50 protein-coding genes (2 of these 50 cut by a window edge) are annotated in these 57,671 nt (G+C 41.6%); 28 read left to right on the top strand and 22 right to left on the bottom strand.

What is annotated here, in order from left to right; all coding sequences use genetic code 11:
* A protein-coding gene (locus L1264_RS04365) for a mechanosensitive ion channel family protein (protein ID WP_135925693.1) crosses the window boundary here: on the bottom strand, positions 1–836 show its 5' portion. The gene continues 37 nt to the left of window position 1, outside the view; the window shows 836 of its 873 coding nt (coding positions 1–836); the start codon lies at positions 834–836; its stop codon lies off the left edge, out of view.
* Between the two features lie 199 nt (positions 837–1,035).
* On the opposite strand from L1264_RS04365, the gene L1264_RS04360 reads away from it, so the two are divergent.
* From L1264_RS04360 to L1264_RS04335, 6 genes are all read left to right on the top strand, one after another.
* Complete coding sequence (locus L1264_RS04360; protein WP_135925694.1) at positions 1,036–1,245, top strand: hypothetical protein; 210 nt, start codon at positions 1,036–1,038, stop codon at positions 1,243–1,245.
* A 215-nt stretch (positions 1,246–1,460) separates the two neighbouring features.
* Positions 1,461–3,599 (top strand): M3 family metallopeptidase, encoded by a 2,139-nt coding sequence (locus tag L1264_RS04355; protein WP_199527016.1) that lies wholly within the window; start codon positions 1,461–1,463, stop codon positions 3,597–3,599.
* Between the two features lie 147 nt (positions 3,600–3,746).
* Positions 3,747–5,174: an amidohydrolase family protein gene (locus L1264_RS04350; RefSeq protein WP_199527017.1), complete on the top strand. Its 1,428-nt coding sequence runs from the start codon at positions 3,747–3,749 to the stop codon at positions 5,172–5,174.
* A 98-nt stretch (positions 5,175–5,272) separates the two neighbouring features.
* Positions 5,273–6,130, top strand: coding sequence for a carboxylate/amino acid/amine transporter (locus tag L1264_RS04345; protein ID WP_199527018.1), 858 nt, complete (start codon positions 5,273–5,275; stop codon positions 6,128–6,130).
* A 35-nt stretch (positions 6,131–6,165) separates the two neighbouring features.
* The gene (locus tag L1264_RS04340; RefSeq protein WP_199527019.1) at positions 6,166–7,395 is read left to right on the top strand and encodes a glycerophosphodiester phosphodiesterase family protein; all 1,230 of its coding nucleotides are present in this window, start codon (positions 6,166–6,168) and stop codon (positions 7,393–7,395) included.
* A gap of 88 nt (positions 7,396–7,483) precedes the next feature.
* On the top strand, positions 7,484–8,221 hold the full coding sequence (locus L1264_RS04335) for a dienelactone hydrolase family protein (protein WP_199527020.1): 738 nt from the start codon (positions 7,484–7,486) through the stop codon (positions 8,219–8,221).
* Here L1264_RS04335 and L1264_RS04330 read toward each other — a convergent pair.
* The gene (locus tag L1264_RS04330; RefSeq protein ID WP_199527021.1) at positions 8,218–9,129 is read right to left on the bottom strand and encodes a LysR family transcriptional regulator; all 912 of its coding nucleotides are present in this window, start codon (positions 9,127–9,129) and stop codon (positions 8,218–8,220) included. The two genes, L1264_RS04335 and L1264_RS04330, sit on opposite strands and share 4 nt — an antisense overlap.
* 135 nt (positions 9,130–9,264) lie before the next feature.
* On the opposite strand from L1264_RS04330, the gene L1264_RS04325 reads away from it, so the two are divergent.
* On the top strand, positions 9,265–9,951 hold the full coding sequence (locus tag L1264_RS04325; protein WP_135925701.1) for a type 1 glutamine amidotransferase domain-containing protein: 687 nt from the start codon (positions 9,265–9,267) through the stop codon (positions 9,949–9,951).
* A 97-nt stretch (positions 9,952–10,048) separates the two neighbouring features.
* Positions 10,049–10,639, top strand: a complete 591-nt coding sequence (locus L1264_RS04320) for a rhomboid family intramembrane serine protease (RefSeq protein ID WP_199527022.1) — start codon at positions 10,049–10,051, stop codon at positions 10,637–10,639.
* Positions 10,640–10,657: 18 nt separating this feature from the next.
* Here L1264_RS04320 and L1264_RS04315 read toward each other — a convergent pair whose 3' ends face one another.
* On the bottom strand, positions 10,658–11,677 hold the full coding sequence (locus L1264_RS04315; protein ID WP_199527023.1) for an endonuclease/exonuclease/phosphatase family protein: 1,020 nt from the start codon (positions 11,675–11,677) through the stop codon (positions 10,658–10,660).
* Positions 11,674–12,060, bottom strand: coding sequence for an STAS/SEC14 domain-containing protein (locus tag L1264_RS04310; RefSeq protein WP_135925704.1), 387 nt, complete (start codon positions 12,058–12,060; stop codon positions 11,674–11,676). Before L1264_RS04310 ends, L1264_RS04315 begins: the two co-directional genes overlap by 4 nt.
* 147 nt (positions 12,061–12,207) lie before the next feature.
* On the opposite strand from L1264_RS04310, the gene yghU reads away from it, so the two are divergent.
* Positions 12,208–13,047, top strand: a complete 840-nt coding sequence (gene yghU / locus L1264_RS04305; protein WP_135925705.1) for a glutathione-dependent disulfide-bond oxidoreductase — start codon at positions 12,208–12,210, stop codon at positions 13,045–13,047.
* 35 nt (positions 13,048–13,082) lie between these two features.
* A complete protein-coding gene (locus L1264_RS04300; RefSeq protein WP_199527024.1) occupies positions 13,083–14,381 on the top strand; it encodes an MFS transporter in 1,299 nt (432 codons plus the stop codon).
* 32 nt (positions 14,382–14,413) lie between these two features.
* Here the strand turns inward: L1264_RS04300 and L1264_RS04295 are convergent, their stop codons facing one another.
* Together L1264_RS04295 and L1264_RS04290 are read right to left on the bottom strand one after the other, a co-directional pair.
* Entirely contained in the window at positions 14,414–15,298 is an 885-nt protein-coding gene (locus L1264_RS04295) for an alpha/beta hydrolase family protein (RefSeq protein ID WP_235403676.1), read from the bottom strand.
* Positions 15,299–15,415: 117 nt separating this feature from the next.
* Positions 15,416–16,336 carry a hypothetical protein gene (locus L1264_RS04290; RefSeq protein ID WP_235403675.1) on the bottom strand — a complete coding sequence of 307 codons (921 nt, stop codon included), beginning with the start codon at positions 16,334–16,336 and terminating at the stop codon, positions 15,416–15,418.
* A gap of 188 nt (positions 16,337–16,524) precedes the next feature.
* Here L1264_RS04290 and L1264_RS04285 point away from each other — a divergent pair, with 188 nt between their 5' ends.
* Positions 16,525–17,124 carry an FMN-dependent NADH-azoreductase gene (locus tag L1264_RS04285; protein ID WP_199527025.1) on the top strand — a complete coding sequence of 200 codons (600 nt, stop codon included), beginning with the start codon at positions 16,525–16,527 and terminating at the stop codon, positions 17,122–17,124.
* Between the two features lie 43 nt (positions 17,125–17,167).
* Here L1264_RS04285 and L1264_RS04280 read toward each other — a convergent pair whose 3' ends face one another.
* A complete protein-coding gene (locus L1264_RS04280; protein ID WP_199527026.1) occupies positions 17,168–17,635 on the bottom strand; it encodes a hypothetical protein in 468 nt (155 codons plus the stop codon).
* A complete protein-coding gene (locus tag L1264_RS04275; protein WP_063700317.1) occupies positions 17,632–17,919 on the bottom strand; it encodes an EF-hand domain-containing protein in 288 nt (95 codons plus the stop codon). The genes L1264_RS04280 and L1264_RS04275 overlap by 4 nt, the downstream gene beginning before the upstream one ends.
* 169 nt (positions 17,920–18,088) lie before the next feature.
* On the opposite strand from L1264_RS04275, the gene L1264_RS04270 reads away from it, so the two are divergent.
* The 4 genes from L1264_RS04270 (at position 18,089) to L1264_RS04255 (ending at position 21,175) form a co-directional block, all read left to right on the top strand.
* Entirely contained in the window at positions 18,089–19,585 is a 1,497-nt protein-coding gene (locus L1264_RS04270; RefSeq protein WP_199527027.1) for a cryptochrome/deoxyribodipyrimidine photo-lyase family protein, read from the top strand.
* Complete coding sequence (locus tag L1264_RS04265; protein WP_135925712.1) at positions 19,575–19,727, top strand: DUF2256 domain-containing protein; 153 nt, start codon at positions 19,575–19,577, stop codon at positions 19,725–19,727. Before L1264_RS04270 ends, L1264_RS04265 begins: the two co-directional genes overlap by 11 nt.
* Positions 19,728–19,816: 89 nt before the next feature.
* Positions 19,817–20,245, top strand: coding sequence for an OsmC family protein (locus L1264_RS04260; protein ID WP_138558840.1), 429 nt, complete (start codon positions 19,817–19,819; stop codon positions 20,243–20,245).
* Positions 20,246–20,458: 213 nt separating this feature from the next.
* Positions 20,459–21,175 carry a putative porin gene (locus tag L1264_RS04255; RefSeq protein ID WP_199527028.1) on the top strand — a complete coding sequence of 239 codons (717 nt, stop codon included), beginning with the start codon at positions 20,459–20,461 and terminating at the stop codon, positions 21,173–21,175.
* 65 nt (positions 21,176–21,240) lie between these two features.
* Here L1264_RS04255 and L1264_RS04250 read toward each other — a convergent pair whose 3' ends face one another.
* Positions 21,241–22,731 (bottom strand): dipeptidase, encoded by a 1,491-nt coding sequence (locus L1264_RS04250; RefSeq protein ID WP_199527029.1) that lies wholly within the window; start codon positions 22,729–22,731, stop codon positions 21,241–21,243.
* A gap of 156 nt (positions 22,732–22,887) precedes the next feature.
* Between L1264_RS04250 and L1264_RS04245 the strand changes: the two genes are divergently transcribed.
* Positions 22,888–23,034, top strand: a complete 147-nt coding sequence (locus L1264_RS04245) for a DUF2986 domain-containing protein (protein ID WP_105174679.1) — start codon at positions 22,888–22,890, stop codon at positions 23,032–23,034.
* 1,071 nt (positions 23,035–24,105) lie between these two features.
* On the opposite strand, the gene L1264_RS04240 is transcribed toward L1264_RS04245, so the two are convergent.
* Together L1264_RS04240 and L1264_RS04235 are read right to left on the bottom strand one after the other, a co-directional pair.
* Positions 24,106–26,238 (bottom strand): TonB-dependent receptor, encoded by a 2,133-nt coding sequence (locus L1264_RS04240; protein ID WP_199526827.1) that lies wholly within the window; start codon positions 26,236–26,238, stop codon positions 24,106–24,108.
* A 104-nt stretch (positions 26,239–26,342) separates the two neighbouring features.
* A complete protein-coding gene (locus L1264_RS04235) occupies positions 26,343–27,194 on the bottom strand; it encodes a universal stress protein (RefSeq protein WP_062565077.1) in 852 nt (283 codons plus the stop codon).
* 267 nt (positions 27,195–27,461) lie between these two features.
* Here L1264_RS04235 and L1264_RS04230 point away from each other — a divergent pair, with 267 nt between their 5' ends.
* Positions 27,462–28,652 (top strand): MFS transporter, encoded by a 1,191-nt coding sequence (locus L1264_RS04230; protein WP_199526826.1) that lies wholly within the window; start codon positions 27,462–27,464, stop codon positions 28,650–28,652.
* Between the two features lie 96 nt (positions 28,653–28,748).
* Here the strand turns inward: L1264_RS04230 and L1264_RS04225 are convergent, their stop codons facing one another.
* Both L1264_RS04225 and L1264_RS04220 read right to left on the bottom strand, forming a co-directional pair.
* Complete coding sequence (locus L1264_RS04225; RefSeq protein ID WP_062570454.1) at positions 28,749–28,940, bottom strand: helix-turn-helix transcriptional regulator; 192 nt, start codon at positions 28,938–28,940, stop codon at positions 28,749–28,751.
* Complete coding sequence (locus tag L1264_RS04220) at positions 28,937–29,365, bottom strand: hypothetical protein (protein WP_171040375.1); 429 nt, start codon at positions 29,363–29,365, stop codon at positions 28,937–28,939. Before L1264_RS04220 ends, L1264_RS04225 begins: the two co-directional genes overlap by 4 nt.
* 238 nt (positions 29,366–29,603) lie before the next feature.
* Between L1264_RS04220 and L1264_RS04215 the strand changes: the two genes are divergently transcribed.
* The 4 genes from L1264_RS04215 (at position 29,604) to L1264_RS04200 (ending at position 37,041) form a co-directional block, all read left to right on the top strand.
* Positions 29,604–32,852, top strand: a complete 3,249-nt coding sequence (locus L1264_RS04215) for an nSTAND1 domain-containing NTPase (protein WP_199526825.1) — start codon at positions 29,604–29,606, stop codon at positions 32,850–32,852.
* Between the two features lie 23 nt (positions 32,853–32,875).
* Positions 32,876–33,247: a DP-EP family protein gene (locus L1264_RS04210; RefSeq protein WP_138556586.1), complete on the top strand. Its 372-nt coding sequence runs from the start codon at positions 32,876–32,878 to the stop codon at positions 33,245–33,247.
* Between the two features lie 156 nt (positions 33,248–33,403).
* Positions 33,404–34,387, top strand: a complete 984-nt coding sequence (locus L1264_RS04205; protein WP_199526824.1) for a GGDEF domain-containing protein — start codon at positions 33,404–33,406, stop codon at positions 34,385–34,387.
* A gap of 134 nt (positions 34,388–34,521) precedes the next feature.
* Entirely contained in the window at positions 34,522–37,041 is a 2,520-nt protein-coding gene (locus L1264_RS04200) for a TonB-dependent receptor plug domain-containing protein (RefSeq protein WP_135925721.1), read from the top strand.
* A 63-nt stretch (positions 37,042–37,104) separates the two neighbouring features.
* Here L1264_RS04200 and L1264_RS04195 read toward each other — a convergent pair whose 3' ends face one another.
* The gene (locus L1264_RS04195) at positions 37,105–37,986 is read right to left on the bottom strand and encodes a dioxygenase family protein (RefSeq protein ID WP_199526823.1); all 882 of its coding nucleotides are present in this window, start codon (positions 37,984–37,986) and stop codon (positions 37,105–37,107) included.
* Between the two features lie 231 nt (positions 37,987–38,217).
* Here L1264_RS04195 and L1264_RS04190 point away from each other — a divergent pair, with 231 nt between their 5' ends.
* Genes L1264_RS04190 through L1264_RS04180 form a run of 3 tightly spaced genes read left to right on the top strand, consistent with a single transcriptional unit; the run spans position 38,218 to position 41,040 of the window.
* Positions 38,218–39,735 (top strand): ATP-binding protein, encoded by a 1,518-nt coding sequence (locus tag L1264_RS04190; RefSeq protein WP_199526822.1) that lies wholly within the window; start codon positions 38,218–38,220, stop codon positions 39,733–39,735.
* A 1-nt stretch (position 39,736) separates the two neighbouring features.
* Positions 39,737–40,432 (top strand): response regulator, encoded by a 696-nt coding sequence (locus L1264_RS04185; RefSeq protein WP_199526821.1) that lies wholly within the window; start codon positions 39,737–39,739, stop codon positions 40,430–40,432.
* Between the two features lie 59 nt (positions 40,433–40,491).
* The gene (locus L1264_RS04180) at positions 40,492–41,040 is read left to right on the top strand and encodes a hypothetical protein (RefSeq protein ID WP_199526820.1); all 549 of its coding nucleotides are present in this window, start codon (positions 40,492–40,494) and stop codon (positions 41,038–41,040) included.
* On the opposite strand, the gene L1264_RS04175 is transcribed toward L1264_RS04180, so the two are convergent.
* The 4 genes from L1264_RS04175 to L1264_RS04160 all read right to left on the bottom strand — a co-directional run bounded on the left by L1264_RS04175 (position 41,037) and on the right by L1264_RS04160 (position 45,558).
* On the bottom strand, positions 41,037–41,942 hold the full coding sequence (locus tag L1264_RS04175) for a tetratricopeptide repeat protein (protein ID WP_199526819.1): 906 nt from the start codon (positions 41,940–41,942) through the stop codon (positions 41,037–41,039). The genes L1264_RS04180 and L1264_RS04175 overlap by 4 nt on opposite strands.
* A 208-nt stretch (positions 41,943–42,150) precedes the next feature.
* Entirely contained in the window at positions 42,151–43,503 is a 1,353-nt protein-coding gene (locus L1264_RS04170; protein WP_199526818.1) for a magnesium transporter, read from the bottom strand.
* Between the two features lie 155 nt (positions 43,504–43,658).
* Positions 43,659–44,657, bottom strand: a complete 999-nt coding sequence (locus L1264_RS04165; RefSeq protein WP_199526817.1) for a helix-turn-helix domain-containing protein — start codon at positions 44,655–44,657, stop codon at positions 43,659–43,661.
* Positions 44,641–45,558 (bottom strand): GGDEF domain-containing protein, encoded by a 918-nt coding sequence (locus L1264_RS04160; protein ID WP_199526816.1) that lies wholly within the window; start codon positions 45,556–45,558, stop codon positions 44,641–44,643. The genes L1264_RS04165 and L1264_RS04160 overlap by 17 nt, the downstream gene beginning before the upstream one ends.
* A 284-nt stretch (positions 45,559–45,842) precedes the next feature.
* Here L1264_RS04160 and L1264_RS04155 point away from each other — a divergent pair, with 284 nt between their 5' ends.
* Together L1264_RS04155 and L1264_RS04150 are read left to right on the top strand one after the other, a co-directional pair.
* Positions 45,843–48,143 carry a TonB-dependent receptor plug domain-containing protein gene (locus L1264_RS04155; RefSeq protein ID WP_235403674.1) on the top strand — a complete coding sequence of 767 codons (2,301 nt, stop codon included), beginning with the start codon at positions 45,843–45,845 and terminating at the stop codon, positions 48,141–48,143.
* 58 nt (positions 48,144–48,201) lie between these two features.
* Entirely contained in the window at positions 48,202–50,142 is a 1,941-nt protein-coding gene (locus L1264_RS04150; RefSeq protein WP_235403672.1) for a phytase, read from the top strand.
* A gap of 58 nt (positions 50,143–50,200) precedes the next feature.
* Here L1264_RS04150 and L1264_RS04145 read toward each other — a convergent pair whose 3' ends face one another.
* The 3 genes from L1264_RS04145 to L1264_RS04135 form a co-directional block, all read right to left on the bottom strand.
* Entirely contained in the window at positions 50,201–51,787 is a 1,587-nt protein-coding gene (locus L1264_RS04145; protein ID WP_199526813.1) for an L-lactate permease, read from the bottom strand.
* Between the two features lie 78 nt (positions 51,788–51,865).
* Positions 51,866–52,450 carry a YqaA family protein gene (locus L1264_RS04140; RefSeq protein WP_235403670.1) on the bottom strand — a complete coding sequence of 195 codons (585 nt, stop codon included), beginning with the start codon at positions 52,448–52,450 and terminating at the stop codon, positions 51,866–51,868.
* A gap of 59 nt (positions 52,451–52,509) precedes the next feature.
* The gene (locus L1264_RS04135) at positions 52,510–53,418 is read right to left on the bottom strand and encodes a GGDEF domain-containing protein (RefSeq protein ID WP_135925730.1); all 909 of its coding nucleotides are present in this window, start codon (positions 53,416–53,418) and stop codon (positions 52,510–52,512) included.
* A gap of 237 nt (positions 53,419–53,655) precedes the next feature.
* Here L1264_RS04135 and L1264_RS04130 point away from each other — a divergent pair, with 237 nt between their 5' ends.
* Positions 53,656–54,888 carry a TMEM143 family protein gene (locus L1264_RS04130; RefSeq protein ID WP_199526812.1) on the top strand — a complete coding sequence of 411 codons (1,233 nt, stop codon included), beginning with the start codon at positions 53,656–53,658 and terminating at the stop codon, positions 54,886–54,888.
* Between the two features lie 142 nt (positions 54,889–55,030).
* A complete protein-coding gene (locus L1264_RS04125; protein WP_199526811.1) occupies positions 55,031–57,070 on the top strand; it encodes a S9 family peptidase in 2,040 nt (679 codons plus the stop codon).
* A 33-nt stretch (positions 57,071–57,103) separates the two neighbouring features.
* On the opposite strand, the gene L1264_RS04120 is transcribed toward L1264_RS04125, so the two are convergent.
* Positions 57,104–57,671 carry the 3' portion of an ROK family transcriptional regulator gene (locus tag L1264_RS04120; RefSeq protein WP_199526810.1) on the bottom strand. Its footprint extends 563 nt past the window's final position, so the window shows 568 of its 1,131 coding nt (coding positions 564–1,131); its start codon lies off the right edge, out of view; the stop codon is at positions 57,104–57,106.

The raw sequence follows: 57,671 nt of genomic DNA, 5'->3' as shown, positions 1-57,671 counted from the left end.
CCATCGATATGAATATCGCGCTGTGGGAACGCAATGGTAATGTTGTTTTCAGCAAATACTTTATAAATGCTAAAACGCAGTTCACTACGCACTTGGCGAAGCGGTGCTTCTGATTCGGCACACACCCAAAAAATAGCGCTAAAAGTTAAAGAGCTATCTGCAAAGTCATCAAATAACACAGATGATGCCGGTGTTTTTAAAATGGCAGGATGCTCATCAAGAATTTGCTTCATCAGCTTTTCAACTAACACCACGTCTGAACCATAAGCAACACCAACATTCACAAATGAACGAGCATTACGGTCAATCAAGGTCCAGTTTGTTACAGTATTCTCTAGCAAGTGACTATTTGGTACTAGCATGTGCACACCATCGTTACGGCGAATACGAGTTGAACGAGTATTAATAGTTTCAACCACTCCTTTTGCTGTACCCACTTCTAAAAAATCACCAATACGAATTGGTCGCTCCCACATTAGTATCCAACCACTAATAAAGTTATTGATAATGTTTTGCGCACCAAAACCAACACCGATTGCAATGGCACCAGAGACAAATGCAAACGCCGTTAGCGGAATATTGAGTACCTCAAGTGAAGTAAACACCAGCACCGCGATAGTTACAACAAGGTAAATACGGGTGAATAAATGAACTGTGTCTGGCCCTAGGTTTTTTGCCAACAATGCTTTTTTAATTAATCGACCTATCCATGTGACCACAAACCACATTAAAAACAGCACCAGAGGCACTTGAATTACTTTAAGTACGGTAATTTGCACGTCGTTATAGGTGAACAACACAAACGATAATGCAGATTGCAGATCAGCAAAGGTCATAAATTAACATTCCTGGTAAAAAGAGAGTTTGATTCAGTTTTGACTAAGTTTAGCACGGCATAATAGGGTAAAACTTGGTAAATACTAAGTTCTTTATGCGCAAAATGCGCTAATTATTAACTCTTTTAGCCCATAGCTGCTATATACATAGGTAAAGCTTGTAGGTTTAGCAGGCTTTGAATAGCACGAGGAGAACACAATGTCACAAATGACACTCACACAAAAACTTGCCACTTTACAACCACTGGTTGATTTAAACTTATTTGAATCAAGTCTAGAATATCGCAACCGCATCTTGAACTTACTTGCTGAACAAGAACAGACACTTGCACTAATCAATAAAGAATTTGGTAATGCAATGCCTGAAAACTTTGGTTCAGAGAAAAAGTTTGTGTTGGGCTACAACTGATCAATGCCAGTTAACTCTAACAAAAATCTAATTTGGCAATCAGCGCCATTTTCAATTTAAGCTAGCCATCACCTTTATTTGATGGCTTTTTAAACACTTTATCCCTGAATCACTCTTTTTTGCGGCATACTTACCTATTAAAGCGACAAACTTGCTTCTTTCTACTTATAAATTTGATAAGTTAGAGAAGATTTATCCACATTTTTGGAGCTCTCATGCGTAAAACCTTAGTAGCAACCACCATTGCTAGTGTTCTTTTATTATCTGCTTGTAGTTCACAACAAGCTGACACTCAAACTCAAGTTGAAACAGCCGCTGAAACACAAACAGACAATGTTGAAAATATTCTTTTTAAGCCAAGCCCTTTACAGTACATGGCACCAGAGTTTGATAAGCTTTCGACTAAAGACTATGAGCCAGCGTTTGAAGCAGGGATCGCACAACAAAAAGCTGAAATTGCAAAGATTGCAAATAACCCAGAGCCAGCAACATTCGAAAATACCCTTGTTGCAATGGAATACTCGGGTGAATTATTAGACCGCGCTTCTGCGGCATTTTTTAATTTATCGGGTTTAATCTCTGACAGTGAGTACCAACGTATCGCCGCGAAAATGGCGCCGATTATGTCAGCTCACACTGATGACATTTACTTAAACAAAGCTTTATTTGCTCGCGTACAAAGCATTTACGACAACAAATCGTCACTAAATGCTGAAGATCAACGCCTTGTTGATTACTACTACAAAAAATTCGTTAACGCGGGTGCAAAACTAACTGAAGCTGAAAAAGCAAAAATGCGTGAAATAAACGCAGAGCTTGCCAAGCTTTCAACGATGTTTTCACAAAACATCTTAAAATCATTTAAAGAAGATGTGATTTTAGTTAAAGATAAAAGCGAGTTAGCAGGTTTATCTGAAGGCGAAATCGCAAGCCTTGCGGCAGCAGCCAAAAAAGCAGGTAAAGAAGGCTACATGATCACACTAGTGAACACGACTCGCCAACCTATCTTACAAAGCCTTGAAAACCGCAAGCTACGTGAAAAAATTTGGACTACATCTGCAACGCGTGCACAAGCAACAAATGGCCCTATTATCATTAAAGAAACCAAGTTACGTGCAGAAAAAGCAGCATTACTTGGCTATAAAGATTGGGCTTCATATGTGATGACTAACCGTATGGCACAAACAACTGAAAACGTTTACGGCATTCTTGATGATTTAGCGCCAAAAGCGGTTGCTAAAGCAGAAGCAGAAGCAGAACAAATCCAGCAAGTAATCAAAAAATCAGGTGAAACGTTTGCACTACAGCCATGGGACTGGGCGTTTTATGCTGAGAAAGTTCGTCAACAGAAGTACGACTTAGACCCAGCTTTAGTTAAGCCTTACTTTGAAATGCAGTCAGTGATCCATGACGGCCTATTCTTTGCGATGAATAAACTTTATGGCATTACGTTCAAAGAGCGAAAAGATCTGCCTGTTTATCACGAAGACGTGATGGTGTTTGAAGTATTCAATGAAGACGGTAGCGCTATCGGCCTGTTCTATATGGACCCTTATGCACGTGAAGGTAAACGAGGTGGTGCATGGATGAGCGCCTATGTTAGCCAAAGCGGTTTAAAAGGCACCAAGCCTGTGATCTACAACGCACAGAACATTCCTAAGCCAGCTGAAGGTCAACCAACACTCATGACTTTCTCTGAAGTAACAACGATGTTCCATGAATTTGGTCATGCTGTACACGGTTTATTCTCTGATGTTAAATACCCAAGCTTAGCGGGTACAGCGACTGCACGTGACTTTGTTGAATTCCCTTCACAAGCAAACGAAGACTGGAATATTGAACCGACAGTACTTGCAAACTACGCCAAGCACTACAAAACAGGTGAGCCAATTCCAAAAGAGTTACTTGCAAAAGTACTTGAGTCACAAAAGTTCAACCAAGGCTTCGATACTACTGAGTATTTAGCGGCGGCACTGCTTGATATGGAATGGCACTCATTTGGTGTTGATGCTGATATCACTGACGTACAAAAGTTTGAACATGATGCATTAGACAAGCACGGTATCGCGTACTACCCAGTACCACCACGTTATAAGTCTTGCTACTTTAGCCACACTTTTGCTGGGGGTTACTCAGCTGGTTACTACGCTTATCTTTGGACTGAAGTATTCGCAGCAGATGCGTTTGCACACATGACTGAACAAGGTGGTTTAACACGCGAAAATGGTGACAATTTCCGTAAAGAGATTTTATCTAAAGGTAACAGCCGCGACTTAATGCAAAGCTATATTGAGTTCCGTGGCCAAAAACCAACTACAGACGCACTATTAAAGCGTCGTGGTTTAGTTGAATAATCACACCGTTATTTAAAGTATGAGGGGAAACCCTCATACTTTTTAGTTATTAATTTAATTTTCACCCCGCTTTTATTCCTATTCACCTCAAAGCAATTGTCAGTTAACTCGTTTTTGCTAATCTCAAAGAAAAACACGAGTTCACACATGAAAAACGCTTTACTTTTAGGACTTTGCTCAGCTTTAGCTGCATGTTCATCAACCCCAGATGAGCGCGCCGATATCGTGATAGAAAACGCCCAAATTATTGATATGCAAACTGGGGATATCACAGCAAAGCAATCACTTGCCATTCGCGATGGGATCATCATCAAACGTAGTGATAAACCTTTAAGTAACCAATATCAAAGCTCAACATTTATTGATGCAAAAGGTCAGTATGTCATGCCAGGTTTATGGGATATGCATGTCCATTTTGGCGGTGGTGATGAGCTTATTGAAGAGAATAAACAGCTACTGCCACTGTATTTAGCCTATGGCGTAACAACCGTTCGTGATGCTGCGGCTGATTTGAGTGAATCTGTACTTAGCTGGCGTGAACAAGTAAAACAAGGTCAGTTAGTGGGCCCAACTATTTTTACCTCTGGCCCGAAATTAGAAGGTAAAGGGTCTATTTGGCCCGGTGATTTAGAAGTAGAAACAACCGCAGAAATGCATGCTGCAATGGATCTGTTAGACAGCATGGACGTCGATTTTATCAAAATTACCGACAGCGCTTTAACGCCTGAGCTTTATCTTAAGGCAGTAAAAGAGGTTAAAAAACGGGGTTACCAAATTTCAGGTCATATCCCATTTTCGTTGTCTGTAACTGATGTTTCTAAGGCGGGTCTTGATGCGATTGAGCATATGACCTATATGCTTAAAGCTGCAGCTAAAAACGAATCGGATATTTCCGCAAAGGTTGCCTCAAAAGAGCTGAGTTATCGCACTGCGCTGCCCATTATCACCGCGCAGTTTGATGAACCAACAGCCATTGAGAAGTTTACGGTTCTTGCTAACAACGACACCGCCGTGGTGCCAACCTTGATTGGTGGCAAAATAACGGCTTACATTGATGAAGACAATCATCAAGACGATGCCTATTTAGATTATTTAGGTAAAGGTTTAAAAGCAACTTATCAGTGGCGAGTTGATAGGGCTAACAAAGACACCCCTGCACAAATCAAACAGCGCAAAGAGCGTTTTATTAAAACCGCCCAGTTACTCCCTATCGCCCAACAAGCAGGTGTGAGCATTATTGCAGGCACAGATGCAGGCTTTTTAAATTCGTATATTTATCCGGGGCTTTCTTTGCACCAAGAACTGAGTATTTTTACTGAATATGGCCTAACTCCACTACAAACACTGCAAGCTGCAACTCTTGCGGGGCCTAAGTTTTTAAATAAACAACAGCAATACGGTGCCCTTACCGAAGGGAAAGTAGCCGATCTCATTTTACTTTCAGAAAATCCACTTATTGATATTCGTAACACACAAACACTAAAGGGTGTTGTCTCGCACAGCACGTTTTACGATAGCAACGCACTCGAGCTATTAAAGCAACAAGCAAAAGCCTTTGTTGCCAGCCAACCCTAACCCCCCCATTGCCCATGACCGCGTATTATCCGTCATGGGCAATTTTAATTTTCAGCCATCTCATATACACTGCCCTTTTTGCACATAACTCGAATAACATGACCTACTTATTTGCTGTAACCCTGCTTTGGGCCTTTTCGTTTAGTCTTATTGGTGTTTATTTAGCAGGCCAAGTGGATGCATGGTTTAGTGTGTTAATGCGTATTGGCTTGGCAACTTGCGTATTTTTGCCCTTTTTACACTGGCGTAAAACCCCTAAAGCCTTAGCACTAAAGCTCATGGCAATAGGCGCAGTACAACTTGGTGTGATGTACTGCTTTTATTACCATTCGTTTTTGTACCTTAGTGTGCCCGAGGTACTGCTATTTACGGTTATGACGCCACTTTACATCACCCTGTTAAACGATTTGCTTGAAAAACGCTTTAATGCCAAGTTTTTATTCGCCGCATTACTGGCTATTTTAGGCGCCGTTGCTATTCGCTATGAAGGCGTCGATGAAAACTATCTCATTGGTATGCTAATGGTTCAGGCTGCTAATATTTGCTTTGCCACTGGGCAAGTAACTTACAAACGTTTAATGCAAGATCAGCAACTCCCCCACTCTAGAGTGTTTGCTTGGTTCTTTATTGGTGCTTTAATTGTCGCACTGATTTGTTACGGCTTATTTGGTGATACCAGTAAGCTACCCACCACAACGACACAATGGGGCGTGTTAATTTACTTAGGCACGATTGCTTCAGGGCTTGGTTATTTCGCGTGGAACAAGGGCGCGACCATCGTCAATGTAGGTGCGCTGGCAGTAATGAATAACCTACTGATCCCAGCTGGGATCATCGTTAACATTGTTATTTGGAACCGTGATGCTGATATCATCAAGCTTGCCATTGGCGCAGCGATTATCTTATTAGCACTTATTATAAATCAGAAACTTAATAAAACTGCCATGGAGCAATGATAGGCTAAACTCTATTAGATTAGAGGAATGCTGTTATGCGCGCACTGGTTTTATGTTGTTTAGTTTTCATTATTCAAGGTTGTAAGAGTCTGCCTGATGAGCAGGCAGTGCAAGTTGGCGCTAGGCCTTACTATTTAATCGACAATATGCCTGATGGGCCGTTAAAGCAGCAACTTGCGGCATGCGGTAATGGCCCTTTTTACAAAACTGATTTTGTAATTGGTCATCGCGGTGCCCCCATGCAGTTTCCTGAGCACAGCAAAGAGTCATATTTAGCCGCTGCAAGAATGGGCGCTGGCGTACTCGAATGTGACGTCGCCTTTACAAAAGACAAACAACTCGTGTGTCGTCATTCACAGTGTGATTTACACACCACTACCAACATTTTAGCTATTCCTGAGCTCGCAGCAAAATGCAGCCAACCTTTTACCCCGGCCAAAGACGGCCAACCAGCTCAGGCTAAATGCTGCACCAGCGATATCACCCAAGCTGAGTTTTTAACCCTAAAAGCTAAAATGGATGGCGCCAATGCAAATGCCAAAACGGTCGCAGAGTATATGCAAGGCACACCAAGCTGGCGCACTGATTTATACGCAAACAGTGGTACCGTAATGACCCACCAGCAAAGCATTGAGTTATTTAAATCACTAGGTGTAAAAATGACGCCCGAGCTAAAAAGCCCAGAAGTTAGCATGCCATTTAACGGTTTTAGTCAGCAAGATTATGCGCAAAAAATGCTTGATGAGTATCGAGCTTTAGGTGTGAATAGCCAAGATGTTTATCCGCAATCATTTAATCTTGAAGATGTGAAGTATTGGCTAAACAATCACCCTGAATTTGCAAACAACAGTATTTATCTTGATGGCAGAGATGAGCAAGCACACTTTGATGCGATGGATGAAACAACTTGGCAGCCATCAATGCAAGCTCTGTATAACGATGGAGTACGCATTATCGCACCGCCAATGTGGATGCTTTTAAGCCTTGATGAGTCAGGTAAAATTGTGCCTTCACTTTATGCTATTAAAGCTAAACAAGCCGGGCTGAACATCATTACTTGGAGTTTAGAGCGCTCTGGTCCATTAAATAATGGCGGGGGTTATTATTACCAGTCAATTGCCAGCGTGATTAAACAAGACGGGCAAATGATGAATGTAATAGACGTCCTTGCTAAGCAAGTGGGTGTGATGGCCATTTTCTCTGACTGGCCTGCTACTCTTACCTATTACGCAAGCTGTATGCAGTACCCTGCCTCAAAGAAATAACTGAGCATCAATAAATTTCAAGGGCTTTGACTCGTCCAAAAGGTGGGGCTGAGGTATTATTAGCTAAACCGATTTTACAAGGATTAACATGATTATTCAGCACCATAGCCACGACATAGCAACCAACACAGGCGCAATGCGCACCAGCATTTATCGTCCTGTTGAAGAAGGTAAATACCCGTGTGTTATTTTCTATTCTGAGATCTTCCAAGAAACAGCGCCGATTGCGCGCTCTGCTGCAATACTTGCTGGTCATGGCTTTGTCGTATTAGTGCCAGAAGTTTTTCATGAGTTAAATCCTATTGGGACGGTACTTGCCTACGATGATGCAGGTAAAGACAAAGGCAATGCCGACAAATGGGCAAAACCGCTTGAGAGCCATGACTCAGATACTGACGCTTTAATTGCATTTGCGCGTCAGCAAGATTACTGCACAGGAAATGTAGGTGCCATGGGCGTATGTATTGGTGGTCACCTCGCGTACCGTGCTGCATTAAACCCAAGTATCAAGGCCGCTTTTTGTTTATACGCGACAGATATACACAGCGATACCTTGCCTGCACAAGCGGGTAATAACTCGTTTGAGCGCATGGCAGATATTAAAGGTGAAATTCTTTTTATTTGGGGTAAACAAGACCCACATGTACCAAAAGAAGGCCGCCTTAAAATTTACCAACAAGCGGTGGCAACAGGAATTAATTACCAGTGGCAAGAGGTTAACGCCCAACATGCCTTTATGCGCGACGAAGGCGACCGATACGACCCAGCCCTTGCGATCAGCATGTATCAACAAGCCGTTGCTTTATTTAACAGAACACTGGTTTAAATTGTCATAGTAGCAACTTGATTAGTAAAATAATCTTTCAAGTAATCAAGTAAAACCCGCAATTTTTTACTTCCCGCCGCCCCTGGCGGGAACACCCCAAAAAGCTCAATATCTGCGGTTTTGTAATCATCTAAGATTGTCCGTAACAATCCCGCTTTGATCCTTGGCAGTGCATCATAAACAGGGATCTTCGCTAAACCATGCCCAGCTTCAACAAAAGCTGTTCGCGCAGCAGCATTATTGGTACTTATGCCACCACTAACAGGCACCTCATAGCGGCGTTTATCTTTTTCGAGTGTGACAATGGCACTACTTGGTTGATACACCACCCACGTATGCTCAGCTAAATCGTCAATGCTCTTTGGTATAGGGTATTTTGTAAAGTAATCGACTGAGCCACATATGCAGGTCGCCAGACTTGCAAACTTAGTGGCTTGTAGATTTGAGCTCTCAAGGGCTACGCCTCTAATCGCTAAGTCATAGCCCTCTTTGATGATATCAACCACATCATCACTGAGCTGTAAATCGATATCAATTTTTGGATACAAACGCTTAAACTGGGCCAGTGCCGGTACCACAAGTTGTAAGCCAACATTCACCGGACAACTCAATTTAATAACCCCAACGGGCTCACTCTTTAAGTTTTCAAGGTGTAAGTTAGCAGCCTCAGCATGCTCGGTGATAGCCTGACAACGTTCGTAATAAGCCATCCCTGCTTCGGTGAGGGTCATGGTCCGCGTTGAGCGATTAAGTAACGTCAGCTTTAATTGCTGTTCTAATTTCTTTAAGTGGTAACTGACAACGGCCCTTGATAAACCAAGTTGTTGAGCCGCTTTAGTTAAGCTGCCTTGCTGCACAATATGGGCAAACACCACCATGCTTTTTAATTGCTCAAACGATACTTTCATACAAACTCCTAATCTAACCTGAATGATTGTATCAATTATTAAACCAATGAAGTCAAACTTATCTGCGTTGTTTAACTCGATTTTCACCCCTATAGTGTTATTAACGATGTTTAATAAGCAAAAAAGGGATTCACTATGTCAGCTAAGAAAATTTTAATGGTACTTACTTCACACGATGAGCTTGGCGATACCGGCCATAAAACGGGCTTTTGGGTTGAAGAATTTGCCGCGCCCTACTACGCCTTTATTGATGCTGGTGCAGAGGTAACTTTAGCCTCTGTTAAAGGTGGCCAACCTCCGATTGATCCAAACAGTGCGGCACCTGATGCTGCAACTGATGCTACAAAACGCTTTGATCAAGACAGCGCAGCACAAACCTTAATGGCTAATACAAAACCTCTGGCTGACGTAAAAGCCAGTGATTACGATGCGGTGTTTTACCCAGGCGGCCATGGTCCGTTATGGGATTTAGTTGATAACCAAGATTCGATCAATTTAATTGAGCAATTTCTTAATTCAGATAAGCCAGTGGGTGCAGTGTGTCACGCCAGTGCAGTATTACTTAATGCGAAAAATGCAGCTGGTAAATCTGTAGTGTTTGATAAAAAAGTAACTGGCTTTAGTAACTCAGAAGAAGACGCCGTACAGCTTACCAATGTAGTGCCATTACTTGTTGAAGATGAGTTAATCAAACAAGGTGGTCAGTATCAAAAAACCGATGATTGGGGCGAGCTTGCGATTGAAGATGGCCTACTAATCACAGGGCAAAACCCTGCAAGTTCAGAGCTTGCTGCGAAAAAACTACTTACCAAATTAGGTTAACCCAAGCCTTTAGTAAACACCTTGCTTAGCAGGGTGTTTACCTTCACTTTTAATAAGTTATACTCATTCGGTCACCTTGATTTAAGAGCTTCTCATCATGACTGAAAAAAAAGCTGTCAAACTTCCTCCTATCAGTAGTAAGCGATTCGCCATTTTAGGCATTATGCTGGTGTGCTTGGTACTGCAAATAATTAATACCCTACCCGGCATCAATTTGAATGGTTTAGGGATTTTACCAAGGCAAATGTCAGGTCTATCAGGGGTGTTTTTTGCGCCATTTTTACATGGTGGTTGGGCGCACCTTTTTAGTAATCTAGTGCCTTTTGCTATTCTTGCATGGCTAGTTTGCCAATTTAGCGTAAAACGTTTTTGGCTGGTATTTACTGGTACTGCGCTCATTGGTGGGTTATTAGTATGGCTATTTGGTCGCAGCAACATTCATGTTGGACTAAGTGGTGTTATATACGGTTTATGGGGCTACTTAATTTGCTACGGCATTATGCACCGCTCATTCAAAGCCATCTTAATCAGTATTGCGGTTGTTGTGCTATACAGCGGCCTGATTTGGGGTGTCTTTCCGCAGCGCATCCATATTTCATTCGAAAGCCATTTATTCGGCGCAATTAGCGGCGCATTCATTGGCTATATTATGGCAAAGCGTGATAAACAAAAGAACCTGAAGCTTTAAACTTAAAGCTTCTAGCTTCTAGCTTCTCAGCTTCATTGTCACCATCACAACGCCATGGTCGGTGCTTTGATCATCATAGGCAAATTGCGGGTTGATCAAGTGCTGATCGTAGGTGTGATAATCCACCACTTCAAAAAAGCTACCCTGAAACCCGGCATCAAACTCTCGGGATAACAAAATATAATCAAACACTGAGCTGCTACTGCCAAAATAGAGGGTTGCTTCTCTATCATTTTCGATTACAACATGGCGCTGATACAGTTGCCAACTATCTTGTAGTTTAAACTCTGAACGAGATGGGCTATTTTGCCTATGACCGCTAAAGCGAAGATGATCAGCTATTAGGTGGTTAAGCACACCATCGTGTAACTCATTATTAAAATCCCCCATTACAATCACCGGGTTATTGCTGTGTGCTCTGCGTTTAATAATTTCAACGAGTAACAATACGGCTTCACTGCCACGCTGTATGCTGGATGCCCAGCGCCCAAGAGCTTGTGATTTTAACTGCATAACTAAGTTTTGCTGTTCACTGTGGCTTTCATCATCCTGATGATGGAGCATGCTGCGCTTTGATTTAAAGTGCACCACATAGCAATCGACGTGCCCTAAGTGAGGTACTTCAAGTGTCGCGCGAATAATGCGGCGACTAAAGTTGAAATTAGCGCTTAAGCCCATGGCTAAAGCATCATCTTGCTCTGCCTCAACCTGACTTACATCGACAATTTTATAACGTGAGGCAATCGCGACAACTGGATCGCGATAAATAAAGTCATCAATAACAGTTGGCTCATCAACTACTGCAAAATAGGGGTAACCCTCTGCGTTAACTTGTTGTTTCAGTTCATTGATACTGAACACTTCTTGAAAGCCAATAATGTCTGGCTGCTGATTCTTAAGGTAATCGGCCAACCAGCGCTGCTTTTTGGCCCATTGCTCAGCACTATAAATACGCTGAAAATCATAAAATGCGTCAGGTGGCGCTAAATAATTATATAAATTAAATGTTGCGACCTTTAATTGATTATAGTCTGTCACTTATGCCCTTGTTCATATAGCCATTCGCGAGCGATTGTTGCATCTTCAAAGTACTTAACTTCGCCACTGGTAAACCAATTACCAACTTTACTAGCAACTTGTTGCCATTTTTTATTACCCAGTACCGCAATGCGACAAAACTCTTTGTTATGTTTTAAGCCAAATTTAAAATCATCCCACGCCGCTTGTAATTCCCATCCTTCAAGCTCTGTTATATCTACAAACACTCTCATTTTGACCCGAGGCACCGAAGCAAGTGCATTATCAACCAGTGGCGTTAAGGTCGAATAATCGTCGTGAGTCAATTTACCCACCACTTTTAAGGTGAGGTAAAAGGTAGTGCCTGTTCGCTCTAAACCAATAGCTAAGCCATGCTTTTTCATAACAGCCTCCTGAAAATTATTTAAACTTAACAAGTTAACAATATCGACATAATACTATTTTATAACTCTACTTCCCTTGCTTAGGTTGATCAACTAGGATGGTAATCTCGTAATAACATTCATTAAAGCACAATTTAGGGAGTTTCAATGAGTAATACCGACAGTTATACGCCACCTAAAGTGTGGCAATGGGATGCAGAAAACGGTGGTGAATGGGCTAAGACTAATCGCCCGGTCTCAGGTGCGACCCACGAACAAGACTTGCCCGTTGGTAAACACAACCTTCAACTCTACTCACTTGCAACACCGAATGGTCAAAAAGTCACCATTATGCTCGAAGAGCTATTAGAACTAGGTATTGATGAAGCCGACTACGATGCATTTTTAATTAAGATCGGCGATGGTGATCAATTCTCTTCTGGGTTTGTTAGTGTAAATCCTAATTCAAAAATTCCAGCCTTAATGGATCACAGTACTACACCTGTTACTCGCGTGTTTGAGTCAGGGGCTATTTTACAGTACTTAGCAGAGAAGTTTGATGCACTGATCCCAAGCGATCATACTAGTAAAACAGAATGTCGCAATTGGCTGTTTTGGCAAATGGGTTCTGCCCCCTACTTAGGCGGTGGTTTTGGCCATTTTTATAGTTATGCACCTTATAAAATGCAGTATCCGATTGACCGCTTCACAATGGAAGTTAAACGTCAGTTAGACGTGTTAAACCGTCACCTAAGTGACCATGATTATATGGCGGGCAGTGAATACTCAATTGCCGACATTGCTATTTGGCCTTGGTATGGCAGCCTAGTGCTTGGCTATTTATATGATGCAGCTGAGTTTTTAGATGTCGAGTCATATAGTCATGTAATACGCTGGGCAAAACAAATCGAACGTCGCCCTGCCGTAAAACGTGGTCGCCGAGTAAACCGCACATGGGGTGATGAAGCTGAACAATTAGCTGAACGCCACTCTAAAGATGATTTTTAAGGGCTTAACGGCCCTTTTTCATAAATACTAACTATATGAAAAAACTCAGCAAAGAAGACATATACCAACGCCTTAGTAACACCGAAGATGCCCGTGCCTGCAAAGCAATTGATGAGGCGGCTTGTAAAGTCGTACCCGGCAATTTTATTACCTTATTAGTGAGCCAACTATTTAGTAAGTTTGCCGATGCCTTGTTAAACCCAAAGGTAACCCTGCCTTGGCTGTTACAAAGCATTAATGTGCCGAGCAGTTTTATTGCTTGGCTTGTGCCTATTCGTGAATCAGGTTCTATGTTGCCACAGCTGGCGATAGCAAGTGCCATTCGTAAGCTGCCTGTCAGAAAGTGGGTGTGGGTAATTGGCGCGATTGTGCAGGCTTTGTGTATTTTGGGCATGTTGGTTTGTGCTTTAACGCTGCAAGGTACAAACGCTGGGTTTGCTATTATTGCTCTTTTGATTGTTTTTAGCCTTGCTCGCGGCTTTAACTCTATTGCTGCAAAAGATGTATTAGGTAAGGTTATTCCTAAACAACAGCGCGGAGGTATAAGTGGTCTTGCTGCCAGCTTTGCCGGATTTGCAACACTCACCTTCGGTCTTGGTTTGTGGTATCTACAAAGTCTTGGTTATGAGAATGGAGTGTATATTGCACTGATGCTAGCTGTGCTTATGTGGGTTCTCGCAGCGCTTAGTTACAGTCGTATTAAAGAATACAAAGGCGCAACAGAAGGCGCTGAAAACGGCTTGCTACATGCTCTTAAAAAACTAAAACTGCTTTACCAAGACAAGCAATTTGCACATTTTATAATTACTCGTGCATTGTTATTGTGCTCGGCCTTAAGCGCCCCTTTTTATATCGTACTTGCCAGTGAACAAGCTTTCGACTTTTCATTGCTTGCTACGTTTATGGCGCTATCAGGACTAGCAAACTTAGTATCCGCTCCTATTTGGGGTAGGCTCAGTGATTTATCTAGTCGCCGCGTTTTAGTGCTTGCTGCGATACTCGTTACTTTTAATGGCTTTGCTGTTTATTTGATTGCTTACTTAAGCCCATCCACTCTCAATGAGTTTTGGTTATTACCACTGTGTTATTTTTTACTCACTGTAGCTCATCAAGGAGTACGCCTTGGCCGTAAAACCTATCTTGTTGATATGGCAGAAGGTAACAAGCGTACAGACTATGTCTCTGTTAGTAATACAGTGATCGGGGTTATCTTACTGTTACTTGGCAGCGTTGGCTTACTAAATGCGTACTTAAGCACCGCCGAGCTTATATTATTTTATAGCCTTTTAGGCTTGGTAGGCGCTATTAGTGCTTGGTTTTTACCAGAAACTTAATTCAAAAAGGCGACCGAAGTCGCCTTTTCTCTTTAGTTTTTCAAATTCTTATCGAAGAACTCTAAAAACGCTTTCAATGTTTTAATTCGATACGGCTGATGCGACAAGTAGTGGTCACCATCTTCAAGCTCAATATAGGTTACGTCTTTGCCTTCGTCTTTAAGCTCATCTTCCATTTCTCGGCTATGATAAACAGGCACCACGTTATCATCAGAACCATGAACGAGTAACACTGGGCGATTAATTTGTTTTGCAAAATTAACTGGCGAGACCTTTTCTAATTTATCGCCATCAGTACCAAATTGCTTACGCACAATTTCTTTATTGGTGAAATATCGTGCCTTACTAACAATACGCTCAAGATCTGTGACACCAGCAAAGCTGGCCGCACATTTGAATGTTTCAGGGTGCTTAACCACCGCCATTAGTGCGGCATAACCACCATAACTTGCTCCACCAATACAGATTTTATCTTTTTTAGCGATACCTTCACCAACAAGCCAATTCGCGGCATCTTGCAAGTCATCTTGCATTTCTTTACCAAAACCTTGTACAGCAGCCATTTCAAATTCATGACCATAACCACTTGAACCACGAAAGTTTGGTTGTAGCACTGCATAACCATTATAGGCAAGCAACGCAGTCCAGTAGTCAAAGTCTGCGTAATCTCGAGCCATTGGGCCGCCATGTGGGAACACAATGGTAGGCAATTTATCACCTTTTTTATAACCCACAGGTAAAGTTAAATACCCTTCAATAGTTAAACCATCACGGGCTTTATAACTGATTTTCTTTTTACCGCTGTAAACTGTGTCATCAATATCCGGAAATGCCGATACAAATACTGTTAACTCATTCGTATCACGGTTACCTAACATATAGGTGCCGGGGATTTGCTCACCTGTAACCAAAACCACATATTGACGCTGATCTTTGCTGGTATCAATAATATCAATATCAAACTTATCTGCTGGCAGTACAGCGCGTAAGCCATTATAAAGATTGCTTAAATCTTCATCCCAGTAATGGATCCCCTAATCAAGCTGTGAGTGAGTAAACCCTGCGACTTCACCAGTTAAAGGTGAATAAAATATATGACCGTCGAAGTCAGAGTTATCATCGCTAAACACTAACTCTTTTTTCATGGTCGTTAGGTTCATTTTATAAAGCGCATCGTAGCCATCTTTAAGTGCTTTGTAATAAATAATATTAGGGTCTTTATCAAAGCCCAAAACACTTACTACATCAGGGCTAAATGCTTTATATTTGAATAATGTTTTACGTTTATCTCTATCTTCGTCATATAGAATATATTCAAATTCGTCTTCATCCATTTTAAGGGCAATACGTACATTGCCTTGGCGGTCAATAATCCAATCGGTAACTTTGTTGAATGAACGCTGCACTTTCTTTTTACGAAGTGTATATAAATCAAGTTCATACACACCTGGCGCATTAGCAAAATCAAAGTCACCTTGCACTAAGATTTTGTCTTTTTTACTCGGTAAAAAACTGATGACCTGATCGCCAAATTGCGGTTGGCGCTTGTCACGATTAAAGTCTGCTTCATTGGCTGGTCTAACTTTGCCTTTATCGTTAATGTTATAAGCATACATAAAAGTTGTTGAATATTTTGGGCCACCAAATTGACGTTGGATACGGCGTGCACCTATCAACAAAACTTCATCATTCGCCCACTCATACCAATCAAAGAAAATAGTGTGGTTATCTGAGCGGATCAGAGAGTTGACTTCTTCTGTTTTACGGTTATAAACCGTTAACACCAACTCTCCATTTACATTTCGAATAAACGATAGATGACTACCATTTGGTGAGAGTTTTACTTGACTAAAAGCCCGTAAAGAGGCGAATGATTCTACAGGGAGTTGCGTGTTTTCAGCAGCACGGGGCATTAAGCTTAGTACCGCAAATAGTGAAAGCAGTAAGTACTTCATCTTAAAGTCCATTTCATTTTTTATTGTTCCTAAAGAATAACATTAAAAGAAAATAAAAGACTATGTAAGAAATTTCACCTCTGACAATCATTCGTTTAAAACGAACAAAGTACTCGATTAAAAGCATTATTAATTTATTTTTTGCTAATTATAATGACTGCACAAATTCAGTTTTCTTAGGTGACATGATGAAGAAAGTACTTGTGTTAAATTCATCTTTAAATGGTGAACAAGGTAATTCAACCAAGCTTAGCCAACAATTTGTTGAGCAGCTTACTAACAACCAACAAATTTCAGTAACAACTCGCGATTTAAGCGACAATGCCATTGCTCACTTAACGCAGACAGAAATGGCTGCCTGGATGACTGATGCAAACGAACGCAGTGATGAACAAAAAGCACTTGCTGCAATATCTGACGATTTAATCGCTGAACTTAACGACAACGAGTTAATCGTTATTGGAATGCCAATGTATAACTTTGGTATTCCTTCGACATTTAAAGCTTGGATTGATCGTATTGCCCGTGCAGGTATTACCTTTAAGTACACTGAGCAAGGCCCTGTAGGTTTAGTTGAAGGCAAAAAAGTAGTGGTACTTGCAGCGCGTGGTGGTATTTATCAAGGCACCGACATGGATACACAAACTAAATACTTAAAAGATGTACTTGGTTTTGTGGGTATGACTGACGTTCACTTTATTTATGCTGAGGGCCTAGCGATGCCAGACGCAGAGCAAAGTCTAGAAGCAGCGAAAAACGAAATCAACACATTTGCTGCAGCACTATAATCAGCAAAGTATAAAAAAGCGGTCATCATGACCGCTTTGTGATTTACGCTGTGACCGATAACAGCGAATCACCTTCAGATAAAGCAAACTTTTCTTGCACAGAGGCTAGAATCGCTTCTTTATCTTCTTCTCCCAGTTGACCAGAATATTGCGCTAACAACTCATCTAAATAACTGACAACCTCTTCAGTATCAACCTGCTCTAGTGAGTTACCACTTGGCGGCGGCGGTGGTGGACCAGGCGGGCGTTCACCTTCAGGACGACCTAATTCACCGACTTCAGCGGCATCAAAGCCAGCTTCAGCCATAATTGCTTCCATTTCTTGACCAGGTTGAATACCTGCGTCCATAAATGTTTGCATAATAGATTGTGCATCTTCTGCAGTTAAGTTTTCATGATCAAACTGAGCTAAGGTTTCATTCATTAACTCTGTTTGTTCACTGGTTAACGGCTCTGCTTGCGGTCGTTGCATGGGCTGAAAATTCGCACTCGATGAAACACTGTTGATCATCGTTGATTTTCCTTACGTTTTGGTGGTTTATGGTTGTTGAACTCGTCTTCAGTTACTTCACCATTTTGATCAGCATCCATGTCATTAAAAATGGTTTGCAGCATATCTTCTGGCATAGGCTGCTCACTAAACTCAGTAAAATCAATCACCCCATTGCCATCAATGTCAATCGTCGTAAAGTCAGGTCGTGGAGGTGGACCGCCTTGATGGTCGCGAGCAAAGCAAGCGGGCGCTGTGGCTAACAACGAAATAGCTAAAACAGAAAGTGCAGATAAATGCTTCATAGCGAACCTCTTATGTCATTCAATTGACCGTAAGCATAATCTGAATGCCAACCAAAAGTGTGTGGGCAATATGCAACAAATGTGGAAACTTTGTGGATTGCGTTAGCAATTAATCGAAGTTGTAACTTGTTCCGTATGAAGAGCAAAACAATTTTCCAACACAACGATTATGGCAAGCTCAAATAAGCAAAAAGTGAATCTTGTTTGGTTCAAACGTGACCTAAGACTTTCTGATCATCAACCACTTGCCAGTGCGATTGCATCAGACCTGCCTTGCTTACTTATTTATAGTTTTGAGCCCCTACTACTCGAAGACCCCCATTACAGCTTAAGGCACTGGCGTTTTGTTGCTCAGTCACTTAAAGACATCAACCAACAGCTCGAAAAATACAACGCTGAAATCGCCATTTATAATCAACAGATGATTACATTGCTAGAAACACTCAATGACGAGTTTGAAATTGCTGGAGTTTATAGTCATGAAGAAATTGGGCTTTACAACACTTTCGAGCGAGATAAACAAGTAAAACTCTGGCTAAATAATAAAGCTATTCCATGGCATGAAACGCCATTAGGAGGAGTAAAACGAGCACGACCAAAACAGTTTGATTGGCAAACTCATTGGCACGAGGTGATGAACCAACCTCTCGTAAAACCAAATTGGCAAGCTTTTAAAGCCGTACTACCTAATAATTATCAAGCAGCAGAGTGTTTTGACGACTTTCTAAACCACGATCCTCAGTTTCAATATGGCGGCCCTCATGCAGCAAGAGCCTGTCTTAAAAACTTTATAGAACAGCGAGCTAAAGGCTACCAAAGCGGTATTTCAAGCCCATCAAAAAGTAGAGATTCATGCTCAAGACTCTCTCCATATTTAGCATGGGGGAATTTAAGCCTAAGACAGGTTTATCAAACATTGAGATACTACCTACCAAAACAACCTAAAAGTTGGCGACGTTCATTGCATGCCTTTGAGTCACGATTACATTGGCATTGCCATTTTATGCAAAAGTTTGAAACTCAATGCAGCATGGAGTTTGCTCCGCAAAACACAGGCTACCAGCACTACCCTTATCGCGATGATGATCACCTTGATGAGCACCTAAATCGCTTTGAGCAAGGCCAAACAGGCATTCCTATTATTGATGCCTGTATGCGCTGCCTCAAAGCAACTGGTTACATTAATTTTAGAATGCGCGCTATGTTAGTCAGCTTTATGACCCACCATATGAACATTCACTGGCATCCTGTTAGTTTAATTTTATCGCGTTATTTTTTAGATTTTGAACCGGGAATTCATTACCCACAAATCCAAATGCAAGCATCGGTCACAGGAACCAACATCATTCGTTTATATAACCCAATAAAGCAATCTGAAGATAAAGACCCAGATGGCATATTTATTAAAACATGGTGTCCTGAGCTTAAAGAGCTGCCTGTAGAAGATATCCACCAGCCATGGCAACTGCCGCCAATGGAAGCTTTGTTTAATAACTTTAAACTAGGCGAAGACTACCCCGAGCCCATGGTCGATATAGAAAAGGCTGCCAAGCAAGCACGTGAGCGATTATGGTCATTCCGAGAACGTGATGATGTAAAACGCGGCACAAAAGCCTTACTGCGTAAGCATGTGATTAGCCTAAAAAGGCAACGTCATGGCACATAAAAAACTTAATTTACCCAGCAAAACCTGTCCCGTATGTGACAGGCCATTTGTGTGGCGTAAGAAGTGGCAACGAGACTGGCAACATGTTAAATATTGCTCTGAGCGTTGCAAGCGCGAAGCGAAAAGAAATATTGGCGTTTAAGTTGCAACTATATCGTTAACTCACACTTTTCGGCACGAAACCCTGAAAGCCTTTCACGGTTGCCGAAAAAATTTACAAAGGAGATGACGATGACGATTAAAAAATCTGCACATACGAGTTGGTCTGGTGATATTAAATCTGGCAAAGGCTACATTTCTAGTGAAAGCGGTGCACTTGATAAACAGCCATTTGGCTTTAACACCCGCTTTGAAGGCAAACCGGGCACTAACCCCGAAGAACTTATTGCTGCTGCTCATAGCAGTTGTTTTAGCATGGCGCTATCGCTGGCACTAACCGAAGCAGACTTTGTGGCTGACGACATAACCACCAAAGCAACCATTAGCCTAGATGAGGTTGACGATGGCTTCGAAGTAAGCCATATCGCACTAGATGTTAGTGCGAAGATAAGTGATATTTCGACTGAAAAATTTGAGCAACTTTGTGAGCAAACCAAGCAAGGCTGCCCTATTTCAAAACTCATGAATGCTGAGATATCACTCACCACAAAGCTTAATTAATCCCGTTCGGCCAAGCACTGCTTGGCCTTTTCATATTCTAACAGGCCCACAACACTTTATTACAATGTAAATTCCTGCTTGTTGTATTATCTTTATGGAACAAAAACCAAATACAACAAGGATATGTATGTTTAAACAACTAGCCCCTATTGCACTTGCAACGCTCGCTTATTCAAGCTATTCAACAGCCGCAACAGAGCAACAGAGCAACAGGTGAGTAAACAGTGGTTCAATAGTATCAATTACACTCACGTAGAACATGACAGATATAGCTTTAATGGCTACCAATTAGCAAGCCATTATTACTTTGAAGAGCAGCAGAGCTCAGGTGTGCTCGATGATTATGGCTACCTAGATACAGATTCAAACATCCTAGTCAATTACTCAGGAGGAGACTATTACAATGACATTGGTATATTTGGCGAGTATTTTTTAAATAACTGGTTTGCTGTAGCCGATATAAGGGATGTGAGGGATTTAGACAATTACACTCTAGGTATAGGCTACTTATTTGCCGATGCCTTAAAAGTTTCTGTAAATAGGGATGTGCGTGAATATGGTGATGATTATTTCCGCTTGAAAGCGCAGTATAACCTCCAAATCAACGATAAGGATTACCTTGGTTTTAGCGCAGAAACAGATGATGAACTCGACGTTTGGAATCTCTCGGCCAGATACTTTAATCACTTAAGCGGCAGCCATTACATTACCGTTGATGTTGGCCATCAAGACAGCGTTAATGATTCAGCAAGTAATGCCATGATCAGCTATTACTTTGGCGAACACTATGCCATAGGTGCAGGTTTGGATGATTCGGAACTCGTTTTACAAGGTAAGTACTTTATTAATGATAAATATTATTTAACCGCTAATTACACTGAAAGCGGCTCAGCTGAACTCTACAACCTCAAGTTTGTTGCCCAATTCTAAACAGAAATGAGTCAACAGTTTTAAACAAAAACGCCGCTATAAAGCGGCGTTTTCAGTTTATAGAATTACATATTACCTAGCTTCATCATCATTGCAGTATACATTTTTAAGTTCAGCGCTAACTGCTCTTCGGTAATAAACTCATGTTCTGAGTGACCTGTGTACTTTTTACCTGGCATTGATGGACCAAATGAAACAGCATTATCAAATAGCTTAGCATTGGTGCCACCACCGATTGACACAAAGCCCGCGTCTTTATCGCCCGTAAAATGCTTAAAGATATCAAGTAAAGCTTGGGCGTGAGGTGCACCATCTAACAGCATTGGCGTACCAATTACCACTTTTGTGTCTTTTAAAGTGACATTATTAGTGGTTTGCCAAGCGCTAAGTGCTTCATTAATTTGCTGTTTGAGAACAGCTTTTTGTTTACCAACAGGACGGCGCATATTAACCGACAATTTAATATCGTTACCATCGCGGCTTAATAACGTTGGCGAAACAGTCATCGGCCCCATAAAATCATGCTTGTAAGCAATTTCACCGAATTGCGCGCCATATAAATCAAGGCCAATTAGCTGATTAATAAACTCAATTGCTTGACCATCGCTATTGTTCTCAAGATCAATACCTTTAAAGATTTCTGCAAGGTACGCAATGGCATTTTCACCCGCTTCTGGCTCAGATGAATGCGCTGAAATCCCCTTCACTTGCACTAACAAGCCATTATCTTGCTCTGTCATCGCCACTTTTACGTTTTTAAGCTGAGCGACATTGTCGTGTAATTTAGCTACTGTCGCAGCATCGGCGTTATGCACAAGCACACTGGCATCTTCAGGGATCTGGCTAACAAAAGCACCGCCTTTTAAATTACTTACATATAAGCCTGTTTTTGCAGAGGTTGCTGAGAAAGTCGGCGCAATTAAGCTCCAGCCTTTTTCTGCAACAACCACAGGGTATGAAGCATCAATGGTGACAGCATATTTGGGTTGCTGATAGGTTTTCATGAACTCTTCGAGTGGTGCCCAGTCAGACTCTTCTGCAAGGTAAACCATTAATTCAATACGGTTATTTAAAGTAATGCCGTTATCTTTAATCGCCTTCATTGCATGCAATGCTGTGGCAATAGCACCTTTATCGTCTTCTGTACCACGGGCAATTAGCTTTCCAGGTTCAGAGGTTTTATCCATTTTAAATGGGCTTTGCTGCCATTTACTGGCATCGGCTGGTTGCACATCACCATGGGTTACTATGGTTACTTTATCAGCTTGGTTACCCATGCCAATTAATACTGTGTAACCTAAATCTTGATAATCAAAACCAAACTGCGCCGCTTTCATTTTTAAGAACGACTTAAAGCCAATGAAATCTGGGTTATCAGGAGTCGCTAAACCTTCTTTATTCACCGTTGGGTAAGAAACTAAATTCTCTAAGGTATGAATTTGCGCTTGTTGATATTGCTCTACCGCGTAGTTAGCCAGCTTTTCACTTTGCTCAGACACAGTTGCCTGACTAGAGAAGGCGGTTAATAAGAATGCAGCAAGTAATGAATGTTTCAAGATAAGCTCCAGAGTTTAAAAAGATTTTTAAAGGTACTCGTTAATTGTAACGATTCTGACCAGGACATGATATCTCTAATTTAAGTAAAATGTATCGCTTAAAAATAACAACAAGGTACAATAGCCATTCACCCTATTAATTCGTTTGTTAGACTCATGAACCGCAGAAAAAAGATCTTCACTAAACTTAAGCAAAAAGATAAGCGTGCCAATGCAAAGTTGCATAAAAGCAATAAACCGGCATACATCTCAAAGGCAGATCGCGAAAAATTAGCACAGCAAGAAGCTGAGCAGGAAAGTTAAAATACCTAGCGGTCAGACCGCAGGCGCGATTTTATATCGCGCAACACTTCTATGATTCACAAAGAGGATATGAGACGCTGCGCTTTAGAGGAAATAACAAGTAATCTATTGTTTTCCCTCATTGTCTTCTCATTATGTTCTCTTTGTGCAATTTGTTTTACGCGAAATAAATTTCACGCCTACGGCAAAGACATTTTTGCACAAAGAGGATTAGAGGCGCTTCGCTTTAGAGAAAACATTTTGAAAAAGACAATTTGAACCACAGAGTACACCGAGGCGCTTCGCGCTACACAGAGAAAACAATATTTACAAAGAGATAATGGTCTCTCCTTATCTTCCTCTGTGTTCTCTGTGACCTCTGTGGTTAGAAAAAAGATCTTTAACTCACAAAGAGGATAAGAGACGCTTCGCTTTAGAGGAAAAGATTAAACTGACTTCTATGGTTACCTCATTGTCTTCTCATTCTGTTCTCTTTGTGAAAAAGACAAATTGAACCGCAGAGTACAACGAGGCGCTTCGCGCTACACAGAGAAAACAATATTTACAAAGAGATAATGGTTTCTCCTTCTCTTTCTCTGTGCTCTCTGTGACCTCTGTGGTTAGAAAAAATCTTTAACTCACAAAGAGGATAAGAGGCGCTGCGCTTTAGAGGAAACAACAAGTAATCTATTATTTTCACTCATTGTCTTCTCATTCAGTTCTCTTTGTGAAAAAGACAATTTGAACCACAGAGCACACCGAGGCGCTTCGCGCTACACAGAGAAAACAATATTTACAAAGAGATAATGGTCTCTCCTTCTCTTCCTCTGTGTTCTCTGTGACCTCTGTGGTTAGAAAAAATCTTTTACGCACAAAGAGGATAAGAGGCGCTGCGCTTAAGAGAATACAACAAGTAATCTATTGTTTTCCCTCATTGTCTTCTCATTATGTTCTCTTTGTGCAATTTGTTTTAACGCGAAATAAATTCCACGCCTACAACAGCTCATTTCACATTTGTATCTGACACGCTCGATCAACTTATAACTTACGGCTTAATGCTCTCTTTACTCTTTGCCCCTAGCTACTCGCTCACTAAAACCGATAACTTACACTGGCATTATACGAGCGGCCTTGTCCGGCAAGTTGCTCAAAGCCATTGCTCATATCTTGCTTGTAATTAGCAATACTTACACCGCCAAGTGGCTGTTGGTAGTATTCATCAAGTAAGTTAGTAATTGCCAACTTAAAGGTTAAATTTTGCCACGTTTTCTGACTTGAGATAGCCAATAGCTGATAGCTGTCGGTTTGGTTTTCTAAACGGCGCTCATCAACATGGGTTTTACTATCAACCCATTGCCAGCTCAGTGCGTTTTGCCAGCCTTTGTATTCGTGCTCTAGGCTCAGCTCAGTGTGCAGTGGCATAATTTGATATAAGTCTTCATTGCTATCATCACGCTCGCCATGAGTACTGGTTAGTGAGCCTTTTAACTGCCACTTTCCTGCTCGCTTTGTGTTGTAAAGCTCTACCAAGCCCGCCAGTTTTGCACCGTAAAGTGTCGCATCTAGGTTCGTAAAAGTAAGAATATTGCGCTTGGTATGCGCCATGTCAGTGCGATTAAAGCTTTTAGTCACTTCAGCATCAATATAATCATTTACTTGCGTGTACCAAACATTTGCGGTTACTTGCCAGCTATCGTCTTTGGCAAGTTTGGTGTAGCTTGAACTCAATGTGTGCGCTGTTTCGGCTTCTAAATCTGGGTTACCAATGTAACCATTACCATCGCCAAACCAACCAATCATAGTGGTTGCCATCGTGCCTACACCCCAGCTGTAACGCTCATATAAATTAGGTGCGCGGTTTTTACGAGCTAAACCAAATTGCAGCTCATCGTTATTCGATAATTGATAGCGAGCAAGCAAGCTGATATCAACTAAAGTGTCGTCACGTTTACGGTCTAATTGGTTAAATTCCATCGCAGCTTGGGCGTCGGTTTTTGACATATCCATCATTGAGCCCATATTAGCCATGCCGCTCTTGCCACCTTCGTTATAAGCCTGCACTTCGCCAGTATCTGTGGTGACTTGCTCAACACGAACACCTGCCGACACCCACCATGCTTGGTTTACTTGGTTTTGGTACTCAGCAAATGCCGCAAGGCGGTCACGTTTGCCATCGTTAATGTTTACGTATTCATTTGGGCCCATCATCATTGACCCTGCAACCGCCGGCCACCAATCATCAATTCGATAACCGTAGTATTCTTGACCAAGCATTAATGATGACTGTTTTGATAAATCAGTGCGCCAATGAACTTGGTAACTGTAATCTTGTGCATCGGTATTCATTGGCATCATGCCGGTTTTCTCATTACTGAAAAAACCCATTTCGTGTTTTACATCATGCGCATTCACTTGCACCTGCAAATCACCAATTTCAAGCTCACGTTGATACTGAGCAACAAAACCATAGCTGGTGTTATCGGTCATATCCATGTATTGATTAGGAAAGCCTTGGTAAGGAATTTTTTGATGCATCAGCTTTACTACAAGCTGTTGTTTCTCATCACGAATAGCCCCCGTTAAAGCATGATTTTGCACTCGATATAAGGTATTAAGTACACGCTCACCATGCCCATCATCATAGCTGTTCGCATCTTCAAAGCTGCCTTGGTAAGACAAGCTAAATTGTTTGCTCGCAAGGCTAGCACCTAGCGCGTATGCTTGGCTATCGTTAACGCTTTTGTATGCTGCTGTAACATAGCCTGCACGCCAGTTCACTGAGTCTGAATCACTAAATTCAGGGGCAATCGTATTTACCCTAATAACACCGGCAATATTATCCCCGCCACTGCTTACCGGTGATACACCAGCAACGACACTGTAAGAGGCAATTTGGTTTGCCGACACATAAGAGAGTGGCGGGTTCATTTGATTAGCACACGCTGCTGTGACATCAGCACCATCAACTAATACTTTAACTCTATCGCCCATCATGCCGTTCATCACCGGCAAGTTAGACACCCCTCCGGCCGCTGAAAAATCAACACCTAAATCTTTCAGTAACGCGTCTGCTGAGCCAACTAACTGATGGTTATTTTGGGCATGACCTTGTACTTCTATCACTTCAATAGAATCATCAGCAAAGGCCGAAATACTTAAAACACAGCTAAGTGCTGCAGCAATTTTAGAAAATAAAAAACCAGGGCGAGAAGATTGCGTGTTCATAACTCTTTTAAAATCAAAGCAAATAATTAATGACGCCGATTATAAAACTCATTAATTAGTCTGAACACGTGACATATTGTCGCACCCTGTCACAGGTAAATAACTTAGCGCAGCACCACTAATGGAATACGGCTATCTTCAAGCATTTTTAAGGTCGTGCTGCCTAAAAAGAATTGCCGCCATTTAGAGTGACCAAATGCGCCCATCACCATTAAATCAACAGCGTGGTCACTTTTATATCGCCACAGCGCTTGGTAAACATCGCCATCGAGCATGCGCGCTCTCACATTAAAGCCGTTTTCAGCCAGCCTTGCTGAGGCAGTATCAAGTTTGTCTTGGCAGTGACCGTCTTGTTTATCAACCATCACCAAGTGGCAATCTAAGCCGGATAAAATCCCGCCATTGATAATTTGTGTAATCGCTTTGTCGGTACTTTCGCTGCCATCATAAGCCAGCATAAAATTTGTAGGCTCATGAAATTGCGGCGGCACAATCGCAACCGGGGTATGCACCTGACGGATCAGCGTTTCAATATGCGAGCCCAGTACTTTAAAATCATCGTAATGGCCTTTACCAGAACGGCCAATAATCATCACACGGGCATTGTCTTCATGTTCAAGTAAGGCATCAACAAGACTCATTGAAAGCTGCTGTTGCTCAATCTCGGTTAGGCCTGCATGCTCGGCTTTTTTCATTGCTTCATCTAGCAATAATTGACCATGCTGCGACGCTACTTTGTTGCGTTCTTGCTCAAGTTTTGCCAATTGCTCTAACAATGAGGTTTGCGAACCTAAGCCAATAATTGCGGTTAAATCATCACTGCCCTGCGGCAAAGGTGGCTCTAATGCATGCAGAAAATTAATTGGATGGCTGGAGCGCTTAGAAATCCAAATAGCCGCTTCTGTCACCGCATCGGTCATGCATGAACCGTCGATACAGGCAAATATCTTTTTCATTGCGCTCTCCTTTAAACCAATTCAGTTAACCAAGTATAGTTGGCTTTTTCTCTGTATTTATTTTGAACAGCAAAGACTTAAGAAGTTCAGGTTATTTTCTTATAGCAAACAAATATAGAACGTTCCAAAAAGTACTGTATCAACTCCATTAATTTGTATTACAATAGCGCTGGGCACACACCTCTACTCCAGAACAAAGTATTTGTTACTGGCATTTTCAATTATCAAAAATCTATTTTGTTTTTAAATTTATTTTAAAGGAATTACATGACTAACGTAGCCAACTCCCAAGGCAACGCAAGCACGTTTACCATTCTGATAGTATTGGCTTTAGGCACATTCATTTTGGGCCTATCAGAATTTTCTATGATGCCAATGTTGCCCCTGATCAGCGAAACATTTTCGTCTACGCCAGCGCAAAGTGGTTATGCCATCAGTGCTTACGCGATTGGCGTAGTTGTCGGTGCCCCACTATTTATGATCACAACCGCCAACATGCGTAAGCGAAATGCACTGTTGATGTTTGTCAGTATGATGTTTTTATTCAATGGTTTAAGTGCTTTTGCAAACTCGCTTGAACAACTTATTTTATTTCGATTTTTAAGTGGCTTACCACACGGTGCCTACTTCGCCGCTGCTATTTTATTGGCAGCCGATATCGCCCCTGCCGATAAACGCGCAAGCTTTATGTCAAAAGTATTTATGGGTTTAACCATTGCCACTATTGTTGGTGTGCCCATGGTCACCCTAGTGGGGCAAAACTTTAGCTGGCGTTATTGTTTGGCAGGCACCGCTGTACTTGCGTTAGTTGCCTTGGTATTGATTGTGAAATACGTACCTAACGTAAAGAATACCGCGCCAACATCGATTCTCGATGAGTTAAGTGTATTAAAGAACAAGCTCGTATGGACTATTCTGGGTATCATCATTATTGGTTTTGGTGGCGTATTTTGTGTTTACACTTACATTGCCGACACTATTTTAGAAGTCACCCATACCCCTGCTTACACTATCTCTATTGCGATGATTATGTTTGGTATTGGCTGTACTTTAGGTAACTATGTATTAGGTAAAGCCGCCGACCACTCACCGCTGAAAACCACAGGCGCAGCGCTAATTGGTGCTGTAGTATTTGCAGCCAGTTATGTAAGCGCAAGCCATAATATTTGGCTGTTATACGCGGTGATTTTCTTTATAGGCTTTAGTGTTGGTTTAGGTACCGTGATCCAATCGCTATTAATGGATGTATCACCACAAGGGCATGCCATGATTGGTGCGCTAGTACAGTGTGCGTTTAATACAGCTAATGCGATAGGCCCTTGGCTTGGCGGCATGGCTATTGCTGAAGGAGCACTCCCTAGTCAAACAGGCTATGTTTCTGCGGCACTATTCTTAGGTGGTTTTTTAATGTGGTCGTTAAGTGCGATGCAGATGAAAAAACTACGAGTCGAAAGTTAACAAAAATCTAGCTGCGATTTTATATCGCGTAGCAAAAAGGCGTTTAACAAGAATGATTTAACATTCGGCGTTAAAACGCCTCTTACGCTATCAGACTTACTCATCCTGAAATATCTCTTCGATACTCAGGTTAAATAAACGCGCGGCTTTAAATGCTAATGGCAAACTTGGATCAAATTTACCTTTTTCGATAGCATTCACTGTTTGCCTTGATACATCGAGTAATTCGGCTAATTTTGCTTGGGTGTAGTTGTGCTCAGCACGAAGCACTTTCAAGCGGTTTTTCATTCCTCGCCCTCGTCGTTTAACTGCTTATTCATCATTAAAAGACTCACTAAATAGGTTAAGCCCATAAAGAGTACGAGGTGCGATATATCTTCTTTAAAGCTTATTAAGCCACTTGATTGCACAACCGAATAAGCTAAACCAAATACTAAGCTTGCACCCAATGTAATCGCCATTGCATTAAAGTGCATACGCTGCTGCAGCTCATCCATTCCTTGAAGTTGTCGTTTGTTCGATAAAATCATCATAATGCCAACTACTACATTAAGTAAGATTGCCACAACACTAAAAACAGCCTGCTCTTGCCATAAAAAATGCGGCCCAAATGAGGCAATTGCTAAAGTAATCACCCATGCTGATGTCCATTTCGCGAGGTTTAGCGTGTTCTGCTTATTACGTTGTTTAAAGGTTAATCCTGTCTGATCCATTATTCTCACCTTAAAAGTAAAGTAAACTTGACTAAAGATTAACCTAGCAACACAAAAAGTCAAACAAACTTTACAAAAAGTTTTATAAACATGACACCAATATGATTTTTTAATGTCAGAAAAGGCAAGGCGCTTGCTGTTAATCTCATAATATTGTATTAATCAAAGTATCGCGTAGTCTTATAAAAAATCGGTCCAATCGGACTGCGTTTCTAACAATAACAATGAAGATAACACTATGAATACGGCACTGTTTTTCGTTGGCGAATGGCAAGTTACCCCGGCCACTAATTCAATCAGGCGCGGTGAACAAACAAAGCATCTTGAACCCAAGGCGATGGATGTATTACTGCTGCTATGCGAAAAACAAGGTGAGCTACTAACGAGCGAAGAAATTATCAGCCATTGCTGGCCAAATGTGGCGCTGGGTGACAACCCCCTGCATAAAGTGATCACCCAATTACGTAAAGCCTTTGACGATAAAGCAAGCGATCCGCATTACATCGAAACCATTCGTAAACGTGGTTATCGGGTTATTGCCGAAATCAACTTTCCACTCAACGAAGAGCAAAAAGCCAGCCAAACCAGTTGGCAAGGTGATTCGCCCTTTGTTGGCTTAAGTGCATTTGCACCAGAGCAAGCCGATGTATTTTTTGGTCGTAACAAACAAATTGCCACTTTGCTACAGCGAGTGTCGGCTCAAATTGAGTTTGGTCGCGCATTTTGCTTAATTTTGGGAGCCAGTGGTTCAGGTAAATCGTCGTTAGTTAACGCAGGTGTATTGCCCGCTTTAATGTCGAGTAATGGCTACGATGGCATTAGAGTACACAGTTACTGCCAACTCGACTTTGCCGATGTCAACAAAGAGCGCTTACTGCTTGATTTAGCCTCAACCTTGCTCGATTTAGAAATAAACGACGCACCTGTACTTAGCGATATAAGTGCCGATGCGTTGGCTGAATTGTTATTAAAAGACCCAGAACAGGTTATTTCCCGATGTAAAGCAGCACTTGCAGCGCTAAATAAAGAGCGCACTACGCCCTATTTATTTTTATTTATCGACAGGCTCGAAGTGCTATTGTCATCGCCGCTGTTTAGCGATGACGAGCGCAACCAGCTGTTAGCACTTATTGAGCGCCTAGCAACAAGTGGCTGCATGATCATTTTTAGTGCCTGTCGTAATGACTTTTACCCGCAAGTAGTGAGTCAACCAAGTTTAATGTCGGGCAAAGCCAATGGCGCACATTTTGACTTATTAGCGCCAACTCGCTCTGAGCTTAAGCAAATGATCCGTTTGCCAGCACTTGCAGCAGGCTTAAGTTGGCAACATCACCCAGAGCACCACACACCGCTTGATGAACAACTTTGTAACGATACTGCCAATAACCCAGATGCATTGCCAATGCTGCAATACACCTTGCAGCAGCTTTACTTGCAGCGCAGCCCAGACAACGAATTATTGTTTTCTGAATACCAAGCCCTAGGCACCATCGAAGGAGCCATCGGCCAAAAAGCAGAACAAGTATTTTGCCAATTACCCAAAGACCAACAAACTGAACTTGCCGCAGTTCTTTCTAAGCTGATCACTTTAAATCCAGATGGCGAAACGCTCACCAGCCGCGCTGCACGTTGGAGCGAATTAACCAGCCCTGCTGCGACCAAGCTTGTTCAGGCTATGGTCGACAGCCGTTTGTTTGTGTCGCACCTTAAAAATGAGCAAGCCTGCTTTAGCCTTGCCCACGAAGCGCTGCTGCGCCATTGGCAACGCGCCATAGATTGGGTGCAAGAGCACCAACAAAGCTTAGCAATTCAAAGCCGCGTGCAACTTGCCACCGAGCGATGGCTGCTTGAACAAAAACACAGCGACTTTTTATTAGCCCAAGGCAAACCGCTGCAAGAAGCACAAAGCCTAGTTAAAAACCCTATGTTTAGCTTATCGAGTGACGAACAAGCGTTAATTAAGGCTTCTAACAATAAAGCCAAACGTAAAAAACGCGTGTTACAAATAACGGCGGCTGCACTTGTGTGCTTAACCTTTATTGCCACATTTATGAGCGTGCGCAGCTATCACGCCGAACAAATAGCAAAACAAAAACGCCAAGAAGCGGAGAGTTTATTGGGTTTTATGGTCGGTGAATTTGCCGACAAACTCAGAAGCGTTAAGCGCATGGATTTATTGGATGGTATTAGCAACAAAGCCCTTGAGTATTTTACCAACCAAGACGAAGAAACAGCGTCACTGTTTGACTTTAGCGATAAACAAGCCGAGTTTAATAACCGTTTTCAATACGCTCAAACCTTAGAGGCCATGGGCGAAGTCGCTTACTCTCGCGGCAAAACCGACGAGGCCTTCACTGCCTTTGAAAATGCACGAACGCGCCTAGAATCATTACTAAAAATTCAACCCAACAACCTAGATGTTTTAATGCTCGCAGGGGCCAATGCTTTTTGGCTTGGTAATTTAACTTATGAGCAAAGTAATTATTTAGCGACTGAGCCAATGTTCAAACGTTACTTGGCTTACAGCGAAATGATGTATCAGCTTGCCCCTAATGACTTTAATTCAATTATGGAGCTATCTTACTCACACAATTCACTTGGCTCGCTGTATTTAAAACAGTTTAATTACGCACTTGCAAAACAAAGCTTTACTGAGTCTTTAAAACTTAAAAACCAAGCCCTTGAGCTTAAACCTAATAACAAAAATTTATTACGCGATAAAACAGACACCATTAGCTGGATTGCAAGCACAGAAGAAAGGCTAGGAAATTTAAGCGAGGCATTGACCATGCTTGAGCAGGCTATTAATCAATTAGATTCTGTCCTAAAAATAAGACCTGATGATGCCAGTCTTCTTAGCGACATTTTTAATATTTATATGCAACAAAGCTATCTTTTAAGTTACTTTCCAGATAAACAAGATGCTTATAGAAAAGTAGAAAAAGCATTGTTTGCAATAAACAAAGCACGTTTACAAGATCCTGAAAATGAAAATTTCAAACGCAAATATTACAGGGCTCTTTCATTTCAATTAATGCTATCCGAAGAAAGTAAAAAAAATATCGATGAAATAGTTAACTACACTGATAGCAATGGCTTTGAAAAATCTCAAATTATTGAAATCCAATTAAATATCATAAATTACTTAATAAACGTAAAAAACTTCTCCCAAGCAGAGAGCCTCTTACTAAAACTTGAGAATAATACTGACTATAAGGAAAGAGAAAGTAATAAAGAAAAAATAGAAAGTAACATTGATTTTATAAAAGTAAGTTTAATAAAAGCAAAACTATCAAAAGATAAACTAGTTAAAAGTTCTATTTGCCGAGGTATCATTAATTCAATAAATGAAAAACACTACCGCAGTAAAAGCATAAGAATAACTCACCCCCTTATACAAGCTTACACATGTTTGAATAAGGAAAGTGAAGTCAACACAATTAAAAGTAAACTAATAGAGTTAGGTATTACTAACTTTGATCTATAAAAAACAACTAGAAGGTAATAACAATGAGCGAAAGTCAAACTTACAACTTTACAGTGAATGTTACACTTAACACTGAAAATGAAGCTGTATTCACATACTTCCAAGACGGTCAGCAAGTTTCTGGTGGCGGTACTGTCAATGAAAGAAACAGCCTAGGTATTTATACACTTGATGACGCAACTGTTGATGCTGGCTTTCAATTTACAGGTGCTAAATTTGCAAACCTTGAAGGTGATTGCGAGCAAGACTTTAGCTTTAAAGTCACTAATGATGGTCAAACAATTGAAATAGCGGATACTGATGAAAATAGCGGCACTGCGTGTATGATTTTCATCGTTGAGTGCAATGGCACAAGCTATGAAAGTGCCGATCCGCAAGTAAAAAATGAAGACTAAAACTAAAAAAACTTCATAAAAAGCTCCTTTCAAGGAGCTTTTTTACATTTAAAAACAAACAATTAAAACCAGAAGATTACCAGAAGGTTAATTTGCACTTTTTTAAGTAACTTTATAGACACCAAAATCGTTTGCATCGGCAAAAAGGAAACGAACGTGTCTACTAACAACAAAAATGAACAACCAAGCACTGCTAAATCAGAAGCTAAAAACGCACTTGCGCAGTCTATCAATTCAGAGCAACTTGCGCTGATTGCCCAAATGTTTCAGAACATTCCTGAGGGAGTGTTTATCATTAATGGCCAAGGCACGTTTGAATTTGCAAACCCGATGGCGGCACAGCTTTTAGGTGACAACCAAGAAGCGTTAATCGGGCAAAACATTTTACATTACCTACACGACACCGACCGTGATAAATACATGTATACCCTACTCAGTTGGTTAGATCATAAAGACTCGCCGATAAGCCTTGGTCCAAACGAAGTTAAAATAAACCGCGCCGATAGTAAAACCCTTGAAGCGGATTTATGTATTTCAAGCTTGCCAAAAAACATTGCCGTTGCAGATAATTTATTTATTTGTGTATTACATGATTTATCATCGCACAAAGAGCAATATAATCGCTTAGTTAAACAGGCCACCACTGACCATTTAACCGGCCTTGCAAATAGATTAACCCTTGAAGAGTCATTAAAAGAGCATTGGCAAGAAAGCGTGCAAACCAACCAAGCTATTAGCACTATATTAATCGACATTGATTATTTTAAATTATTTAATGACCGATTTGGTCATGTTAAAGGCGATAAGTGCTTACAAAAAGTAGCGAGTATAATTGCAGAATCACTCCCCTCTCATGACTGTTTGGCAGCCCGTTATGGTGGTGAAGAATTTGCGGTTATATTACCAAGGTGTCAAAAAGATACGGCAGCAGTTATTGCAAAACATATTCAAATAAAAATAAACAATATGTCATTTACTGAAATTGGCCTACCGAGTGATTTTAGAATAAGTGTAAGTCAAGGAATTGCTTGCGAGTTTAATAATCAATACCGTACTTCTGAGGCACTAATTTGTGCTGCAGATACTGCTTTATACCGAGCAAAAACAGAAGGCAGAAATAAAATAAGCATAAGCGCATAAAAGGTTATTTTAGTGTAGAACTATGAGCTAAATAGCTTGTTTAGATAATCATATAGTATACTTTTATGTTATTTGTTTGTTCCTTTTTTATTGATAAACTGCAACGTGAAATCAACGTCACAAGGGATCCAACAATGACACTTTTTAAAAAAGTACCTTTGCAACTCGCTATTGCAAGTACGCTAGCTACATCAGTGACTGCAATCGCTGCTGAGCAAACAACAGAAAACACTGCTCAAGATGTTGAAGTTATTTCTGTAACAGGTACTCGCCGAAGCCTTCGTAGTATTTCTGAAAGTACTGTACCTGTCGATTTATTAACAAGTCGCGATCTAACAAGCACTGGCCAACTTGATATGAGCCAAGTACTTGCCTCTCAGTTACCTAGCTTTAACTACCCTAGTGCCACCATTGCTGATGGAACTGACCATGCAAAACCGGCTGTTTTACGTGGCCTTGCTCCTGACCACACATTAGTACTTATCAATGGTAAACGCCGCCATGCGGGTGCACTATTAAATTTAAACGGTACGGTAGGCCGTGGTTCAACAGCTGTTGATTTAAATAATATTCCTACTTCAGCAATTAAACGCGTAGAAGTACTTCGTGATGGTGCTGCTGCTCAATACGGCTCTGACGCGATTGCTGGTGTGATCAATATTGTATTAAAAGACGCCGATGAAGGCGGCAGCGTGAGCTTCACATATGGTGAATACGATACACAAATGGCAGGGTCTCCTCAGCTACTAAACACCACAACTGATAGCGAAGGCAACCTTAGCTTTGAGACTGGCGGCGACCGTGAAGTAAATGATGGTATTTCACGCACAGCAAGCGCTAACGCGGGTTTTGCGCTGGGTGATAATGGCTTTATTAACCTGTCTATTGAGTCACGAAATAACGAGCCAACGAATCGCTCTGGTTTTGACCAACGCGAACAGTACAGCCGTGATGCAAATGGCAATTTAGACCCTCGTGAATTCGACTTTGACCGCTATAACCACCGTTTTGGTAAAGCAAGCATTGAAGATTTCGCGCTTTTTTATAACCTAGGTTATGAGTTTGATAACTCGTTATCACTTTACTCTTTTGCAAGTTACTCAAACCGTGAAGGTAACTCGGGTGGCTTTTATCGTCGTGCCAAAGACTCTCGTAACTTAACTGAAGTGTATCCTGACGGCTTCTTACCGCAAATAGATACTGATGTAGATGACTACTCATTTGCAATTGGCCTTAATGGCGAAACCAATGACTGGGCGTGGGATGTAAGCAGCAATTATGGTCGCAATGACTTTGGTATTGGCGTAAGCAACAGTTTAAATACCTCTATGGGTGTTAGCAGCCCAACAGAATTTGATGATGGCTCGCTCGTATATGAGCAATACCTAGTCAATATGGATGCCAGCAGCACGCTAGATTTAGGTTTACCTGATGATGTGTTTGTGACGATTGGTGCTGAATACCGCCACGAAAACTATCAAATCAAAGCGGGTGAAACGGCCTCTTACCTAACCGTATTAGATGACGAAGGTAACCCTGTTGCTGCCGGTGGCGCACAAGTATTACCGGGTTTCTCACCTGAAAGTGCAACTGATAAAAGCCGCCATAACATTGCAATATTTGCTGAGTTTGATACTTATCTAACAACAGATTGGAACCTTGTTTTAGCAGGTCGTTTTGAAGATTACAGCGATTTTGGTAGCACCTTTACCTCTAAACTAGCTTCGCGTTACAGCATTAATGAGTCACTGTCGTTACGTGGTGCAATTAGCACAGGTTTTAGAGCGCCATCACTTGCCCAAACTTCATATAAGTCGGTAAGTACTTTATTTGAGAATGGTGTGCCAAGTGAAGTAGGTTTATTCCCTGTAGATGAACCTGCAGCGCAAGCACTAGGGGCTCGTGATTTAGATGCTGAAGAGTCAGTTAATATGACGGCAGGTTTCATCTTTACTCAAGGCGGTTTTAGCTTAACTCTTGATGCGTATCGCATTGAAATTGATGACCGTATCGTATTATCTGAAAACTTAAGTGGCCCAGAAGTTGAAGCGATTTTAGCCGAAGCTGGCGAAGTTAATACACAACGCGTTCGCTACTTCACCAATGCTATTGATTCACGTACACAAGGTGTTGATATTGTTGCTACTTACTCATTAGGCTTAGAAAGCTATGGTGATTTACGCTTAAGTGCTGCGGTTAACTTTAACGACACTGAAGTAACACACGTTAAAGAAAATCCACCGGAATTAGAGGCGTTAGGTGACAGCTACGAGTATTTTTCTCGTCGAGAAGTAACTCGTTTTGAAAAAGGTACACCAGCGGATAAATGGAACCTATCTGCAACGTGGGATTATGAAAACTTCCAAACCACATTACGAGCAACTCGTTATGGTGAAGTTATTGATACCTCAAATAGTGCTGAAAACGATGAAGTACTTGATGCAAAATGGATTGCTGACTTAGAAGTGGCTTATCGCCCTGATGAGCAGTGGAAGTTTGCATTAGGTGCCAATAACCTATTCGATCAGTACCCTCAAGATACTGTAAGCAATATTGGTTATAGCGATTTTAACCACATATTCCCTTATAGTGGCTTTGCGCCATACAGCTTAGATGGCCGTTTTATTTACGGTAACATCACTTATAGCTTCTAAAAAAATAGGGCGTGAAAGCAGTAATTGCTAACACGCCCTAACCTACAATGATGAGTGAATAAATTAACTAATTTGAATAGTGTGATACGCCAATAAAGTGCCATCACTATTTTGTGCTGTATTTAAAATAAACTGCTCATAATCACTACCAAACACGTTATCGATGCTAGCAAGAGTTGTATCTTGTTCACCGCGTGATTTGTAATCGCTGTGAGTGGTACAAATTTCTTTTGCAAACGCATCAGTAAAACAGAACTGGCTAATTACATAGTCGTTATTGTTGTTTGCTACTTTAAAGTGAATATGGATAGTACGGCCAGAATACCAACCAGGGAAATGCGTTTTAAAGTTCACGCGGCCACTGCTATCTGTGATCAATGAACCACGGTACCAAGTACTTGCCTCAGCTTCGGCATCGCCATCTGTACAGAAGTCACCGGCAAAACGTGAGCTATCAGAACTACTGCTAGTATCGCCCGAGTAAATACCGCTGGTATCACAGTGCCAAACCGAGATTTCGTAATTTGCTAATGGGTTACAGTCGCTATCAATTAACTGTAAGCACAGCATCATAGGTAAACCGGATAAGCCATCCGAAATATCTTCGTCTGAATCAGCTTGGAAGTAACATGGGCCTTCGGTTGTTGCTTGAGTAAGTGCTAACACACATGCGGTTGATGTTTCAAAAATACTGTCATCAGGAAAGTCATCAGTAATAAGCGCTGTTGTGCCAGATACATAATCACTGTCGTTCGTGGTTGTTGTATCGCCTGTATCAGTGCTGGTGTCTGTGCCTGTTGAAGTGTCTGTATCTGATGTTGTATCCGTTGACGATACTGTATCTGAGTTACAGCCTAAAAATGCCAACATAGGCACAGCAGCAACTGAAACACCTAATGTTTTAAGCATTTTTCTACGAGTATAAAGTTCAGGTTTTAAAGTCATCTTGTGCCCCTTCGCTAACTTGAGTAATTAGCATCGAGTATAAAGAACAAATGTAGAGACTTTGTGTGGAAAAAGTGGTGCTTTTATAGAGTGACTAGGATGCGCATGCCAAAAAATAGACATTTATAGTATATTCATTTCTGGCTATTACATTTTACTATTACATCTATGAAGTTAATTCACAAACTCTTAATTACTAATCTAATTATTACGTTATTGCTGGTACTGACCATGTTTGGTCTGAATGCAATTACCAATAAGCGTATGCTCAATAATGTGTTTGAAGATATAGATAACGAAGCATTTAACCGTATAGCCACTGAAATTAGCCAGCAGTATCAGCAAACGGGTTCGATTGGGATGTTTATCGATTCTAAAGCGCTGTGGTATGAGCTAATTAACCGCAATTTTCATTCAAGCCGTTTATTATTTTCCCCCAATAGCCCAAAACCAAGAAAGCCCGGCCCTTTTACACAAGATGGCCCTCCCGAAAAGCGTATGCAAAATGAGGCTATGCCACCCCCTGATGATTTTGGGATGCCACCATCGTTCGACCAACCACCTGAATTTGACCCATCAACTGAGTTTAACGAGCCTGCAAACTTTGCTGACATGCATAAGCCACCGCCTCGCAATAAACCCATGGCTAATGACTTTATACCCTTTGAGAAACGCCTAAGCTTGCTTGATGCAAAAGGCGAAATACTGATTGCTGGCAATACCGAAACAGAGGTCGTGAACGAGCAAGAAATCACTCACAATGGTGACGTTGTTGCGGTGCTTCAGCTGCATGCTAACCGCAATCATGTTAGCGCACTGACTCAACATTACCTTAATACACAAATTAATATCAGTTTGTGGACAGCAGGGATTGGTTTATTAATTGCGTTATTGTTTAGTTACTTACTCGCACGTCATTTTACTAACCCTATTTCAGAGCTGAAAAAAGGCGCAAAAGCCCTTGCTGAACGCGAGTTTGAGACCCAAATAACCGTCAACAGCAGTGATGAATTTGCTACCTTAGCGGATGATTTTAATCGTATTGCCACAGAGCTCAGACGCTTTGAATCGCAGCAAAGCCAATGGATCATGGATATTTCTCATGAGCTGCGCACGCCTTTAACTATTTTAGAGGGTGAACTAGAGGCTATTAACGATGGCATTATCGAACCAAACCAAAAAGCAATAAGCTCACTGCAAGAAGAAGTGGCGCTGTTAAACCGACTTGTGAACGACTTACATAAAGTCAGCTCACTCGACAGACACAGCTTTAACTATCACATGGAAGCCATAGATTTTAATGCCTTGGTAGCCCTACAAGCGCATAAGTATGCGTTTAAATTTCAATCCAAAAACATCACGCTTAATGCCACCTTACCAGAGCAAACGGTAATGGTTTTGGCCGACCAAAATCGTATTACGCAAGTACTACAAAACATTTTAGAAAATAATTTACGCTATACAGATGAACAGCAAAAAGTCTGGTTAGATTTAACTGTGTCTAACCATCATGTATTTTTGTCGATAGAAGACTCAGGCCCTGGTGTTCCTGATGAAGCCCTTGAAAAACTATTTGATCGTTTATATCGCACCGATAGCTCTCGTAACAGAAAAACCGGCGGTTTTGGCTTAGGCTTGGCAATTTGCCAAACAATTGTTGAAGCCCACTTGGGAAAAATTAATGCAACTAAAAGCCGTTTCGGCGGTCTGTGTATAACGTTAAAACTCCCGCTTGCAGAGGCGCAATAATATGTCAGAAACCTTAGCTAAACAGCATATTCTCGTTATTGAAGATGAAGTTAAAATTGCCGAATTAATAGAAAAGTATTTATATCTTGAAGGGTTTAAAACAAGCCTAATTCACGATGGCAACTGCGCACTGGATGCTGTTAATGAGCTAAACCCTGATTTGATTATTCTCGATATCATGTTGCCAGGCACAAACGGCATCGAGTTGTGCAGCAAGATAAGACAATACAGTGATGTGCCTATTATTATGCTTACCGCACGGGTCGAAGAAATTGATCACTTAATTGGTTTTGATGTAGGTGCCGATGACTATGTTACTAAACCTTTCAAGCCAAAAGAGTTAATGGCGCGTGTGAAAGCCATTTTAAAACGACGCCGAATGCCAAGTAGCAAACCGAGTACATTCACAGCAGGCAATATTATTGTTGATCCGAGCGAATACAAAGTACTGGTAAAAAATGAAGAACTGAAACTTACAATAAATGAATTTAGTTTATTAAAAATATTAATTGCCTCACCTAATAAAGTTTTTTCACGCCAAGATTTACTGACCATGACCCAAGGGAAGTACTTTGAGAGCTACGAGCGCAGTATTGATTCACACATTAAAAACTTGCGTAAAAAGCTGACTCAAGCCGACCCTGATAGCCATTACATTGAGTCAATTTATGGCGTGGGATATAAATTTAAAATTTAAACAACCTTTTTCACATTTGCGACGACTAACTAAATAACATAACCCATTAGGACATCATTATGAATTTAGTACGCATCAGCGCAAGTGCACTCTTAATCACAGCCACTACAGCGTGTATCGGCCTCTCAAATGCCAGTACAGCAAACAACCAAGGTGATTATCGCGTTATTACTTTTAAAGACTGTAAAAAGGTAAGCGAAAGTACCCTCAATAACGAACAGATTGCTGCATACCTAGAGCTTGAACGTGAACAAGTAAAACTAGAAGCGCTAGAACAACCAATTAGTGACATAGAACAACAAGTTACTGACTATTCTGAGCAAATAGAAGCGATCACCGAAGAAGCAGTTATTGAAGACGAGAACCACCTACGAATTAATAAAAGCTTATTAAAAGAGCAAGATAAACTGGCTAAAGAACTCAATAAACTTATGGCTGCTCATGATGCCGATTTTAAAGCGTTAGAACAGCAAGCAAAATTAATTGAACATGCCGCTAAACAATTTGATAAGACAATGAAACCGTTGATGGAACAAGGTGAGTCAACTCACCTACAAATTTTAGCGCCGGGTGAAGACGAAAAACCGGGCTGTTTTTACAATATTTAAAGTACGTTTTCTAGCTGTGCATAAAGCTTCGCGTGTGTTTTACGAATGTCACCTTTATGCACTTGCTTAAACCACTTTAAAGCTTGTTCTGGCTTGCCTGCCTGCCAATTGATTTCAGCCAAGCGTAGCTTATAAATAGCAAGAACAAAACGATCAGACTCTACATCAATATACTTAAGTGATTGAACATACAATTTATCTGCTTCGTCGTACTGAGCAAGTATTTGATACGTTCTCGCTAAATTGCCTAATGCTACAGAGATTTTACGCTTATGGTTTGTTTTTAAAATCCAATCTACAGCAACCCGACGACTTGCGATTGCTCCATCTACATCACCCAGTGAATGGAAAACATTGGCTTTATTTGAAGCAAGTTCAAAATGAAAAATAGGATCTTTGCTCTTTCCAAAGCGACGTTCAGCCCTATCTAATATGTGCAATGCTGTTTCTTTGTTGCCAAACACGTATTGCAAATTGGCCAATTCAACCATGCGCATTGGGTTACCGAATGAATCGAAAATAGCCTGTAGGTTTTCAAATGCCAAAGTCGCGAATTTGCGGCCTTGTTCATGATTGCCGAAATATTGCATCGACTTTGCGTAATAAAAATAAACTTGAACTTGAAAAACAACCGGAAGGTCTTTGCCATTTATAAATGGCTCGGTGCTATCTTTAAGGGCGAGATATTCCATTTTGTCGTAAAAGTAATCAAACTGATACGACTTAATTTCATACCAACGTGCCGAACCAGGCTCTGCTACCGCTAGCTGTTGATTAATATAATCTAAGCATAGAGCCTGAGGTTGTTGGCTACAGAATATCTCATGGTCACTAAAGTTCTCTGATGCTAAAGCATTAAAGCTGCAGAAACTAAATAACAAAAAGGTTAAACTTTTCTTCATCTACTAACTTCTAAGTGACAATACACACAGAAAAATAACAAAATATCCTGCTATATTACAGCACTTTTTAGTTAAATTTATAGTTAATATTAATAATTTAGATTCTTCACACAGTGAATTTAAGCATTTTTATACACTTAATAAGTTTGAAATTGCATGACTAACAAAAAAGCAGGCTAAGCACCGAGTTAACCTGCTTTAAAATTATTTAGAGTAGCAACAAACTACCTAAGCCAAGAAAGGTGACAAAACCCACAATGTCGGTGACTGTGGTAAGAATCACAGAGCCTGAAAGAGCAGGATCGATTTTGAGCTTATCCAAAATAGATGGGATCACGACTCCCGATAACGAGGCAGCCACTAAATTAAGTAAGATAGCGATAGTAATGGTTAAACTTAACATGCCATCGTTGAACCAGAAATAAGTTAGCACGCCAATCACAAAGGCCCAAACACAGCCATTTAATGCCCCTACTCTTAGCTCTTTTTTCAACAGCGCTCTGCGGTTAGAGTCGGTCACCTGACCGAGTGCTAAACCGCGCACAATAACCGTTAACGTTTGACTACCTGCAATACCGCCCATAGAAGCGACAACCGGCATAAGTACCGCTAGTGCAACCACTTGCTCGATAGTTGCACCAAACAAACCGATAAACCAAGAGGCTAAAAATGCCGTTGCTAGGTTAATACCAAGCCATATACCGCGGTTTTTTGCCGATTTGGTCACGCTCGAGAACAGATCCTCGTCTTCACGTAGACCACCCGCTTTTGCAGCGGCTTCGTCTGTTACTTCTTGACGCAATTCATAGGCTGATGACACCGACAAACGGCCTAATAGTTTGTTGTCGGCGTTAACCACTGGCATCGCCATTTTTTCGCTATGAATAACCACTTCGGCCGCTTCGTATAAGTCGTCATCAGCATGTAAAGCCGACACATCAAGGTGAGCGTAATCCAGCAGGCTGTCGTTATCATTGGCTTTAAATAAAGAATTAATTGCCACTTCACCAATGAGTGTGCCTTTACGACTCACCAAATAAATCACTTCGGTGTACTGTGGTAAACCTTTTTGAAAAATTTTACGCGCGCCAGCTACGGTGAGTTTTTCTGACACTTTAAGCGCATCAAAATCGAGCCAGTGACCTAGCTGCTCAGGATTATATTGCTGTGCAAGGTCGTATTGCTTCGTTTGAACTTCATCAAGTTGTCTGCGTGCATAATCAACAAAGCGTTCGGGAATAATTTCTTCAAGTTCAAGTAGCTCTTCAACGCTAACTTCGTCAAGTAACTTAAAGCCCTCAGCTTCATCTAAACTCTGTAACAACCAGCGACAACTATCACCACCTAAGTTAATGAAAATTTCATGCTGGGTATCTTCATCAAGTAATTGCCAAATTTCTAAACGTTGTTCTTTAGGTAATGCTTCAAACAATAACGATAAATGCTCAGTAGAAAGCTTTTCTTTAGCATCAGCAAGTAACTTATTTTTACGTGTTGTAGTGTCACACTGAAGCAAGTCATCAATTAACTGGGGAAGTTGGTCAACAGGATACTCAATCATTTGAGACCTCGGTTAATTACATCAATAACAGTAGTCTAACGCAGCTTAATTAAAATAACTGCCCGTAATTGATATATTTTTATCTTCATCCAATCAGTCATATAGATGAGCTTAAGGGCTTTTTTCAATTATCACTCAGTAAAACTAAGTGAGTATTACCCCTTCAATTGACTTGGCGTAAGCCCGGTCCAGCGTTTAAATGCTCGTCTGAAATTAGCAATATCATAAAATGATAAGCGCATGGCGACTTGCTCATTGCATTGCTCGCGTATGGCAAGTAGGTAAATCGCTTTGCGCTTACTTTGCTCATCGTACAAGGTAGAAAAACGTACGCCATGAGCTTTTAATTTACGCTTGAAGGTTGCAGGGCTCATAGCAAATTGGCTGGCTACCTGCTCTAAATTTAACGCCGGATGTTGATAAATTAATCGGCTTACGGCTTCCACAAAAGTGCTGTTTGCAGTATTTAATGCCGCTAGTTGCGAGTTAATTTGTGAAAACCTAAAACTACTAAACGCGGGGTTAGTGAGCCTGAGCGCGTGTTTATTCAATACCCAGCGAGTTATAGGCTTTTCAAAAGCGACTTTGAGGCCCAAATGCTGCTCGTATTCTTGGCTATGTCTGGCGCGTTTATAGGCAAACTCAAACTGACAAGGGACCCGCTCACCCGCCACTTTTTTAAGAACTTGGTAAAACGCAGCGCTGTAAATTTCCATAACGTACTGGCTTATTTCATCATCCAAACCCACAGCATTTTGCAGCACAATGTAATACTGCTCGTTATGCACATAACTATAACTAAATAACAAAGGTGCCAGTTGCATGCGCAAATTGTGTAACTGCTTTAAAGCTTGGCCGATGTGCGCTGCGTGTAGCACGCCTTGGGCGGCAACAGAGGTATCGTTTGCCAGTTGACTGCCTAATAAAAAGCCACTGTCGGCGGATTTCATCAATTGCTTAAACTGCGTCAATAAGCGCACTTGCTGCGAAATACTAAACTGATGCTGCACACTCATTAAGTCTTGCTCAAACACTCCTGTGCCTCTGAGTAATTTATGCAGTGCAATGCCGCGGCTTAAGGCCAGCTCCACCAGCGTGGTAATTAGCCCTTGTGCGGTGAGGTATTTGTCATCTTGGTTAAGATACGGCTTCACAATGGCTGACTCTTTGTTGTTTTTGTTGTTGTAACTTAGCGTGTAAACGCGAGCTTAAACTTTGTGGTGTATCGCCTTGCATACTGCCCACTAAGGCCGCTGTTACATCTTGGAACTTAGCGTGTTTTTCGCCTTCGACCTTAAAAGCACAATGGCTCAGCGCCGAGGTAATTTGCGCCACCAGCTCTTTCGCTTGTACTGCGCTGGTGTTTGGCATTAGCACCATAAAGCAGTCTCCTGCATAGCGGCACACCACATCGGTAAGGCGGCAATTCATCAATAAAAGCTCGCTTACTTCACGTAGTAAGCGGTCGCCTTCGATAAAACCAAATTCAGCGTTAAAATCAGCGAAACCACGAATATCAATGGCGGCTAGTTGCAGAGGCTGTGGCTCACTTAATTGCTCTTTTAACACTGCTTGTAAGTAATCAGCCTTATACAGCCCTGTTATTGAGCACACTAACTCATGCTCACGATGCTGGGCTTCACGGCGCTTTAACTGCCTGTTAAGTACGTATTGCTCTTGGTGCCATTGATACAGCCCAAGGCTTGTGAAAATCATACCAATCGGCGCAGGCAATGATTCAATCCAAGTAAGCCACGTATTGGTTGGTTGATGTAACCACTCATCAAATAAATCAAGGGAAGCTGAAAACATAAAAAGCCCAAGCCCAAGCACTAAAAAGCTGGTGACTTTGCCGGGCGGCCTCGAAATAAGCAGCGCAGCTATCCAAGTAAGGGTCATTAGCACAATGCCACCCTCGCCTAAAATATCTAACCATGCGATATCAGCAAGAGGCTTTAATTCTCCTGCTTGTGCGCTTAGCAAAAACGCAATTACAAATAGAGCAATAACTGCATTGGTTAAAAGTCGATGATGAGTAAAAGGGTTATATCGCATTCTCAGTACCTAACAATAATTCACGCTGCCATGCTAACTCGTTAGCGTTTAAAGCAGCAGGGTCATATTAGCTCAATGATGTGACAGCAAAACGACAGTCAAACCTTGTTAAACCCCTTAAGCACTGTATTTACCTTAACAAGATGGGGTTATTGCAGCTCAAAAGTACTTTTAAAACCCTCTAATCACTTGTTTTTACTGGCTGTTAGCGATTTTCTGTCACATTTGCGTCATTTAAGCTGCGTACTTTGCTCATCAAACCAAGGACAACCAGGATCAAACCCATGAAACAATTTAAAACGAAGGCGTTAGTAAGCGCCCTCGCCTTATGCCAATTTGCCGCTTACGCACAAGACGAACAAAACAGCGATGAGAAAAAAGTTAAAGTCTCTGAAGAGCTTGTTGTATATGGCGAGATTGGTTATCGCAACCGCTCACAAGAGCTGGCACCGACGCTTGAATACTCACAAGAATACTTTCAACGTTTTGAACCGCTTACTGCCGGTGATGCATTAAAACGCGTACCAAGTGTGACGTTTTTATCGGATGTTTTAGAGTCTGATGGCGCGCGTATGCGTGGCTTAAGCCCGGCTTACACAAAGGTCCTTATTAACGGTGAAGAAGTACCTGGTGCAGGTGCTGACCGCTCATTCTTTGTTGACCGTATTCCTGCTGAGCTAATTGAGCGTGTAGAAATTATTCGTGCTTCAAGTGCAAACCGCTCTGCCGATGCCATTGCCGGTACGCTGAACATTGTATTGCGTGACGGTTACAGCTTAGATGGTGGTTACCTGCGTGCGGGTGGCCTGCGTTATGACGATGGCGAATTAAAAGAGAGCTTTGCTGGTGTTTACGGCACCGAGTTTGCTGGCGGCCGTTTATTACTTGGCGCTAACTTACAAGGTCGTTATAACCCAAAACAAAAATCAAGCCTACGCTATGGCGACAGCCCAGAGAATAACGCCAATTACAAAACCGAAGAATTTGATAACCGCGAAGATCAATCAGATATTCGCGACGGTGACGATACCTCGCTAAATGCCAGCTACGAAATTGCTTTTGATGATGGCAGTAAGTTTGATATCAGCGCGATTTGGGTTGATACCGACCGTACTGAAGATGAGCGTTCATTTGAATATGATGACCCAACAGCAATTAATAACTCAATTGTTGAAGGGGGTAATCTTGAAACCGACAACGCCAATGTGTCTTACATCGACCAAACCAACTACAACATCAACTCGGGTTATGAGTTACCCCTTTTTGGTGGCACCAGTAAATTCAAGCTTGGTTTTGCAAGCTTTGAAGAGTCTGTTTACGAGCAAGAAGTAGAAATCGATACCTCTGAACTACCTATGGTGTTTGAGGAAGAAGAAGAAACCGTAGACCTTGATGACAAAGAATGGTCATTACAATGGCAACATAGCTTATTTGCAGGCGAGAACAAAACAATTCAATTTGGTGCCTTTGTACAAGGTAAAGAGCGCGACACTGCGGTTTATCAAGCCGAAGATGAAAGCGAGCAAAGCTTTACAAGCTGGGATCAATTCAGCCAAACACCAATGTCACTGGCAGGCTTTAACAACGAGTTTGAAGCAGCCGCTGGTGGCGTAAATAAACTCGAAGAAGACCGCCTAGATGTATTTGCATTAGTTAAGCACGAAGACCAAGACTTCTCGTGGGAGTTAGGTGTGCGCTACGAAACAACTGACTCAACCATTACAGACAAAGCAGAAGGTGTGAGCGCTAAAAACGATTATGACTTCTTCTTACCATCGGCACATTTACGCTACAACGTCTCTGAAAATGGCCGTGTTAGTGCCTCGGTTGCACGTAGCTTACGTCGCCCTGATTTTGATTACATCACCCCAGCTCTACTTGAAAAAGAATTAGGCGATAACGACTTTTTAGGTAACCCAGACCTACAACCAGAATCATCGTGGGGTATGGACTTAGGTTATGAGTATCGCTTAGGTAAAAGCGGCGTTGTGGGTATTAATGTGTTCTACCGCGATGTGACTGACCTTATCGAAATAGCTAATACAGGCCAACAAGGCTCAGAAGGTGACGGTACTTACATTTTGCAACCGCGTAACACAGGCGATGGCAACGTAAAAGGTATCGAGCTTGATTTATCAACGCCGCTAAGCGCCATTAGCATGCCAAACACCGGGGTATTCTTTAACTACTCATGGCTTGATTCAGAAGTAGATGACACTTTCGGTAGCCGTAAATTCAACGACCAATCTGACTATGTGTTTAACGTTGGTTTTATTCAAGACCTACCTGATTTAGGCGCTTCGTTCGGTGCAACTTACCGTAAACAAGGTGATGCTTATGGCCGTATCGTGGGTGAAGAAGTGACCACACACTACGGTGCTGACCTTGAAGTATTCGTAGAAAAACGCTGGCAAGACGTCACGCTTCGTTTAGTGGGCTCAAACCTACTTGATGCAAGCAAAGACGAAACGTTTAACAAGTTCGACACGGTTGATGACCAAATCAACCGCGATTTTGACGAGTATGAACTGGAGTCTGAAGAAGCAGGCCCTGTTATTCAGTTAATGCTGCGCTACGCGTTTTAATACACATAAGAGTTATTAAGGCAGCGCATTGCTGCCTTGTTGTATATTTGGGGATCCCATGAATTTTAAAAAACCACTTAATCTTGTTGCCAGTGCAGTGATGCTGAGCACCCTAGCAGCGTGTAGCCAAACAACGGCAACCGAGGCGCCAAGTAAAAACCAATTAACAGCCTTTGGCACAACTGAAAATATGCAAGGCTCACAAGCTGCAGCCCTTGCTGATGACGCTTGGCTATTAAGCTCACAAAGCCAAGGCCTTCAGCTTATTGATGCCACAGGTAAACAGCACGCATTACAAAAAGGTAATTTCGAGGCGCTATCTGTAAAAGCAATCAACAAAAACAGTTACCTTGTTGCTAGCATCGACAACGAAGCCGACCAAGCGGTGATTTTTAGCTTACAAAAAGCGCCTAAATGGCAGCTGACTGAAATTAGCCGTATCAGCCCACCCAAAGCAAAACCTGAAGCGGTGTGTTTATTTGCTAACCCGACTACTCAAGCTGTGTCGGCGTTTGTGGCAGATGCTCGTGGTCTTATCCGCGAAACACTGGTGTTTGATATGGCAAACAAACGCGCATTAAACCTTGAATTACGTGAGTTTGCTGGCGTAAGTGAAACATCAGGCTGTGCGGTTGATGATCACAGTAAAACCCTTTACCTAAGCGAAGGCGAGCTAGGCATTTGGCAAATTAACGCCGACGCTGAATCGCGCGCTGATAAAAAGCCCCTTGCTATGATGTCGCCATTTGGCAGCTTAGCACCTGAAGTTGGCGGCTTAAGCACAACAGATGATGGCAGCTTATGGTTTACCACCTCTGAAGATAACCAATTACATCGCTACGAAAAGAGTACTAAACGTTTTAGCAGCTGGCAATTTGCTGGTGAACTGGCAATTGAATCTGCCGCAGTGCGCTTTAACAATAATCAAGCTGATATCGTGCTGTACGATGATGAATCAGGTCATTATGTAAAAGGTCAAATCGATGGGCTAATTAAAGCACAAGCTAAGCAACAAAATAGTGCTAAAACAGCGGCTGTTACTTATATCAATGCACAAGCGCAAACCGATGCAGTGCGTGCTTTTGGTGATGCCGCCGATGACCCTGCCATTTGGGTAAATCCAAAAAATGCAGCAAAAAGCCTAATTTTAGGTACCGATAAACGCCGTGGTTTAATGGTGTATGACCTTGCAGGCAAAGAGCTACAAGCGCTAGAAACAGGCCGTTTAAATAATGTTGATGTGCGCCAACATGCCAGTATCAACAACGCAACGAATACCTGGATTACAGGTAGTAACCGAACTCATAACAGCATCAGTGTTTACACCGTCGATACTCACAATCAGGTGCAACATCTTGCTGAGTTGCCAACAACCCTAAACGAAATTTACGGTATGTGTATGTACTCATCAAACACAGGCAACTATGTGTTTATGAATGACAAATCAGGCCTATTTCAGCAATACAAACTAACTGGCAATAATGAGAGCGTATCAGCACAATTAGTGCGCGAATTTAGTGTACCGAGCCAACCTGAAGGTTGCAGTGCAGATGATAAAACCGCACAGCTATTTTTAGGTGAAGAAGATGAAGGTATTTGGTTTATTGGCGCTGAGCCAACAGTAGGAAATAAACCTGTAATGTTACAAACCGTGAACGATATGCTGGTTGATGATGTAGAAGGCATGGAAATCTATCACGCGAAAGATGCCCGTTATTTAGTGGTTTCTAGCCAAGGTGATTACAGCTATGTGCTTTATAAAATTATCGATGGCAATACCCCTAGCCTAGAGTTTGCGGGTAAATTTGCAATCAGCAATAACCTAGAGATAGCAATAGATGGCGTATCAGAAACCGATGGCCTAACGGTAACACCAGCTGCGTTACCGGGCTACCCTGAAGGGGTGCTAATTGTGCAAGATGGTTACAACCGTATGCCACAGGCACCGCAAAACTTTAAAATTATTGATTGGCGCGAAGTAAAAAAAGCTATTCAATAAATTACTCCGTAAGGGTGCTCGGTTTATCTGGGCACCTTTTTTATCTGCACATGTTTAATCAGTAAAATAGGTAACTAAAGCCCCCAACTATTGCACCGTAAATTAGCATCGGCAAAAAGGTTTTCTTAAGCACAGGCCCTTCTTGATTATTCACTCCAACAATACTGGCTACAGCAATAATATTGCTAATGCAGATCATATTACCCATCGCGGCTCCTGTTGATTGCAACGCAAGCACTAAGGTTTCTGATAAGCCCACTTGCTCAGCAATGCCATATTGAATACCGCCAAAGGTAAGATTAGACACCGTTGCCGAGCCTGAAAAGAAAGTGCCGAGTGCCCCCAAGTACGAGGCAAATAACACCCAGTGCTCACCGCTTAAATCAGCAAAGGTACTCGCCATATAAAATATGGGCGCATTATGGCCGCCTTGCATTAAAACATTCACCATCACCAGCGCACCGATTAAAGCAATACATGGCATAGCAATACGGCCTAAGGTGTCGGAGCACATTTTCTTTACTTGTGGCTTACTCATTTTAAGTAACGGCATGCAGATCAACACCACCAATACAAACGGGATCAAGGCTGGAACAAACAAGGTTTTATACGACCATCCCACCGACGTGCCAAATATCTCATGTAAAGATAAGATCAGCGCTTTACTTAATTCAAATTGCGCAAAGCCCAAATTGACACTCAGCCAGAGCGTTTCGTCGTTAAGCAGTGCTTTAATGCCCAGCTGATGAATACGGGTTATGACCAGCACAACAATCAAGAGTAATAGCGGGAATAACGCTACAAACAGCGTTTTAGGTGTGAACTCAACCTTGTTTTTCGTGCTTTGTGCATTTACAGCTGAGTTATCTAAACCCACTCCCTTATCCGCCAAAAAGATAGTGACTAATAGCCCCACTGCACCACCAATCAGTGATGGAAATTCATAGTTCCACTGGGCAAACAACCAATAAGGTAAGACACATGAAAACACACTTAAATAAATGAATACGCTATTTTGACGCACCTTTTTTAGTGGTAAAACAAGACACAGCGCAATCATAGGAATAACCAAAGCAGCAATAACATGGCAAAGTGCCGTCCATTTTGAGATAGCCAGCACTTGCCCATCATCTAACTGTAGCGCCGAAAAACCAAACCATGTTGGTGTGCCTACTGCACCAAAAGAAACGGGAATTGAGTTTAAGATAAGAGTGAAAACAATCACTTTAAAAGGCGAGAAACCAAGCCCGACTAAAATAGGCGCAGCAATAGCCGCTGGCGTACCAAACCCGGATGCGCCTTCGAGCATAAATGCAAATGCCCAACCTATGATCATCAATTGCGCAACCTGATTACTACTTATTGATTCGAGCCAGTGTTTAATCGTGGTTTCGGCTCCTGATATTGCCAACATGCGATTAAGCAAAATAGCCCCGGCAATAATAGAAATGGGCGTCATGACAGACAACACACCAGCAAACACATTGGCAAGCAACAGCCTTAAATCAGCTTGAAAGTAAAACAGCTGCAGTAAAGCTGCGAGCAGCGCCGTTATTGGTAAAGCAATGTAAGAAGCGATGGGGCTGCGTTTTACCATCATCCAGATCAATAGCAAAATAGGCAGTGCAGCCACTAGGGTATTCATGGGTCATCCTGTTGTTTTTTAGTGCTTTCCTTAATTAAAAGTATAGACAGGATAACCATAATCAGTATTTTTTATCTGTTAAATGAGTGTGCTAAGCCACCAAATTAACAGTACTAACACAGAAATAGCGACTAAGGCTTTGGTTTTGTGCTTTTGAATAATTCGCTCAGCCTGATTACCCGCGTAATAAACAACAGCAGCAAGGGCAAAGTAACGGATTGAGCGCGCAATGACCGTAGCCAGTAAAAAGAGAAAAATTGAATACTTAGTTGCACCCGCGGCAAGCATGGCAATTTGAAATGGAATGGGCACTATACCGAGCGTCAATACAAACCAAAAGCCTTGCGCTTGCATTTTTTGTTTAACTTGCTCGAATTGCTCAGGATTTGAGAAGGTATTAATTACCCAATCGCCTACTACATCAAATAGGTAATAACCAAGGGCATAACCAAAAATAGCACCAATAACACAGCCAATGGTCGCCATTAATGCGATTAACCACAGCTTTTCACGGCGGGCTTGCATTAACGGAACAAGCACAGCTTCAAGCGGTATAGGCACTATGGTTGACTCTAAAAATGATGCCACCGTAATCGATTTAAGCATATGTTTAGAGTCGATAAACTGCCGTGTTTTTTGCTTTAACTTTTTAGCAATTGCCATTATTCATCCTTAATCGTTTTGCTCGGCTTTAGGGTACAACAAAAACCCTTAACCGTCCCTTACGGTTTATGAATATAACGGCTACGGCCTTGGTTTTTAGCCTGATATAGTGCCTGATCAGCTCGTTTCATTGCATTACTAAATGTTTCTGTGGCGCGTTTTATAGCTGAACCTACACTCACACTGAGTGTTTTACTCGGCGTAACCATCACGTTACTGGCCAAGCACAATAGTTGCTGACATGTCTGACTCAATATTTCTTGATCTTCAGTCGGAACAAATAAAGCAAACTCTTCACCACCTATACGGGCAAATAAAATTTGCGGGTCTAATGCCTTATGGCATTGCGATACAAAATCAATCAACACCTGATCGCCTACATCATGACCATGTTCATCATTGATCGCTTTAAAGTGATCAATATCTACAATCACAATACTATGCGGTGTATCTTGATTTTGCAGTACATAGTGGTAGAAATAACGGCGATTATAGGCTTTGGTAAGCACATCTGTTTTTAGCTCTTCTTCAAGTTGCTCGCGGGTTTTAGCTAAGTCTGACAAAGCTAAAAATAAACCAAAACCAGTAACCAACATACCAATTGTTCGAGCAATATCCTCGATATAAATTCCCACCCAAATAGGCTGAAACACAAGTTCATCTAGAAAGTCGAAGGTCAGCCCGACACTCCATAGAAAAATACCAATACTTAAAAATAAATAGCTTCTTTGTGCTACTACCGATGTTTGCACAAAGGCAAATATACATATGAGGATCAATAGATTAATGGCATCTGTTAATACGCCATTGAGATAAATATCATTTTCTAATCGATTAAAATGGTAAAGATATGTCACCACAATCATCAACAATGAAATAATGAACACGCTTATAAAAAGCTGCTTTATAACTAGAGGTACTGAGTTTAACTCAGCTTTAACTTCGATTGGTGGAGGTTGTATACTCATAACAGATCACGACAACTTACTGCAATTGGCTCAACATTAGCAAAGCGTGTTTAAAAGTGCATGACAAAGCGACCGTGAATTTTAAAAACCAGCATTTTGGCTGGAGTAATTAACCTAAAACAATCCCTTTTAACCAGCAAAAAAGTCTAACGTCATGCTATTTGTTTGTAACAGTCGCATTCTCGAGATTAATTTTTTATCATCTGAGCGAATTTTGTTTAAATAAATATTAGCATAATGATTAACGCACGCTTTATTCCTTTTCGTAAACACGACATCATCAACCTTTGCCAAGCCTATTTAGGTGAGTCGCAATCAAGTTCGTTTATGGAGTTTGCTACACTTTTGCAAAGCGTGACCCATTATCAATATCACGGGTTGCTGGAGTCATTAAAAAACAACTATGCGCCATTTGACCTAAATAGCGATACCCGCACGCTGAAACCTATTACCGATGCTGAGCGTGCCAACTATCAATCAGCTTTTGCTAAAGATTTTGCCACGGTACTCAATGCCGCCAATTTTGAAACCATTACCAATCAAGACTTGCAAGATGCACTTAATGAAGAGTCTTTATTTAAAGTCCGTTTGGCTGTTGAGTTTAACGACTTTGCAGAAGTGGTCTTTTATCGTCGCGGCGAATCGCAAAAAACCGAGACGCTACGCAGTTTTTGGGGACTGCGCAAAAAACAAATTCAGTTCACCAACTATGACCGCGTTGCCATATTCATTCGCTTTAAAGACGAGCAGTACTTTTTAGAAAAAGGCAAAATGCCGGTAGGATTCGAGCCCAATTCAACCATCGTCAAATTATTCCAGAATGTCCCCAAAGCCGATTTAGAAATGCTGTTTCCGAATAGCGAAGTAAAAATGCGCCCGATTGATAAACTTATTATTAGCTCATCTGCCCTGATTGGTGGTGCTGTGGTGTTGGTAACAAAATTAGGCGCGTCAATTTTACTGCTTATTGCCTTGATTGCTTTTTGGGGCGGTTGGCGCAGCGAAGAAGTGCATATGAGTCAGCAGCACTTTATTACCTTTGCAATCGGCATGGGTGTGTTTGGCAGCTTTATATTTAAAGAGTGGAGCAAGTTTAAAAATCGTAAAATTCGCTTTATGAAAGCACTGGCCGACAACTTGTATTTTAAAAATCTCGATAACAACGCAGGTGTTTTTCATACCCTCGTTGATGCAGCTGAAGAAGAAGATGTAAAAGAAGCGCTGCTTGCCTACACCTTTTTATTAAAGAGCAAATCTGAGATGACTGCAGAGCAATTAGATAAGCAAATTGAGCAATGGTTTAACGAGCAACATAATTGCCAGCTCGACTTTGAAATTGATGATGCTTTAGACAAACTCGTCAAGCTTGAACTGGTTAATCAAAACAATGATCTTTATTCGGCGGTTGATTTAGCCAATGCCAAACAACGCTTAGATAGTCGTTGGGATGACTATTTTAAGTTTGCCTAAGCCTTTAAAATCAGGTACTAGCGAAGCACATATAGACTTTGAGTCAATTCAACTGGGGTAAATGCAACTTTATCTCAATGTGCTTGCGCACAGCATGGTCTGCTTTTAGGATAAAATTTTACGGCTAAAAAAAGACCATTCCATGCAATTAAAAAAATCAATTTTTATTGGAGCCAGCTTGCTGTGCGCAGCAACAACAGCTCAGGTATATGCTAACGACAAATTTGTTTCTGAAGATATTTTTCAACTTGAATACGCAGGCGACCCACAAATAAGCCCAGACGGTAAAAAAATTGTTTATGTGCGTAGCGGCTACGACATCATGAAAGATGGCAACAAACGTAGCTTTTGGCTTTACGATTTAAAGTCTGGTCAACATACGCCGCTGTTTTCTGATGAACATAACTACAGCCAACCAACTTGGTCTCCAGATAGCCAAAAAATTGCTTTTACCAGCAATTCAAGCGGCTCAAATCAACTTCACGTTTATTGGTTAGCGCAAGACAAACAAGCATTATTAACGCAACTACCAAAATCAGTACGTAACTTAACTTGGTCCAATGACTCAGAGCAAATTGCCTTCACTATGAGCATTCCGGAAGGTAAATCTGCGTTCGCTAAATCAGTAAAGCTGCCAAAAAAACCAAAAGGCGCCGAGTGGTCAAAACCAGTTAAAGTAATTGAAAAAGCGCGTTATCAAGCTGATGGTGCAGGCTTTTTAGAACCTTCATATCGTCACGTTTTTGTTATTCCGGTTTCGGGTGGCACACCACGCCAATTAACATCGGGTGATTATCAGCACTATGGTCCACTTGCTTGGGATCCTAGTAACACAAAACTGGCTTTTTCTGCTGATCGCAATGATGACTGGGAATACCGCACTACTGAGTCAGACCTTTATGAAATTAACGTAAAATCAGGTGAGCTTACACAGCTAACAGATTTACCGGGCCGAGAAAGCAATCCTTACTATGCTAAAGACGGTGATGAACTAGCCTTTGTTGCTCGTGACAACGCCCCTGTGCCTTATATTAACTCAACGCTGTCATTACTTGATTTAGATGATAAATCAATCAAGCATATTACTGAAAAATTAGACCGTTCAGTGGCTGATTATAAGTGGTCAGGCGATGGCGACTTTGTTATTCAATACGATGATTTTGGTAAGCGTAAGCTCGCTAAAGTAACCAGCCGCGGTAAGGTAACTGATCTAACTGATACGCTATCGGGCACTTCGATTGGTCGCCCGTATGTTAGCGGTAGTTTTAGCATGGCCAACAATGGCGCAATTGCTTATACAAAAGGCAACGAGTATCGCCCAGCTGATTTAGGCTACCTATACAAAGGTAAAACTAAAACGCTTACTTCATTAAACGAAGATATATTAGGCCATAAAAAGCTAGGTAAAGTACACGAGCTGAATGTTAAGTCGCAGTTTGACGGCCAAGCCATTCAAGGTTGGTACATCACGCCACCTGATTTTGATGAGAGCAAGCAATATCCATTAATGGTTGAAATTCACGGCGGTCCACATCTAGCCTATGGCCCAAGCTTTACTGCTGAATTACAACGTTATGCCGCTGAAGGTTATGTGGTTGTATATGTAAATTACCGTGGTTCAACAAGTTATGGTAAAGACTTTGCCTTATTACTAGATGGTAAATACAGCTCAGAAGAAGACTTTGCAGACCATAACTCAGCGGTTGATGCCATGATCGCGAAAGGGTTTATCGACAAAGATAACCTATTTATTGCTGGTGGTTCAGCAGGTGGTATTGCAACAGCTTATGCTGTTGGTTTAACAAACCGCTTCAACGCGGCTGCAATTACCAAACCAGTGATTAACTGGTTAAGTAAAACACTGACTGCCGACAGCTACATTGGTCAAATTCGCAACCAGTTCCCGGGCATGCCATGGGATAATGTTGAACACTACTGGAAACGTTCGCCGCTTTCATTAGTGGGTAACGTAACCACGCCATCATTGATCATGACAGGTGAAGAAGACCGCCGTACGCCAATTTCAGAATCAGAGCAATTCTATCAAGCATTAAAACTGCAAAAGGTAGATACCGTACTTATTCGTGTACCGGGCTCACCACATGGTATTGCGGGTCGTCCATCGCGTATGATTTCGAAAATTGAATACACGCTTGCGTGGTTCAAACAATATCAGAAGTAATAAATTAACCAGGAGTGAGCTGCTCACTCCTGTTTAAAAATAATGATGACTAAGCGCAAGTTGGGCAGAGCCTATTGACTGCGCTTTTTCTCCGCACACACCTAAACTCACTTCACAGCTACGTAGTCCACGACTATCTAAGCGTGCAAATGCTGCAATTGATAACTGCTTGAGCTGTTCAAGCGCTTTACTCGGTAACGGCGAATCAATAATCACAGCTTGCATATCTAATAAACTTAAACTGTTATGCATGGCAATACTGATAGCCTCTGCGGCTTTTTCAAGCCAAGGCTGAACTAGCCGTTTATGCTCTGCAAACTGACTGTCTGTTAGCTCATACACAGAAATGCCAAGTTGCGCATTATTAAACTCGCTTTGCAATGACAGTAACGAACATTGGCTAAGTAACTGTTCGCGTTCAGCGTTTAGCATGGATCCTATTGCACCGGCATTACCACTTTTGCCTTCGAGAAGCTGATGGTTAATCACCACAGCGCCACCTAAAAAAGCCCCTAAATAGACATATAAAAAATCGCTATAGTTATTAGGATTTCCGAGGCTTAACTCTGCACAGCAGGCTGCGTTATTGTCGTTACTAATA

It is taken from the genome of Pseudoalteromonas sp. APAL1 (assembly GCF_021532475.1).
GTDB classification, from domain to species: Bacteria; Pseudomonadota; Gammaproteobacteria; order Enterobacterales; family Alteromonadaceae; genus Pseudoalteromonas; species Pseudoalteromonas lipolytica_C.
The sequence above is the reverse complement of the archived record's forward strand: the minus strand, read 5'-3'. Positions and strand labels throughout refer to the sequence as shown.

Bases quoted from the DNA above. Each gene is read 5' to 3' on its own strand.
- L1264_RS04130 (WP_199526812.1), top strand. From the start codon at position 53,656: ATGATTAACGCACGCTTTATTCCTTTTCGTAAACACGACATCATCAAC.
- L1264_RS04145 (WP_199526813.1), bottom strand. From the start codon at position 51,787: ATGAATACCCTAGTGGCTGCACTGCCTATTTTGCTATTGATCTGGATG.
- L1264_RS04360 (WP_135925694.1), top strand. From the start codon at position 1,036: ATGTCACAAATGACACTCACACAAAAACTTGCCACTTTACAACCACTG.
- L1264_RS04210 (WP_138556586.1), top strand. From the start codon at position 32,876: ATGAGCGAAAGTCAAACTTACAACTTTACAGTGAATGTTACACTTAAC.
- L1264_RS04150 (WP_235403672.1), top strand. From the start codon at position 48,202: ATGAATTTTAAAAAACCACTTAATCTTGTTGCCAGTGCAGTGATGCTG.
- L1264_RS04245 (WP_105174679.1), top strand. From the start codon at position 22,888: ATGAACCGCAGAAAAAAGATCTTCACTAAACTTAAGCAAAAAGATAAG.
- L1264_RS04135 (WP_135925730.1), bottom strand. From the start codon at position 53,418: ATGAGTATACAACCTCCACCAATCGAAGTTAAAGCTGAGTTAAACTCA.
- L1264_RS04175 (WP_199526819.1), bottom strand. From the start codon at position 41,942: ATGAAGAAAAGTTTAACCTTTTTGTTATTTAGTTTCTGCAGCTTTAAT.
- L1264_RS04215 (WP_199526825.1), top strand. From the start codon at position 29,604: ATGAATACGGCACTGTTTTTCGTTGGCGAATGGCAAGTTACCCCGGCC.
- L1264_RS04265 (WP_135925712.1), top strand. From the start codon at position 19,575: ATGGCACATAAAAAACTTAATTTACCCAGCAAAACCTGTCCCGTATGT.
- L1264_RS04230 (WP_199526826.1), top strand. From the start codon at position 27,462: ATGACTAACGTAGCCAACTCCCAAGGCAACGCAAGCACGTTTACCATT.
- L1264_RS04285 (WP_199527025.1), top strand. From the start codon at position 16,525: ATGAAGAAAGTACTTGTGTTAAATTCATCTTTAAATGGTGAACAAGGT.
- L1264_RS04310 (WP_135925704.1), bottom strand. From the start codon at position 12,060: ATGAAAAAGCATGGCTTAGCTATTGGTTTAGAGCGAACAGGCACTACC.
- L1264_RS04270 (WP_199527027.1), top strand. From the start codon at position 18,089: ATGGCAAGCTCAAATAAGCAAAAAGTGAATCTTGTTTGGTTCAAACGT.
- L1264_RS04275 (WP_063700317.1), bottom strand. From the start codon at position 17,919: ATGAAGCATTTATCTGCACTTTCTGTTTTAGCTATTTCGTTGTTAGCC.
- L1264_RS04220 (WP_171040375.1), bottom strand. From the start codon at position 29,365: ATGGATCAGACAGGATTAACCTTTAAACAACGTAATAAGCAGAACACG.
- L1264_RS04355 (WP_199527016.1), top strand. From the start codon at position 1,461: ATGCGTAAAACCTTAGTAGCAACCACCATTGCTAGTGTTCTTTTATTA.
- L1264_RS04325 (WP_135925701.1), top strand. From the start codon at position 9,265: ATGTCAGCTAAGAAAATTTTAATGGTACTTACTTCACACGATGAGCTT.
- L1264_RS04185 (WP_199526821.1), top strand. From the start codon at position 39,737: ATGTCAGAAACCTTAGCTAAACAGCATATTCTCGTTATTGAAGATGAA.
- L1264_RS04180 (WP_199526820.1), top strand. From the start codon at position 40,492: ATGAATTTAGTACGCATCAGCGCAAGTGCACTCTTAATCACAGCCACT.
- L1264_RS04290 (WP_235403675.1), bottom strand. From the start codon at position 16,336: ATGAAGTACTTACTGCTTTCACTATTTGCGGTACTAAGCTTAATGCCC.
- L1264_RS04350 (WP_199527017.1), top strand. From the start codon at position 3,747: ATGAAAAACGCTTTACTTTTAGGACTTTGCTCAGCTTTAGCTGCATGT.
- L1264_RS04340 (WP_199527019.1), top strand. From the start codon at position 6,166: ATGCGCGCACTGGTTTTATGTTGTTTAGTTTTCATTATTCAAGGTTGT.
- L1264_RS04235 (WP_062565077.1), bottom strand. From the start codon at position 27,194: ATGAAAAAGATATTTGCCTGTATCGACGGTTCATGCATGACCGATGCG.
- L1264_RS04195 (WP_199526823.1), bottom strand. From the start codon at position 37,986: ATGACTTTAAAACCTGAACTTTATACTCGTAGAAAAATGCTTAAAACA.
- yghU (WP_135925705.1), top strand. From the start codon at position 12,208: ATGAGTAATACCGACAGTTATACGCCACCTAAAGTGTGGCAATGGGAT.
- L1264_RS04240 (WP_199526827.1), bottom strand. From the start codon at position 26,238: ATGAACACGCAATCTTCTCGCCCTGGTTTTTTATTTTCTAAAATTGCT.
- L1264_RS04260 (WP_138558840.1), top strand. From the start codon at position 19,817: ATGACGATTAAAAAATCTGCACATACGAGTTGGTCTGGTGATATTAAA.
- L1264_RS04225 (WP_062570454.1), bottom strand. From the start codon at position 28,940: ATGAAAAACCGCTTGAAAGTGCTTCGTGCTGAGCACAACTACACCCAA.
- L1264_RS04140 (WP_235403670.1), bottom strand. From the start codon at position 52,450: ATGGCAATTGCTAAAAAGTTAAAGCAAAAAACACGGCAGTTTATCGAC.
- L1264_RS04345 (WP_199527018.1), top strand. From the start codon at position 5,273: ATGACCTACTTATTTGCTGTAACCCTGCTTTGGGCCTTTTCGTTTAGT.
- L1264_RS04160 (WP_199526816.1), bottom strand. From the start codon at position 45,558: ATGCGATATAACCCTTTTACTCATCATCGACTTTTAACCAATGCAGTT.
- L1264_RS04155 (WP_235403674.1), top strand. From the start codon at position 45,843: ATGAAACAATTTAAAACGAAGGCGTTAGTAAGCGCCCTCGCCTTATGC.
- L1264_RS04190 (WP_199526822.1), top strand. From the start codon at position 38,218: ATGTTTGGTCTGAATGCAATTACCAATAAGCGTATGCTCAATAATGTG.
- L1264_RS04330 (WP_199527021.1), bottom strand. From the start codon at position 9,129: ATGAAAGTATCGTTTGAGCAATTAAAAAGCATGGTGGTGTTTGCCCAT.
- L1264_RS04300 (WP_199527024.1), top strand. From the start codon at position 13,083: ATGAAAAAACTCAGCAAAGAAGACATATACCAACGCCTTAGTAACACC.
- L1264_RS04170 (WP_199526818.1), bottom strand. From the start codon at position 43,503: ATGATTGAGTATCCTGTTGACCAACTTCCCCAGTTAATTGATGACTTG.
- L1264_RS04200 (WP_135925721.1), top strand. From the start codon at position 34,522: ATGACACTTTTTAAAAAAGTACCTTTGCAACTCGCTATTGCAAGTACG.
- L1264_RS04335 (WP_199527020.1), top strand. From the start codon at position 7,484: ATGATTATTCAGCACCATAGCCACGACATAGCAACCAACACAGGCGCA.
- L1264_RS04280 (WP_199527026.1), bottom strand. From the start codon at position 17,635: ATGATCAACAGTGTTTCATCGAGTGCGAATTTTCAGCCCATGCAACGA.
- L1264_RS04125 (WP_199526811.1), top strand. From the start codon at position 55,031: ATGCAATTAAAAAAATCAATTTTTATTGGAGCCAGCTTGCTGTGCGCA.
- L1264_RS04320 (WP_199527022.1), top strand. From the start codon at position 10,049: ATGACTGAAAAAAAAGCTGTCAAACTTCCTCCTATCAGTAGTAAGCGA.